At 33.9% G+C, this 44,751-nt stretch carries 32 protein-coding genes and 1 pseudogene (1 of these 33 only partly in view); 20 read left to right on the forward strand and 13 right to left on the reverse strand.

Translation table 11 applies throughout. From position 1 onward, the window contains the following. The 4 genes from dnaG to clpP form a co-directional block, all read left to right on the forward strand. Positions 1-754, forward strand: the end of a protein-coding gene (dnaG, locus tag BW939_RS09835; protein WP_076451854.1) for a DNA primase. It extends 1,208 nt beyond the left edge of the window; 754 of the gene's 1,962 nt are visible here — the last part of the coding sequence; its start codon lies beyond the left edge, outside the window; the stop codon is at positions 752-754. Positions 755-872: 118 nt separating this feature from the next. Further along, a complete protein-coding gene (locus tag BW939_RS09840) occupies positions 873-1,358 on the forward strand; it encodes a hypothetical protein (RefSeq protein WP_076451855.1) in 486 nt (161 codons plus the stop codon). Next, complete coding sequence (locus BW939_RS09845) at positions 1,351-1,839, forward strand: hypothetical protein (protein ID WP_076451856.1); 489 nt, start codon at positions 1,351-1,353, stop codon at positions 1,837-1,839. Before BW939_RS09840 ends, BW939_RS09845 begins: the two co-directional genes overlap by 8 nt. Positions 1,840-1,967: 128 nt before the next feature. Next, entirely contained in the window at positions 1,968-2,654 is a 687-nt protein-coding gene (clpP, locus tag BW939_RS09850) for an ATP-dependent Clp endopeptidase proteolytic subunit ClpP (protein ID WP_076451857.1), read from the forward strand. A 257-nt stretch (positions 2,655-2,911) separates the two neighbouring features. Here clpP and tpiA read toward each other — a convergent pair whose 3' ends face one another. The 4 genes from tpiA to BW939_RS09870 form a co-directional block, all read right to left on the reverse strand. Further along, complete coding sequence (gene tpiA / locus BW939_RS09855) at positions 2,912-3,670, reverse strand: triose-phosphate isomerase (protein ID WP_076451858.1); 759 nt, start codon at positions 3,668-3,670, stop codon at positions 2,912-2,914. Between the two features lie 79 nt (positions 3,671-3,749). After that, on the reverse strand, positions 3,750-4,100 hold the full coding sequence (locus BW939_RS09860; RefSeq protein ID WP_076451859.1) for a TerB family tellurite resistance protein: 351 nt from the start codon (positions 4,098-4,100) through the stop codon (positions 3,750-3,752). Between the two features lie 79 nt (positions 4,101-4,179). Beyond that, entirely contained in the window at positions 4,180-5,292 is a 1,113-nt protein-coding gene (locus BW939_RS09865) for a BT_3928 family protein (RefSeq protein ID WP_076451860.1), read from the reverse strand. Position 5,293: 1 nt separating this feature from the next. Continuing rightward, positions 5,294-5,860: a DUF1599 domain-containing protein gene (locus tag BW939_RS09870; protein ID WP_076451861.1), complete on the reverse strand. Its 567-nt coding sequence runs from the start codon at positions 5,858-5,860 to the stop codon at positions 5,294-5,296. A 172-nt stretch (positions 5,861-6,032) separates the two neighbouring features. Between BW939_RS09870 and folP the strand changes: the two genes are divergently transcribed. Beyond that, positions 6,033-6,806, forward strand: a complete 774-nt coding sequence (gene folP, locus BW939_RS09875; RefSeq protein ID WP_105170194.1) for a dihydropteroate synthase — start codon at positions 6,033-6,035, stop codon at positions 6,804-6,806. 99 nt (positions 6,807-6,905) lie between these two features. On the opposite strand, the gene BW939_RS09880 is transcribed toward folP, so the two are convergent. The 3 genes from BW939_RS09880 to BW939_RS09890 all read right to left on the reverse strand — a co-directional run bounded on the left by BW939_RS09880 (position 6,906) and on the right by BW939_RS09890 (position 12,099). Next, a complete protein-coding gene (locus tag BW939_RS09880) occupies positions 6,906-9,347 on the reverse strand; it encodes a DUF5686 family protein (RefSeq protein WP_076451863.1) in 2,442 nt (813 codons plus the stop codon). Between the two features lie 106 nt (positions 9,348-9,453). Then, the gene (locus tag BW939_RS09885; RefSeq protein WP_076451864.1) at positions 9,454-9,690 is read right to left on the reverse strand and encodes a hypothetical protein; all 237 of its coding nucleotides are present in this window, start codon (positions 9,688-9,690) and stop codon (positions 9,454-9,456) included. A 144-nt stretch (positions 9,691-9,834) separates the two neighbouring features. After that, positions 9,835-12,099 carry a hypothetical protein gene (locus tag BW939_RS09890; protein WP_076451865.1) on the reverse strand — a complete coding sequence of 755 codons (2,265 nt, stop codon included), beginning with the start codon at positions 12,097-12,099 and terminating at the stop codon, positions 9,835-9,837. A gap of 257 nt (positions 12,100-12,356) precedes the next feature. Between BW939_RS09890 and BW939_RS09895 the strand changes: the two genes are divergently transcribed. The 6 genes from BW939_RS09895 to BW939_RS09920 are packed head-to-tail and all read left to right on the forward strand — an operon-like array spanning position 12,357 to position 19,623. Then, positions 12,357-13,826 carry a hybrid sensor histidine kinase/response regulator gene (locus tag BW939_RS09895; protein WP_076451866.1) on the forward strand — a complete coding sequence of 490 codons (1,470 nt, stop codon included), beginning with the start codon at positions 12,357-12,359 and terminating at the stop codon, positions 13,824-13,826. 4 nt (positions 13,827-13,830) lie between these two features. Continuing rightward, complete coding sequence (locus BW939_RS09900) at positions 13,831-17,442, forward strand: response regulator (protein ID WP_076451867.1); 3,612 nt, start codon at positions 13,831-13,833, stop codon at positions 17,440-17,442. A gap of 10 nt (positions 17,443-17,452) precedes the next feature. Next, positions 17,453-17,818, forward strand: a complete 366-nt coding sequence (locus BW939_RS09905) for a response regulator (RefSeq protein WP_228417181.1) — start codon at positions 17,453-17,455, stop codon at positions 17,816-17,818. Then, positions 17,818-18,648: a CheR family methyltransferase gene (locus BW939_RS09910; RefSeq protein WP_076451869.1), complete on the forward strand. Its 831-nt coding sequence runs from the start codon at positions 17,818-17,820 to the stop codon at positions 18,646-18,648. Before BW939_RS09905 ends, BW939_RS09910 begins: the two co-directional genes overlap by 1 nt. Beyond that, positions 18,648-19,235, forward strand: a complete 588-nt coding sequence (locus tag BW939_RS09915) for a chemotaxis protein CheB (RefSeq protein WP_076451870.1) — start codon at positions 18,648-18,650, stop codon at positions 19,233-19,235. Before BW939_RS09910 ends, BW939_RS09915 begins: the two co-directional genes overlap by 1 nt. 25 nt (positions 19,236-19,260) lie before the next feature. After that, the gene (locus BW939_RS09920) at positions 19,261-19,623 is read left to right on the forward strand and encodes a response regulator (protein ID WP_076451871.1); all 363 of its coding nucleotides are present in this window, start codon (positions 19,261-19,263) and stop codon (positions 19,621-19,623) included. Positions 19,624-19,717: 94 nt separating this feature from the next. On the opposite strand, the gene BW939_RS09925 is transcribed toward BW939_RS09920, so the two are convergent. Next, a complete protein-coding gene (locus BW939_RS09925; RefSeq protein ID WP_076451872.1) occupies positions 19,718-21,874 on the reverse strand; it encodes an outer membrane beta-barrel family protein in 2,157 nt (718 codons plus the stop codon). 372 nt (positions 21,875-22,246) lie between these two features. Here BW939_RS09925 and BW939_RS09930 point away from each other — a divergent pair, with 372 nt between their 5' ends. The 3 genes from BW939_RS09930 (at position 22,247) to BW939_RS09940 (ending at position 29,473) form a co-directional block, all read left to right on the forward strand. Continuing rightward, positions 22,247-25,597 carry a DEAD/DEAH box helicase gene (locus tag BW939_RS09930; protein WP_076451873.1) on the forward strand — a complete coding sequence of 1,117 codons (3,351 nt, stop codon included), beginning with the start codon at positions 22,247-22,249 and terminating at the stop codon, positions 25,595-25,597. A gap of 532 nt (positions 25,598-26,129) precedes the next feature. Beyond that, on the forward strand, positions 26,130-28,733 hold the full coding sequence (alaS, locus tag BW939_RS09935) for an alanine--tRNA ligase (protein WP_076451874.1): 2,604 nt from the start codon (positions 26,130-26,132) through the stop codon (positions 28,731-28,733). 155 nt (positions 28,734-28,888) lie between these two features. Further along, complete coding sequence (locus tag BW939_RS09940; RefSeq protein ID WP_076451875.1) at positions 28,889-29,473, forward strand: hypothetical protein; 585 nt, start codon at positions 28,889-28,891, stop codon at positions 29,471-29,473. Between the two features lie 101 nt (positions 29,474-29,574). Here the strand turns inward: BW939_RS09940 and BW939_RS09945 are convergent, their stop codons facing one another. Then, positions 29,575-29,994, reverse strand: a complete 420-nt coding sequence (locus BW939_RS09945; protein ID WP_076451876.1) for a hypothetical protein — start codon at positions 29,992-29,994, stop codon at positions 29,575-29,577. 292 nt (positions 29,995-30,286) lie between these two features. On the opposite strand from BW939_RS09945, the gene BW939_RS09950 reads away from it, so the two are divergent. The 5 genes from BW939_RS09950 (at position 30,287) to BW939_RS09970 (ending at position 39,216) form a co-directional block, all read left to right on the forward strand. After that, positions 30,287-32,743 (forward strand): DUF5686 family protein, encoded by a 2,457-nt coding sequence (locus BW939_RS09950; protein WP_076451877.1) that lies wholly within the window; start codon positions 30,287-30,289, stop codon positions 32,741-32,743. A 1,400-nt stretch (positions 32,744-34,143) separates the two neighbouring features. Continuing rightward, positions 34,144-35,616 carry a PhoX family protein gene (locus BW939_RS09955; RefSeq protein ID WP_076451878.1) on the forward strand — a complete coding sequence of 491 codons (1,473 nt, stop codon included), beginning with the start codon at positions 34,144-34,146 and terminating at the stop codon, positions 35,614-35,616. A 63-nt stretch (positions 35,617-35,679) separates the two neighbouring features. Then, the gene (locus tag BW939_RS09960) at positions 35,680-37,488 is read left to right on the forward strand and encodes a cytochrome-c peroxidase (protein WP_076451879.1); all 1,809 of its coding nucleotides are present in this window, start codon (positions 35,680-35,682) and stop codon (positions 37,486-37,488) included. A 301-nt stretch (positions 37,489-37,789) separates the two neighbouring features. Beyond that, positions 37,790-38,542 carry a hypothetical protein gene (locus tag BW939_RS09965; RefSeq protein ID WP_076451880.1) on the forward strand — a complete coding sequence of 251 codons (753 nt, stop codon included), beginning with the start codon at positions 37,790-37,792 and terminating at the stop codon, positions 38,540-38,542. Beyond that, on the forward strand, positions 38,542-39,216 hold the full coding sequence (locus tag BW939_RS09970) for a hypothetical protein (RefSeq protein WP_123891564.1): 675 nt from the start codon (positions 38,542-38,544) through the stop codon (positions 39,214-39,216). The genes BW939_RS09965 and BW939_RS09970 overlap by 1 nt, the downstream gene beginning before the upstream one ends. Before the next feature lie 51 nt (positions 39,217-39,267). On the opposite strand, the gene BW939_RS09975 is transcribed toward BW939_RS09970, so the two are convergent. The 3 genes from BW939_RS09975 to BW939_RS09985 are packed head-to-tail and all read right to left on the reverse strand — an operon-like array spanning position 39,268 to position 43,055. Beyond that, the gene (locus BW939_RS09975) at positions 39,268-41,481 is read right to left on the reverse strand and encodes a xanthine dehydrogenase family protein molybdopterin-binding subunit (protein WP_076451882.1); all 2,214 of its coding nucleotides are present in this window, start codon (positions 41,479-41,481) and stop codon (positions 39,268-39,270) included. Positions 41,482-41,493: 12 nt separating this feature from the next. Beyond that, on the reverse strand, positions 41,494-42,471 hold the full coding sequence (locus tag BW939_RS09980) for an FAD binding domain-containing protein (protein ID WP_076451883.1): 978 nt from the start codon (positions 42,469-42,471) through the stop codon (positions 41,494-41,496). Further along, positions 42,468-43,055 (reverse strand): (2Fe-2S)-binding protein, encoded by a 588-nt coding sequence (locus BW939_RS09985; protein WP_076451884.1) that lies wholly within the window; start codon positions 43,053-43,055, stop codon positions 42,468-42,470. Before BW939_RS09985 ends, BW939_RS09980 begins: the two co-directional genes overlap by 4 nt. A gap of 332 nt (positions 43,056-43,387) precedes the next feature. Between BW939_RS09985 and BW939_RS09990 the strand changes: the two are divergent. Beyond that, a pseudogene (locus BW939_RS09990) lies at positions 43,388-43,660 on the forward strand (transposase); the annotation flags it as partial. A 211-nt stretch (positions 43,661-43,871) separates the two neighbouring features. On the opposite strand, the gene BW939_RS09995 reads toward BW939_RS09990, so the two are convergent. Further along, entirely contained in the window at positions 43,872-44,501 is a 630-nt protein-coding gene (locus BW939_RS09995) for a hypothetical protein (RefSeq protein WP_123891563.1), read from the reverse strand. Positions 44,502-44,751: the final 250 nt, after the last annotated feature.

Consider the following 44,751-nt stretch of genomic DNA (forward strand, 5'->3'; position numbering starts at 1 on the left):
TCAGAATGCTTTGAAAAAAGAGGTTTATTTGAAAGAAGTTTCGAATAAATTTGGACTTTCTGAACAGAGTCTTTTCAATGAGCTGGATATCCAGAAGCAGATTACGCAAAACCAAACCCAACATCAGCCAAAAGAACAGCCGAAACCAACGAAATTGGAGATTGTTCCCAAGCAAACAGAATTGGAGGATTCTGTTCAGTTTAATATTATTCATCAGGAAAATAAACTTATTGATACGATGCTGATGTTTGGCGATATGGTTTTGGAAAGACTAGATGCCAATATGGAGAAATATGAGATTACTGTAATTGAGGAGATTCTGCATCATTTTGAAGATGAAAATTATGAATTTCAAATTCCTACTAATCAAAAAATCATAGAAAATATTAAAGAAGGGATTGAAAACGAGGAGATACGCGCAGGAAATTTCTTTATCACTTTAATGGATGAAGACATTACGCTGAAGGTTGCCGACGCTCTTCTTTCGCCAGACGAATTGAGCGACTGGTCGACTCGTAATATTTTCCCACCCGTTATGGGCGATCATCTTGGTGCCGAAGTAGAAGCAAATATACTGATTCACAAATATTATTACATTCATCTTCTTATCAGAAAACTGACCGCAGATTTAGAAAATCATCGTGAAAATGATCCTGTAACTTATTTTGATTCTATAAAAAAAATAATGATGCTTACAGAGTTTTCTAGACAGTTGGCTACAAAACTAGAGTGGTCGCCAATTACAAAAGTTTGATAATTAAAGATTTTTTTTGAAAAAAAGAAGTCATTTTCATTTATTTTTTTCTTAAAGTAATATCTCTGCATTTGTTTCGTTTTTAGTAAATTAAATCTTTTAATTAAAACTAATAACCATGAAGCTAATCTTAAGTCTATGTTTTTTCATCAGCATATTCTGTTTTTCACAAGAAAAAGAAATTGTAAAAATCCTCAATGATGAACTCAAAAAGGAAATTAAAAATCAATTCCAGCATCCTGATTTTGATGGGGATACGTTGACACTGACAAAAGAATTTTCAATTGATAAAAATAGAATTCTGAGCGTAGAAATCAAGAAGCAAAATGGTTTTCGTACTTATACTGAGAGACAGGAAGTGCATCTTTCAAAAATATCAAGTATTGGGAAAGACATTAATACTATCATGAATTCTGATGGTGGAGAGGTGCAGATTAATTCTAAAAGTGTTGACAAAAATAATAACCAGCAGACCCGCGGCACCAATAACGGTATTTTTTTTACCTACATGCATTTCAATAACAATGAGTATATTGGTGATAATCTGGTAAAAGCATTTGCTAAAGCCGGATTTCCGATTAAAAAGTTGTATTGGTATGATTAAATTAAAACAAATTTTTGTATTTATTTTTGCCTTTTCGATGTACAGTTGTGGCAATAAAAATGACATTCTTTTTTCTGATTTTAAAAGTGATTTCAAAGATTCCATAAAAAAATACAAAGCAGAGGAATTTGATTTTAATCATGATGATCTATTGCCTCAGCAATCTTATTTTATAAATGGAAAACTGAAGTATTTAATCATTAAATCTAATGGAGAGCTTTGTGACAGCGAAGAAATGTATGCGTTTGATTTAAAAAGTGATTCTCTGATTCTGAAGATTGAAAGATCACAGTGTTATGAAACTTCTGAAAGATCAAAAAATACGAGTGACATTATTTTTGTGAAAACAAAAAAGTCTACAAAACAGTTTTATGACAATGGAGTTTTTATAAAGACAGAGAAATCTGACAATGATTTTAAGGAGAATAATTTTATAAACGAAATCAAAGTCAACACAGAAAAGGCTTATAAAAAAAGGTGATTTGAGAATCAAAAGAATAATTTTTTCTTCATAAAATTTCACTTAAAATTTCATCTTTCTGCCATAATGTCCTTACATTTGTTTGGAACGAAATTAGTCACTCAAAAGAAAAGATAATTTAATTACCTATGGATATTAAAAAAGAATTCAGAGACTTCTCTGTAAAACACTTAGGAAACAGCGGTCTTGCGACCGATCAATATATGGGAATGTATGGGCCTACCAACCTTACGCCGTATATCATGGAAGAAAGAAGATTGAACGTAGCGCAAATGGATGTTTTCTCGCGTTTGATGATGGACAGGATTATTTTCCTTGGAACTGGTATAGACGATCAGGTTGCGAATATCGTGACGGCTCAGCTTTTGTTCTTAGAAAGCTCAGATTCTGCTAAAGATATTCAGATTTACATCAATTCTCCTGGAGGAAGTGTTTATGCAGGTTTGGGAATTTATGACACAATGCAAATCATTAAACCAGACGTTGCAACCATCTGTACCGGAATTGCAGCTTCAATGGGAGCTGTGTTGTTGGTAGCAGGAGAAAAAGGAAAACGTTCTGCATTAAAGCATTCTAGAGTAATGATTCACCAGCCAAGTGGTGGAGCGCAAGGTGTAGCTTCTGATATGGAAATCAATTTGAGAGAGATGCTGAAGCTTAAAAAAGAATTGTACGACATTATTTCTGAACATTCTGGGCAGACCTACGAATGGGTAGAAAAAGCGTCAGACAGAGATTACTGGATGACTTCTACCGAAGCTAAAGAATTTGGAATGGTAGATGAGGTTTTGCAAAGAGCTAAAAAAGAGAAATAATTATAAAATGCTAATTTGATAATTAACAAATCAATAAAAAAGGGATATAATTTTGTATTATATCCCTTTTTTTATTTTAAAATATGATTATTCGATTTTAATCGTAGTGTGAAATTTTGAACAGAAAGTTCACAAAGTTTTTCTACTAAAGTTTTCTTTTTTCTACACAAAGCCGCAATCGCTTATAAAAGCTTGAGCAGATTTTAAGTGATGATTAATTACGAATATTTGAATTTTTAAATAAGCTTATTTTCAGATTAATTAAAACCTTCAATAATTTTAGAAAAATCTTCTATTTTCAAGGCGGCACCTCCAATCAATCCACCGTCGATGTCTGGTTGAGAGAAAATTTCTTTCGCATTATCTGGTTTTACGGAACCACCGTAAAGAATAGAAACTTCATCAGCCACCTCTTGTCCGTACTTTTGTGCGATAATCCCTCTGATGTGAGCATGAATTTCCTGAGCCTGCTCAGGAGAAGCTGTTTCACCAGTCCCGATAGCCCAAACGGGTTCGTAAGCAATTACTACTTTCTTAATTTCTTCAGCAGAAAGTGTGAAAAGAGCAGTTTCAGTTTGAGTTTTTACAACGTCCAAATGTTGTCCTGCTTTTCTTTGTTCAAGAGTTTCACCATTGCAGTAAACAGGAATTAAACCTTTATCTAAAGCTAATTTTACTTTTTTATTACAGCTTTCGTCGTTCTCACCGTGGTATTGTCTTCTTTCAGAATGGCCGATTAAAGAACCAGTAGCATCTATAGACTCCAGCATATCAGCAGAAAGCTCACCTGTATAAGCGCCACTTTCAAATTCGCTCATGTCTTGAGAAAAAACTCCGATTTCGTCTTTTTCAAAGATGTCTTTTGCCATCATTAAGTACATAGCCGGTGGAGCAATCCAAACCTCACAGTTGGTTGTATTATTGTTTTTATAATCACGCAATTCTGTCATTAGTTTTTGTGCGTCGATTACATTTTTGTTCATTTTCCAGTTTCCTGCAACTATTTTTCGTCTCATAGTTTATTTTTTATTTTTAGATGTTAGATGTTAGAATTTAGATATTAGACCAAAATCTAATTTCTAAATTTCAGTTTCTTTATTTTATATTCCAAAGGTTTTTTAAAAGTACATAGAAAGTATGTTCCTCATCAGTCACCACATCATCAGCTTTGATTAAAGTTTTAGCAAACTTAATGAAGCTTAGACGCTCTGCTTCTGTAGAATCTTCTAAGAAACACCGTCCGTGAAATTCAAAATGATCTTTCCATTCTTCAGGTTGTAGTAATGCGATGGTTTCCAATTCGTTATCTAAATTCATTTTAAAAGGAAATTCTTCAGCCAAATATCGCTGCACAAGCATCCCTTCTTCCGGAGCAAATTCGCCGTCCACAGATGAAAGAATCATCAATAAGTGATATCCGGCTATTGATTTGTTAGATTTTTGCATATTATAATTAGATTAATTCAAGATTTAAGGTTCACTATTCAAATTTTAGACAATCTTTAGTTTTGGAATTAAAAATTCACTATTTGATGTAATATTTTGCAGGTTGTTTGTCTACAATTTTTCCTTTTTCTAGGGTTAAAACATAAGGGTTACTTCTAGCAACTGTTTTTATAGCTGTGGCATCCATCATTGCATTTTTTAATATTTTGAATGTTGTAGGGATGGTAGAAACGCCGTAAGTAACTGCAGTTTTGTCAGCATTTACTTTCGCTTCAATTTGTTGTAGTAGTTCTGGCGAAACATCTTGCGGATGATAAGAAAAAACAAGAACTGCCCTTGGTGCATTGATGATTTCCTGAGTCATATCTGTTCCTGTAGTATCTTCTATTTTAAATTTCGCAATTTCAGATTTATAGCCTTGTTTTATGAGAATAGATTCATTTTTACCTTCTTCAATTTTCCAAGGCGAACCTTCTGCCCAGTATTCTGTTTTGTTGATGTAGTCATCTTGGTTTACCTTTCTTACCTCATTTGTTTTTGAGTTTTTCATAGAGTAAAAAGTCTTGTACTCAGATGGGCTGGCTGCAATTTTTTTCTTTTCGGCTAGCAAATCAGTCCCTATTTTATAGTCTCTGAAATCAATCATTGGTTCGCTCACAATTCCCACTGTCATCACGTAAATCAAGATGATAGAGCAAATTCCGAGGATAGTATATTTGATGCTGGCGTACGGTCTTTTGGTTTCATTAAAAGTGTATTGGTCTGTTTTTTTGAATTCATTTCTGTACAAGATAAAAACAAGAACCAAACCGACCAAAAGTACGATGTCTTTGATGAAACTTTGCCAAGGGGTAAATTTAATAGCATCTCCAAAACATCCACAATCGGTTACTACATTGAAATAGGCTGAGTAAAAAGTAAGAAACCCAAAGAAGACACAAAGTGTGATGAGTGCTGAAAGGGTAAATTTTATTTTAAGCTTTAATAAAAGCATCAAGCCTAGCCAAAGTTCTAAAACTACCATTATTATAGAAAAAAGTAAAGCAAATTTTTCTAAAAATGGCATATTGAAAACCGGAGGCGAAAAATATTCCTCCATTTTAAATGAAAAACCAACTAAATCTACGGCTTTCACAAATCCTGATAGAATAAAGATGAGAGCAATGACGATACGTAATAAACCTTTAATCATATTAAATAGTTTTGGGTTCAAATTTTTGTTCTTTTTCGGCGAATTTTATCAGGCAGAAAACGGCATAGTTCAGCATATCAAAATAATTGGCATCCAAACCTTCAGAAACAATCGTTTTTCCTTGATTGTCTTCAATTTGCTTGGTTCTTAAAACTTTTTGATAAATTAAATCAGTGATAGAAGAAATTCTCATATCTCTCCAAGCTTCACCATAATCATGGTTTTTCTTTTCCATTAAAGCTTGGGCTTCTGTAGCATATCTATCGTATAGGTTTAAAATATCTTCTTTATTTTCATTAAAATCATTCGAAAGACCTTTCTCCAACTGAATCAATGCGATAATAGAATAGTTTACAATGGCAATAAATTCTCCTTCCTCACTTTCGTCTATCATCTTGATGTCTGTCATTTGTAGCGTGCGGATTCTACTTACTTTAATGTAAATCTGATCGGTAATAGAACTTGGTCGTAAAACCCTCCATGCTGCACCATAATCTTGCATTTTTTTGCTGAAAAGATCACGGCATTCATTGATGATTGTACCGTACTGTTGTGAAGTTTTTGACATAAATTTGCTTAATCTTTCAAAGATACAAAATAGGTTTTAGGTATAGGAATCACAACTTATTTTTTTAAACAGAAGTTAGTATTTTTGTATAATGCAAAATCAATCGTTATCTCTGAATCATTACTCTCTTAATTGCAATGGAAAATTTGTTGATTTAAATTCTCCAAAAATCATGGGAATTCTCAATCTTACTCCAGATTCTTTTTCAGATGGTGGGAAATTTAACAGTGAAATATCAGCTTTAAATCATGCAGAGAAATTAGTGAAGGAAGGTGCAGAAATCATCGATATCGGGCCACAATCTACTCGGCCGAATGCTGAATTCCTAAGTTCGGAAGAAGAGATAAAACGTCTCGGAAAAATTATTTCTTTCATTAAAAAAGAATTTCCTGAAACACTGATTTCATTGGATACATTTTATGCTGAAACGGTAAAGTTTGGTTTTGATGAAGGAATAGACATCGTCAACGATATTTCAGGTGGGCAATTTGATTCTGAAATGTTTACAATCGTTGCGGAAACTAAACTTCCGTATATCTTGATGCACGTTAATTCATCTTACGAAACCATGCATGATCAGATTAAATTTCAGGATGTTATATTTTCTATTAATCAATATTTTTCTAAAAAAACTGCAGAATTGCTCAGTTTTGGTGTAAAAGATATCATCCTAGATCCAGGGTTTGGTTTCGGGAAAACAGTTGAAGATCAAATGAAAATGATTGATGAAGTAGAGTATTTAGGTTTTAATAAATATCCTTTGCTCATAGGGATTTCCAGAAAATCTTTTATTTATAAACCTTTAGGGAAATCTCCATTAGACATTAATGAAGAGACTCAAAAAAAGCATCTGCAGGTTTTGAAAAAAGGTGCAAAAATACTTCGTGTGCACGATGTTGCAGAAGCAAAAAAAACCATTAGTGATTTTTTAACAAATGAAAAATAGCAAAAAAAACCTTTCAAAATCAAAATTCTGAAAGGTTTTTATTGGTTATTTACTATTGTGAAATGTTCATTGTTTATTAGCAATTTTTAATCCTCATATTTAGAATCCTAAAATTTTAAATTTAAACTGCACGGCAAAATTATCTTTAAAACCTGGCGTATTATAATGTCCTACACGGTAAAAGAATCCTAAATTGAATTGTGATGAGAGGAAATTATTCCATTCTAAACCAACTTCGTTATATAAGTGATTAAGGTTTTGAAATTCAAATTGATGAAATTCTGGGTTTTTCATATCACCGATGATTCCACGATAAATCAAATCAAAACTTGAAACGTTTTTGCCGATACTTTTAAAATACCACGGAATTCTATGCGTGATATAGGTGCCTACAAATTTATCGCTATAATATTGCCCACCTTGCATTGTAGCAAAACCAAGGTAAGAAGTTAAGTTGAAGTTGAAACCTGCTTTGCTATTTCCAAGTCCGTTCATGCTAAAGTTTTTCCATATTGGTGCCTCACCGGTGATTAATCCTCCGTAAAGACGAACGCCCGTAACCCCAATTTTTGTTTTGAAATTATGTGAAATGAGTGCGTCAATTCTACTAAAATTAAGATCTCCACCTAATGTTTTGTATCCTTGCTCATAATTAAAATAAAACTCCGGAAATTGCTGATCATAAGTGTACTTTCCTTGTGAAGTCATAATGTTTTTTGAGTTCGGAGAGTATTTTAAAGTGATTGTGGTGGAGGAGATGTCAAATTCTTTTCCAAGATTTTTAAAATTATAATCGAAAAGTGCTTCTTCTGTGGTTTTTTTTGCTGAAATACTTAATGTAAGTCCGTTGGTAAGGTCGTTTTCATAGCTTACTTTAAATCCTCTGTATCCATTAAATATATTATTGTTGATTGCTACTCCAGAATTCATAAGTTTCATTCTGAAATTCCAAAGATTTTCTGAAAATCTTCCTGCAGCCATGACGTCGTCAAAATATTCAACTCTGAAATAAGAATTTTTTTCAAGTGTTGTTCTGATGTCTACACCTGCACCAAATTTGAAATCTTTATCATAAATTCCGTATGCGAAATAAGCATCGGGAGAGATGTATTTGTTGAATCTTTCATTTAGTTTTGCGCCAGCTCCCAATCTGAAGTGCTCGTATTTATTATATCCAATTATTTTTGAAAGATCAAAATCAACCATTCCCAAACGTAGTTTCCCACGTATAAGTCCGGCAAGCGCTTTTGCTTTTTGGTTGAGTTTGTATTTGTTACTCAAGCTGTCGATTTTGGTGTAAGTAGTGGCATCACGTTCAGAAAGTTCTTCTGTTCTGTATTGGTTTATTGTGCTTCCATCGGTGTTTTTGATGTTTATACTGTATCCTTTAAAGTTTTTGGGGTCTGTTTCAGGATTGCTCTTGAAATCAAAGTAATCCGCAGTAGCGAAGGCATAAGTTCCGAATTTCTTTTTAAGTTTTTTATTTTCTTCTCTTTCTTTTTCGTCTTTACTTCCATCAAGATTAAAAGCAGCTGAACCCATTTTGAGTTTATAATTTTCTTTTACCAAAAACCACTTACCATCAATCGGTTTCCAGATGCTGGTAATGCTTCCGTCAGTTTTCACTTTAGAATTGCTTTCAATTTTTTTTAAGGCATAAGATTCTTTGTCTACATATAAGTATCCGTTGAATTTTCTATTATTTTGAATTTTTTTATAACCAACTTCACGAAACCTGATGACGTAGTTTTGTCTTCCGTCAATCTCAATAGAATCTGTAAGGAAAAAGCGGTAAAGATTTCTATTTTCTTCTTTTATTTCTTTCGGAACGTCGCTTCTGTTAGAGCGGAAAGCAATCAATTCGTAGATTGGCTCTTTCATTCCAGAGATTTTATTATCTAGAATATTTATTTTTTCTCCACTTTGGTCTGAATAAATAAATTCTGAAGCTCTCTCCCACAAAAACATTTTGCTAGTTCCCATGAGTTTCATAATATTCACAGATTCTAGCGAGTCTTTTTTTTCTTCAGCCTTCATTTCTCTTTGAGGCAAATTTTTAATAGAGTCTATCCTGTTTTCTACAAAAGAATTGTAGGCTTTTATGCTGTCTTCGTCAAGATCCAGAGAAATTTTCTCATACGATTTGAATGAATAAGATTGCAGACTTTTAGGAGAGTTTTGATCGTAATTGTCATTTACTTTTCTAAGGATTTCCAATGCTCTTGGGTCACTTTTGTCTGAAAGTAAAACTGTCTGTATGTTTTTTGTTTTTGGGTCTTCTTTGCTTAAGATAACCTCCATCATTTTATCTACAACGGCATCATCATTGTAAAATCCGGGAGCCGATATATCTACTTTTTTGCATTTGGATTTAAACTCAAGCACTCCCAAAATGTTGGTTTTGCCTAAAATTTTATTGTCACACTTTACAGATGCTCCTGAAATTGGGTTTTGGTTTTCGGCATTTTTTACTATAATTTTCGACTGAGAAAAAGACGCAGCAGAAACCAGTGCGAATAAGATGAGGTAGACTTTTTGCATAATTATTTTTGACGATGTTTAAATGATTGGTCTTTAGATAAGAATTATCTTTTCCCATAGAAAAAACAGTGCCAAGAACGATGCAGGTTTATTTGTAAACAGATTTTTAATTAAGTTCTGAAATTTTTTCTGAAAATTGTTTTGAAAATTCTTGCTTGTCTTTCTCTAATTTTTCTTTATCAGAAGGCAAGATGTAATTGAAAAGAACAGCATTTTCTTCAGTGAGAAAGATGATCTCTTTTTCTTCACCATCAATCATTTGTGAAAAGATTTCCCACATAGACGCCCCTCTCAATTTAAGTATTTCAAAAAATTGATCGGCTTTTATTTCTATTGTTTTCATTTTAAATTTTATTAATTGCAAAGCTAAAAAAAATCTGATGAAAATATTTACACAGACGCTCATTACGAGCTACACTCTTCAGGAACTATACCCATTGCTCCACTAAATTTGCTTATAAGGGTTTTGCTTTAGATAGTATCTAGTTTAGAAATGAAGTAATTTCAGCTTAAACTGAAGGGCAAAATTTTCTTTAAAATTTCCTGTTGTATAATAGCCAACACGGTAAAAAAGTCCAAGATTGAAATAACTTGATAGGAAATTATTCCACTCAAGGCCAACTTCTTGGTACAGTTTGTCGAGTTTTTGAAATTCAAACTGATGATTTTGAGGTCTTTTCATATCGCCTATGGTTCCTCGTAACACAAGATCTACACTAGAAACATTTTGGCCAAAACTTTTAAAATACCAAGGAAGCTGATGGGTAAAGTAGTAGGCAAGAAATCTGTCGTTATAGTACTTTCCGCCTTCTAAAGTGGCAAAACCGAGAAAAGAAGTAAGGTTGAAATTAAGATCACGGCTGTTGGAAGCCATTCCGTTCATTGTAAAGTTTTTCCAGATGGGAGCGTCGCCGAAAACCATTCCTCCGTACAGTCTGAAACCAGTTGTTCCTATTAAAGTTTTAAAATTATGAATGAAAAGTGCATCAAATCGGGTATAATTAAAGTCTCCACCGAAAGCATTGAAACTTTTCTCAAAATTGAAATAAAGCTCAGGATTTCTTTGATCAACAATAGATTTTCCCTGCGGTGTCATAATATTCGTAGAATTGGGAGAGTATTTTAGTGTAAAAAGGCCATTAAAATTATTAAATCCAGCTCCTTCATTTCGGAAATTATAATCGTACCGAGCTTCTTCGAAATTTCTTCTTGCAGCAAATGCCAGCGTTAAACCGTTGGAAACATCATTTAAATAGGAAATTGAGACACCCTTATAATGAAAATATTTATCGTTGTTGATATTGTTTCCGTAGTTCATCATTCGCATTTTAAAATTCCAGAGTCTGCGATGAAATTCTCCTGAAGCAAAAACGTCATCTGTGTATTCTATCCTAAAAAAAGAGTTTTTCTCTAAAGTGGTTTTAAAATCAATTCCCAAACCATACTTCCAAGAATCATCTTTGAATCCGTAAGCGATATAATAATCTGGTGAAATATAGGCATCGTAATTTTCATTGACTTTCGCTTTTATGCCAAGTCTCAATCCTTCATAAAGATTATAGTTCACCAATTCACCAACATCAAAATCTAAACTTTTTATTCTGATTTGTCCGTTAATTAATCCAGTAGCAAATTTTGCTTTGCTGTCTATTTTATAAATTTTTCCTAGGCTGTCTATTGTTTTGTAGGTAAGCTTTTCACGGTCGTTCAATGGTTCTGTACGGTAGAAATCGAGTGTTCTTCCATCAGAATTTTTGATGCTGAATGTGTATCCTTTAAATTCTTGAGCGTTTAGATCCACTGGCGAGTGAAAATCAAAATATTGAGCCGAGAGATAAGCATAAGTTCCGAAGCTTTTTCTGATTTTTTTTGGACTTGGTTTTTCAGGGTTGTTATCTTTCTCAGTGTCTTCTTCCAGTATCATTCTGCTCATTTTGAGCTTTACTTTTTCGTCGGATAAAAACCATTTGTGATTATAGTATTTCCAAGTGCTAGAAATAATACTTTCGTCACTTTCTTTGCTATGGTTTTCAATTTTTTTAATCCCAAAAGTTTCGGTATCTATGTAGATTGTTCCCGTATATTTTTTCTTTTTAATCGCTTTTCTATAGCTTACTTCTCTGAAGTTGATGACGAAATTTTGCCTGCCGTCTATATCCATAGTATCAGTAAGAAAAAACCTGTACAATCGACGATTTTCTTGCTTAATCTGATGCGGAATTTTATTTCGGTTGCTTTGCAATGTAATCAATTCGTTGATGGGTTGCTTCAATCCCGATATTCTGTTGTCTAGAATGTTTATTTTTTCGCCGTATTTTTTTGAAAATTTAAATTCCTGAGCACGTTCCCACAGGAAAATTTTACTTTTTGCAAAAATCTGTCTCACAGAAATTTCACTTAGCGAATCTCTTTTTTTTTTGTTTTTAAATAAATTGATGTTTTTATTAAAAACTTCTTTAAAATTTGAAATACTGTCTTGGTCTATATCCAGTGATACTTTTTCGTATGCTTTATAGCTGTAAGAGTCTAAGCTTTTGGGCGAATTGTAGAAGTACAGTAAATCTACTTTTCTTAAAATTTCCAGCGCTTGAGGATCGCTTTTGTTATCTAGTACAACCGTTTCAATTTCTTGAATGGAATCTGTATTTACCGTGTTTTTTTGCTCATTTCTGGCATCAACTGTTCCTTTTTTTGATTGTGAAAAACCAAAAATCATCAACAGTACAAGAAAAAAAGATAAAAACTTTTTCATAAAAATAATAGGCTCAAAAATAATGATATAAGTTTAATTTACATATTTGTAAATGCTAAATTTAAATTAAAACATCTCGTGTTTTTAAATCTTTAAAAATAAATTGATTTTTAAAGCCTATCATCAGCACGGTTTTTGTTACCGTTATAATCATATCCTACAAGATACCACACGAAGCAGAAAAATTAGCCTTTTTGGAATTTAAGCTTTATTTTTGAGGAATTTTCACACAACACCCCAATCAGAATTAATACCCTATGATCTTAATTGTAGATGATAATGAATATAATCTTTTCTCTCTGAAAAAATTGCTTCAATCTCAGGATTTTCCTGTAGATACTGCAGCTTCTGGTGAAGAGGCGCTTACAAAAGCATTAAAAAAAACATATTCTCTCATTATTTTAGACGTTCAAATGCCAGATATGGATGGCTTTGAAGTGGCAGAAACTCTAGCTGGTTACAGCAAAACTAAAGATATTCCTATCATATTTTTATCTGCAGTAAATACCGATAAAAGATTTATAACCAAAGGCTACGCATCCGGTGGTAGAGATTATGTAACAAAGCCTGTAGATCCCGAAATTCTTCTTTTGAAAGTAAAGACATTCAATAATTTGCAAGAGCAAAGTGTTGCGATGAAGAAAAACCAGCAAAGCTTGGAAAAAGAAATCAAGGGACGAAAAGAAATGCAGGTAAGTATGAAATCGAAAATTGATCATTTTCATTTGATGCTTGAAGCGCTTCCGCAAATTGCCTTTACTCTCAACCAAGACGGAATTGTAGATTTTGTTAATGGAAAATGGTACCACTATTCATCCGTTGAAACACAATTCCCAGAAACCCATTCAGACGATGTTAATATTAATGAAGAATTTCAGAGGTTTAGAAACAAAAAGAAACCTTTTGAGCTTGAAGCGAGATTAAAAAAATTGCAGTCTGGTGAATTTCGATATCATTTGTTGAAAATGTCTCCGGTTTTCGAAGGAGAAAGTATAAAAAACTGGGTGGGAACTTTTACCGATATTGAAGATCAGAAAAAAGTAGAAAAGGAAAAGGACGAGTTTCTGAGTATAGCGAGTCATGAACTCAAAACTCCACTTACGAGTATTAAAGCTTACATCCAGCTTCTAGACCGCAAACTTAAACTTCCCAAAGATCAAGCAGAAGCAAGCTACTTACACAAAACCCAGGATCAAATTGAAAAGCTCAATAATTTGATTACCGATTTGCTTGATGTTTCTAAAATTGATAATGGCAAGCTTAAAATCAACCGAAAACCTGGAAATCTTGAAAATGTAATACAAAATGCTATTGATACAATTATTCAAACGCATGATCACATACAATTGAAAATAGATTGGCATGGGAAAAGACCACAACAGATATTTCCGTTTGATGAAGTACGAATTGAGCAAGTCATCATCAATTTTTTAACCAACGCTATAAAATATTCTCCCAAAAACAATCAAATCATTATTACGACTTTTGTAGACGATGAAGAAGTAAAAGTAAGCATCACAGATTTCGGAATCGGTATTCCTGATTTTAAGCAAGAAGCTGTTTTTAAGAAGTTTTACAGGGTAGAAGAATCTTCTCTTCAATTTCAAGGAATGGGCATCGGTTTATATATATGCTCAGAAATTATCAAACAACACCACGGAAGCATTGGCCTTTCAAGTATTGTAAATGAAGGTTCCACGTTTTATTTTACACTTCCATTAAACTAATAGTATGGCAAAAAAATTCCTGAGAAATTTACAGTATGGATTAGGTTTTTCACTCTTTATATTGATCCTTAGTTCAGTAGCTTCCTTTTTGAGCTATCAGCGACAGATTAATAACAGAGAAGAACTGTCTAAGAGTAAAAGAGCAATTACAGCCATGAAAGATGTAATGATTGCCCTTTTAGACTCAGAAACAGGAAACAGAGGTTATCAACTAACAGGGAAAGCAAATTTTTTGGAGCCCTACAATAAAAGCATTATAACTCTTCCTAAAGCGATGGAAAATGCCAAGGCTCAAGAGATTTCTGATAAGGAGCAATTGGCAAGAATCAACATTTTAGAATCGATCGTTAATTATAGGATTCGCAATGTTCAAAGATTTGTAAATCAAAGACGTCGCGGTATTGTGATGTCTGAAGATGAGATGATCACAAGTAAAAATAAAATGGATGAATGCAGAAAAATTGTAAGAGATTTTGTAAAGTATGAAGAAGGTCTGCTGGCTATAAAAAATAAAAATCTTAATACATCTTCTACCACAACATTGGTTTTTATTCTTTTTTCAACATTAATAGCGGTATTGGTAACAATTTTCTTCTATTTTAAACTTAAAAACGATCTTATAAGAAGAGATATATTAGAAAAACAGCTGAAAGCTAAAGATTTAGAAATTTCTAGAAGAGTAAATGCTATTAAAGAAATTGCAAATAGAGTGGCTCACGGAGATTATTCTCTTCAGGCTAAAGATCATGTGCAAGATGATCTTGGAGATTTGGTGGAATCTTTAAACAATATGACAGCATCTCTTAAAAATTCTTTTAATCAAATAAATGCCAGTGACTGGAGACAGAAGGGGCTTGCAACACTTAACGAATCTTTGGTTGGAAATAAATCTTTGAAAGAGGCTGCTCAAGAATCTCTCAACCAACTTGTAAGCTACGGAAAATGTATAAATGGTGCAATTTATCTACTAGAAGACGGGGTTTTGAAACTCACGTCTGCTTTTGGAAGGGAAAAATCTATGAAACCTGCTTTTGACCTGGGAGAAGGTATCGTAGGTGAAGCTTTCGTAAAAAAAGAAATAAAAATCTTTAGTGATTTAAATGATGAAAACTTTACGGCTTCTTTTGCCGGAAGTGATTTGATTATTAAAAGCATTGTTTTGTTTCCTATCATTTTAGGAAGGCATATTTATGGCGTAATTGAATTGTCATCGTCAGAAAACTTTGATAAAAATACATTAGATTATTTTAATGAAGGAATTAGAAATATTGCATTAGCCTTGAATGCCGCAAAAAGTCGTGAAAAAGAACAACGCCTACTAGAAGAAACTCAAACACAGTCCGAAGAATTGCAGGTTCAGCATTCTGAGCTAGAATCTTTGAATACCGAACTTGAAGCGCAAACGCAAAAACTTCAAGCCTCAGAAGAAGAGCTAAAAGTGCAACAGGAAGAGCTTATGCAAATCAATGCAGAATTGGAGGAAAGATCAAGAAGTTTGGAAGAAAAAAATCATTTAATTGCCGAGCGAAATGTGGAAATTCAGAAAAAAGCAGAAGAACTTGCTTTGAGCACAAAATACAAATCGGAATTTTTGGCAAATATGTCTCATGAGTTGAGAACACCCTTGAATTCTATATTATTGCTTTCAAGATTAATGGCTGAAAATACCGAAGACAACCTCAATGAAGATCAAATAGAATCGGCAAAAGTAATCCAAAGTTCTGGAACAAGTCTTTTGGAACTTATTGATGAAATTCTTGATCTGGCCAAAATAGAATCTGGCAAAATGACATTGGAAAATGAAATGGTACAGATTGAAAAAGTGGTGCAGGATGTTAAAAACTTGTTTTTACCACTTATTAGTGAAAAAGGTTTGAAGTTCAATGTCAATATTTCAGAAAAAACAACTTTACAGCTTGAAACAGATCGTATGAGACTAGATCAAGTACTCAGAAATCTAATTTCCAATGCAATAAAATTCACATCACAAGGTAAAATAGATTTTAATATTTCTACACATCCTGAAAAGAAAAATTTCATCATCTTTAGTGTAAAAGATTCGGGGATAGGAATTCCTAAAGATAAGCAAGCGGTAATTTTTGAAGCTTTTCAGCAGGCAGATGGCTCTACGAGAAGAAAATTTGGAGGAACAGGTCTGGGGCTTTCTATCAGCCGAGAGATTGCCAAACTTTTAGGAGGTGAGTTGGTTTTAGAAAGTGAACCCAATGTTGGGAGTGAATTTAGTTTGATAATTCCAATAAAAAATAATGAGGTTGTCTCTCATCATACAGCCCAAGAGGAACTTTTGAATGTTATTCAAAATGATGTGGAAGAGATTATTAATCTTTCTGATGAATCCAGAGATGTTCTGAAAGTTTCTACCAATCCGGTGTATGAAATTCCAGACGAAATAAAAGATGACAGAAATAATATTACAGAAAATGATAAAGTAATTTTGATTGTAGAAGACGACACCAATTTTGCCAAAGCTTTATTGAAATATTCTAGAAAAAATGGATACAAAGCAGTAGTAATAGTGCGTGGTGACCGTGCAGTGGAAGCTGCGGTAAGATATAAACCGGTGGCCATACTTCTTGATGTGCAACTTCCGATGATGGATGGGTGGCAGGTAATGGATGCTTTAAAATCTGAAGTTTCGGTAAAACATATACCGGTACACATGATGTCTGTTTTGCAGGTAAAAAAAGAAAGTTTAATGAGGGGGGCAATAGATTTTATCTCAAAACCTGTTGCATTAGATCAAATGTCAGAAGTTTTCAGAAAACTAGAAGATGCTCTGCAGCAATCTCCAAAAGTTTTGATTGTTGAAGAGAATGATAAACATGCCTCAGCTCTTTCTTATTTTTTAAGTAATTTTAATATTTCGCTTTCTGTAGAAAATAATGTAGAAGATAGTGTAAAAGCATTTACTAAAGATGATGCAGATTGTGTAATTCTAGACATTGGAACTTCTAAAGGTAACGAGTACGAAATTATAGAAAAAATAAAAAGCTACGAAGGACTAGAAAATCTTCCAATTATTATCTTTACAGAACGCAGTCTTTCTGCTGCCGAAGAGCTGAAGATAAGAGAATATGCAAACTCCGTAGTGGTAAAAACAGCACATTCTTATCAAAGAATTTTAGATGAGGTAGGGCTTTTTCTTCATTTAGTAAAAGAAAAAAATACGCAGGAAAACTATTTCTCTTCCAAAAATTTAGGCTCCCTTTCTGAAGTTTTAAGTGCGAAAAAAATATTGATTACAGATGACGACGCCAGAAATATATTCTCACTCAGCAAAGCTTTAGAAAAATACCAGGTTGAGGTAGTTGTGGCAATGGATGGTAAACAGGCGATAGAGCAGATGGCTCAGCATCCTGATATTGATGTCGTATTGATGGATATGATGATGCCCGAGATGGATGGCTATGCAACCATCCGTCAAATAAGGAAAAACCAAAAATATGCAAGATTGCCAATTATTGCAGTAACAGCAAAATCTATGGTAGGTGATCGCCAGAAATGTATTGATGCAGGTGCTTCAGATTATATTTCGAAACCGGTAGATTTAGATCAGCTTTTATCTTTACTGAGAGTTTGGCTCTACGAAAATTAATAGGAAATTGATGAAGAATAAAATTTTGATTGTAGATGACGATCCGAGGAATATTTTTGCATTGAAACTTACTTTAAAAGCGAAAGGTTTTGAGGTGATTTCTGCCACAATGGCAGATGAAGCGATACAACTGATGAAAGAAAATACAGATCTTATCACTGTTTTATTGGATATGATGATGCCTGAAATAGATGGTTATCATGCTCTAGCAATTATTTCTGAGACACCCGAAATAGCCAATATCCCAGTAATTGCTGTAACCGCTCAGGCGATGCCGGGAGATAGTGAAAAATGCATTAATGCAGGCGCTAGAGATTATATAACCAAACCGATTAATGTAGAACTTTTGTTGAATGCAATTCAAAATATACTATAATGTTAGAGCCTAGTATAGTAAAAGATGAGGAAATAGAATATCTCATCAAGGATGTTGATGAACTTTATGGCTACGATTTTTCTAAATACAGCCGCGCTTCTTTCAAAAGAAGAGTCAATAGATTGTGTCTCATTGATAAATTTACCAGCTTCGCAGAACTACGCTATACCATCATTACAGAACCAGATTATCTGAAGCGTTTTGTAGAAGAAATTACGGTAAATGTTACAGAAATGTTTCGCGACCCCTCTTTTTTTAAAGAAATCAGAGAAAATATTTTGCCGCATCTAGGTACTTATCCTTTGATTAGAATTTGGGTAGCGGGTTGCTCTACAGGTGAAGAAGCTTATTCTATGGCAATTTTGCTAAAAGAAGCCGGACTTTATGATAAATGTTTAATTTATGGTACAGATATCAATCCTTCGGTTTTAGAAAACGCAAGATCAGGCGTTTTTCCTATGCAACAAATGAAATTGTATTCTGAAAACTACATGCTTTCGGGAGGGAAAAAAGATTTTTCAGAATATTATACCGCCAATTATGACAGTGTGAAATTTGATAAATCTCTTCAAAAAAAACTCATACTTTCTACACATAACTTGGTTTCAGACAGTTCTTTTAATAGTTTTCAACTTATTATTTGCCGAAATGTGCTTATTTATTTTGAAAAAGATCTCCAAGAAAGGGTTTTTAAACTTTTTGACGACAGTCTCGAGAATTTGGGTTATCTTGCTTTAGGCTCAAAAGAAACAATCAGATTTTCAAATTTAAAAAAATCCTACGAAAGCGTAAGCGAACAAAAAATCTGGAAAAAAACAGAGCATCTGTAATGCATAACCTAAAAACAACATATCATCCCGAATTACTGCTTATAGGGGGTTCTGCCGGTAGCTTAAATGTTATTATGGAAATGCTTAAAGAGATTGATTTTTATTTAAGTTTTGCCATTGTAATTGTGGTACATAGAAAACCATATTCTACAAGTGTTCTTCCACAGCTATTGCAACAGATTACAGAATTAGAAGTGATAGAAATTGAGGATAAAATAGATATTGTTTCAAATAAAATTTATATTGCACCTTCAGATTATCATCTTTTGTTTGAAAATACAAAATCTGTATCTTTGGACAGTTCTGAAAAGATGAATTATTCTAGACCCTCAATTGATGTTACCTTCAGATCGGCTGCGGAAGTTTTTGGCTCTAAGATGATAGCTGTATTGCTTTCTGGAGCAAATGCAGACGGTGTAGAAGGTCTGAAATATGTGAAAAATAATGCAGGAAAAGTATGGATACAAAATCCAGATACTGCCCAAGTAGATTATATGCCCAGGATGGGAATACAAAGTGGCGTGAGCGATATCATATTTTATCCTGAAGAACTAGCCCAACTGCTGAAAAAGTGCAGTAAATTATAAAAATTAAAACAAACTAACTGAATAAATGAACAAAAAGAAGATCTTGATTTTTGATGACGATACCACCATTTTAGATGTGGTAACCATTATTTTTGAGGAAAACGGGTACCACGTTGAAATTTCAGAGACCTCTCACGACATACTAGAAAGAGTTGAAAATTTCAGACCAGATCTTATATTAATGGATAATTGGATTCCTAATATCGGCGGAGTAGAAGCTACCAAAAAGCTTAAAAGCCATCCCGAGTTTAAGACTGTCCCCGTTATCTACGTGACGGCCAATAATGATATTGCCAAACTCGCCAAAGAAGCTGGTGCAGACGATTTTGTAGCCAAACCTTTCAACCTCGCTGATATCGAAGAAAAAGTGGCAAAATATTTTCAATAAATATATTCTGTGCACAAAAAACATAAAATCCTTTCATTTTTTTTTGAAAGGATTTTTGTTTTAGTTGAATTGGAAATACAATTAAATACGGATTCTATTTTCCGCCACCGCTATTTTTTTCAACATCGGTTTTGGTGTTTTCTTTTACTTTTTGATTGCCAAAACGTTTAACAAAAGTAAGTGAAAAACCATACCAGTCTGATTTTGTAGTACTTCTGAAACTCCCAATTGGGCTAAAAGTAGTAGAGTCAAAATTGGGTCTTCCAAAAATATTCATCAGCTGTAAACTCAGCTCCATTTGCGTTTTCGGGAAAATTTTTGTTGCTGAAAGATTATGAAATATATTCGTCACATTAGCCACAGAATTCCCATTATTTTGGTTAGAAACTTCCACCCAAGCACTAAGGTTGATGTTTTTGTTAAACAGATTCGTATAAGTAAGATTTGTAGAGCCAGACCAAAAACTGAGATAATCAGCAGCATTTTTCAAGTCATTTCTAGCATTAAAATCGCTGTTATTGATGTAATTCCAGCCAAAACCAAGATTTACGATCAGTTTATTTTTCAAAAATGATTGATTGGTATTTGCGTAAAGATTATACTTGTGTACCTTGCCCAAAAAATTAGTAGGTTCTGAAATTATTTTATCACCTTCTGTGGTGTAAGTTTGCCAGTAATCTTGCTTTGTGAAAGAATATCTTGCAGAAAGGAAATATTTCTTCATAAAACCAAACTTCATATAAAACCTGTCGCTTGGGTTAGGAAGAAGATTCATGTTTCCTCTTGCGTAAAACCCGTCGTTGGTAGGTTGCATAAATGGGTTGAATTCTGCATACCAAGGTCTCCATAGATTCCTGTTGTAGGTAAAGCTTAGATCGTATTTGTTAGAAAATGTATATTTTACCAAAAAATTGGGCAAGAAAGTTCCGTAAGAGTCTCTTCTGGAGGTTCCCGCAATATCTTGACGGAGTTTATAATCAATATATTCATATCTTAACCCGATTCTGGTTTCCAGTTTTTTAAAGAATGTTTTAGAATAATTGGCATATAATGAATTGATGTTGTCTTCATAATGAAATACATCTCTTGGGCTTAATCCAGAAACGAGATTACCGTAAAGCGTATTGGGGATTACATTATTATTAAAATCTATTTTACCTCCGATTTCAAAATTACCTCCTTGTTTTCCGATCGGTTGAGTGTAATCTATTTTTATATAATAATTTCGGTTTTCAATATCAGAAACAATCCCGGTTTCTTGTATTTCGGTACCATTTGTAAAAGCGGTATTTCTTAGAAAATAATTGTTGTCTGATTGACCGTTGTAATTACTTCCCAAATTAATATCTAGAATTCTGTTTTTCTCCTTATCATAATATTTGTAGAATAAATTGCTCCCTAAAGTTCGGTCTGTGCTGTTCGTTATTTGACTTTGATTTCTAAGAAAATTGAAACTCCCGTTGTTATATTGAGTTGATTCCAATTCTGAGGTATTGTTCCCTTTACCTTGGTAAAATTCAAGAATTACACCCAGCGTGTTTTTGTCATTAATTTCATATTCAGAAGTCGAAGAAGCTGAAGGGTTTTTTCTTTTAAAAATATTTTGCGTAGAGCCTTCGGTAATGATATTATTTTCGTTAATCGTATTTATAAAAGAGTTTCCTTGTACCCATGTATTGTCGCTGTAACTAGAGACAAGAGTTTGTGTGAAGTTTTTTCTATGATAATTTAAATTTAAATTGGTGTACTGAGAATTTTGTCTATTTTGCTTGTTGTTGAGGGTTATGCTTCCTTTTAAGCCTTCGTCATCACGCTTCTTCAAAACAATATTTACTACAGATCCGGTAGCATCATATCTGGCAGATGGGCTCGTTATAACCTCAATTTTCATAAGATTATCTGCAGGGATGGTTTTTAAATATTCCTTGAGCTCTTTGCCTGTAAATACAGATTTTCTGTCGTTAATATAAACGGTCACAGATTCACCTTCAGCTTTTAGGGCATCGTTGTTATCTACACTTACAAGAGGTGTCATTCTCAAAACATCCCAAGTCGTATTTCCGGCAAGAATCGAGCTATTGGCAACATTAAAAACCGTGCGGTCAACTTTAGATTCCACAGTCGGCTTTTTGGCTACAAAGGTTACTTCTTTTATATCATTTACTTTTTTTATCTCTATACTGTCTTTTTTTTCCTGAGAAAAAACGAAAGCTCCTATCAATAAAGCTATGGGTAATAATGTTTGTTTCATTAAAGGTTTTTGATTCTAACGATAAGACACCTATTAGGGAATATTTGTTACGTCAACTGGGTGTTAAATAATGTTAATGTTTTGGGCTTCCAAACTTGAAATAGCTTGATTTTTCAAAAGAGACAATAAAAAACCGAGTTGGGGCGTATCCCATTGTATTTCCCTCGCTGCAGCAACAATTCCTTCGTGTAGTAATTTTTATTTACGATTTGCTTTGGGATGTTTTGCGTCTTATTAAAAATAAATTAAATTTTCAATAAAGTCCTTTTGTAAAACCATTCAACCAAAATCTTTCTTTTTTGTAAATTTGACATCAATTGACATTCAAAAACCTATAAAATCATCCGGCAGTACTCACCGTGAAGTAACTCAATGCAAAATTTCAAAAATCAATACATCTTCGAAAACATCAATTTCTCAATTATTTCAATTTTTGATATCCAAAAACATTGTGTAGAGGCGATTGATATTGATAGGAAAGATTTAAATAATATTCAATCTTATGTTATTGAAATTAATTCTGGTGTATTTTTTAAGTCTACCTCGAGCCTTTATTTTCCAAATGTTGCGGTTAATTTTATTGGGAATTCTCTTATTTTAGATTGTCCCTGTCACGCTCCAAAACACAAAATGTGTACCCATCAAGCCCAGGTTTTATTTACGATAATTGAACGACAAGATTTGCGTGTTTTTTTTGATGAAAAACTTAGATTAAAGAAATTACAAGACTTTGCAAAAGATTATGGCTTGGAAAATGAACCCAATCTCGAAGATTATTTTCATTTGGAAAACGAGCATAATTCTTTAATAATTCAGCCTAAAATAAAGGAAATAATCAAGCAAAATGTTGATGAGCTGAAACAAAAATTGCTGCCTAAAAAAACGAATAAATTTCAAGAGTTTGAAATTCAAAAGCAGTCAAAGAAAATGATTTTGGTTATTAAAAAGCATAAATATGATGACCGATTTGGCATTGAACTTTTTGAAGCAGAAACTACCCAATCCGGAAAAATAAAAAACCCGATAACGGCGATTGATGCTTCCAATTTAATTTGGAAAGCCGAAACAGTAGAAGAAGCCAAATTTTTTTCCGCCATTTTAAAATTTCAAAATAATCATTCGGAAGAAAAAAATGAAGCTGATGTACAAGCTTTAAAAATGGTGGTGAACAATCCGCTGAATCTACAAACTTTTTATCACGACAAAGATATTTCAGAAAATGTTTCAGTAAAATCTATTGTTTCTGTAGATTTAAAATTATTGAATGCCAGTATTGAACTCTCTGTTTTCAAAAAAGAACCGTTCTTTGAAATTACCGGCGGAATTTGGCTGAACGATGTTTTGCATCCCTTTAAAAATTTGAAAATTCAGTTTATTTACTTTCTTTTACACCAAAAAACTATGCATTTGGTCATCAATCTGGATATGCTTAGTGTAGTAGAGTTTTTTAAAGTAAACAGAGAAATAGTGCTTATTCATTCATCAAAATTTGAAGAATTTAAACAAACTATTCTTGTTAATTTAGAAAAAGAAATAAAAATAAATTATACCTACATACAATCCGCTACAAAAAAACAACTGATAGCAAAATCCTTTAATCAAAAGATACAAAAAATCATTTATTTATCAGACGAAAAAGAGTATGTTTCTATCACTCCGGTGATGAAATATGGTAATGTAGAAATTCCTGTTTTTTCGAGGAAGCAAATTTTTGATGAAGACTATAATGGTAATATTTTTAAGGTTGAAAGAGACGAGAAAGAGGAAATTAAATTTACCGCAAACATCATGCAGCAACACCCAGAATTTGCCGAACAGGTGCTGCAATACGAGTATTTTTATCTTCACAAAAATAAATTTCTAGATGAAGACTGGTTACTGGAAGCTTTTGAAAAATGGAGGGACGATGATATTGTGGTTCTAGGTTTTAATGAACTCAAAAATAGCAAATTAAATCCCAATAAAGCAGTGGTTTCTATTAATGTAGTGAGCGGAATCAACTGGTTTAATGCAGATATTGATGTGAAATTTGGAAAGCAAAAAGCATCAATAAAACAACTGCATAAATCTATCCGAAACAAAAGCAAATTTATACAATTAGACGATGGAACCAAAGGGATTTTGCCCGAAGAATGGATCAAAAAATTCAACCGTTTTTTTGATGCAGGAGAAATGTATGAAGAACTTTTAAGATTACCAAAAAGTAATTTTTCTGAAATCAAAAGTCTATTTGAAAAGGAGGTTTTAAGCAAAGAAGTTGATGAAGAAATTAATGTTTACAAAAAAGCTTTTTCTGAAAACAAACCTATTCCTGCAACCGAAGTTCCCGCGGAACTAAATGCCACGCTGAGAGATTACCAAAAGCAAGGACTCGATTGGCTTAATTATCTCGACGATTATAATTTTGGAAGTTGCCTTGCCGATGATATGGGATTAGGAAAAACGCTACAAATTATCGCATTTATTCTTTCACAAAATAAAAAACATTCAAAAAACACCAATCTTGTCGTCGTACCAACTTCTATACTTTTTAATTGGCAAGCGGAAACTGAAAAATTCGCACCTTCCATCAAGATTCTTACACATTATGGCCCCAATCGAACCAAAAATACACTTCATTTTGCAGGAAATGAAATAGTTTTAACAACCTACGGAATGCTGCTTTCGGATATTCATTTTCTCAAAGAATTTCATTTCAATTATATTTTCTTAGACGAATCCCAAGCTATAAAAAATCCAAATTCTGAAAGGTATAAAGCGGCAAGATTATTACAATCAAGAAATAAAGTCGTCTTAACTGGAACGCCAATAGAAAACAATACATTCGATATCTATGGGCAACTTTCTTTTGCCATTCCAGGTTTATTGGGAAGTAAAGAATATTTCAGAGATATTTATTCTATCCCTATTGATAAATTTGAAAACACAAAAAGAGCAACAGATTTACAGAAAAAGATAAAACCGTTTATACTCAGAAGAACAAAAAAACAGGTCGCAAAAGAGCTGCCAGACAAAACGGAAATGGTCATCTATTGCGAAATGGGAGAGGAGCAAAGGCAAATTTATGATGCTTACGAAAAAGAATTAAGAGAATATATTTCCGCAAAAGATGAGCAAGAAATTATTAAAAACAGCATCCACGTATTGACGGGATTAACCAAGCTAAGACAAATTTGTGATGCTCCCGCGTTGTTGAAAGACCAAGGACAATATAGCGACAATTCTGCAAAAATAGAAGTTCTCATGCAACAAATTGAAAACAAATCTTCCCAGCATAAAATTCTGGTTTTCTCACAATTTGTATCAATGTTAGATTTAATAAAAGTAGAACTTCAAAAAAGAAATATTTCTTTTGAATATCTTACAGGGCAAACAAAAAACAGAGCAGCCAAAGTCAGTCAGTTTCAAGATAATGAGCAAGTTAGGGTGTTTTTAATAAGCCTGAAAGCAGGCGGCACAGGTTTGAATTTAACTGAAGCAGACTACGTTTATCTCGTCGACCCTTGGTGGAATCCCGCTGTAGAGAATCAAGCCATCGATCGCTGTTACCGCATCGGGCAAAAGAAAAACGTAATTGCCGTAAGATTAATTTGTCCCAATACCATTGAAGAAAAAATTATGAAATTGCAGCAATCCAAAAAAGAGTTGGCAAATGATTTAATTACCACAGATAGTTCGGTTTTTAAGAAATTCACAAAGAGCGATTTGATGGAAATTTTGTAAACTAATCTCTTATTTAGAAATACGCAACTATCTTTCTATTTTGTCTTATTAGTACAGCCATTCACAGTAATTTATTTTATTTTTATGGCAGCTTTTCCGCCTTCCGTTCCCGCTTTTTTGCTCGTCGTATCTCCTCACAAAAAGAGCTCCACTCAAGTCGGGCTGCGAGAGATTCTACACCACAAGATCAGCACCAGATTTACCATTACTATTTTTTATTAAAGTCATTTTATACCAAGTACAAACTCTGGGAAACGCAACTGTTCTGCGAGCAGCTGCCAAAAAATACCAACAAATACAGATCAATAAATAAAGCCCAAAAAATAGGCTCCAAAAGTTTCGGTAATGCAAACTAAAAAACCTATATTTATTAAAAATAAAAGATTTTAACCGATTGAAATCTCTAACAAATAAGATTAAAATTGAGAAAAAATTTTAAATAAAAGTACACCCGCATAAAATCACTTAAAAATATTAAATTTGCGAATCAAAATCCGGTAGTTGCAAAAACGATCCGCCAAAAGCTATAAAAATGACTTCACAAGAAATAAGACAACAGTTTTTAGACTTTTTCAAAAGCAAAGAACACCTCATCGTTCCATCAGCACCTATCGTGCTGAAAGACGATCCCACATTGATGTTTTCCAACTCTGGAATGACGCAGTTTAAAGATTATTTTTTAGGCTATAAAGAGCCTAAAGCACCCAGAATTGCCGATACACAAAAGTGTCTGAGAGTTTCCGGAAAACACAATGACTTAGATGACGTGGGGCGTGATACTTACCACCATACGATGTTCGAGATGTTGGGTAACTGGAGTTTTGGCGATTATTTTAAAAAAGAAGCAATCATCTGGGCTTGGGAATTACTGACAGAAGTCTACGGAATCCCAAAAGAAAACCTTTACGTAACCATCTTTGAAGGTGACGAAAAAGAGAATCTTGAACGCGATACCGAAGCTTACGATTTGTGGAAACAATTCATTTCTGAAGACCGCATCATCAACGGCAACAAAAAAGATAATTTTTGGGAAATGGGCGCCAGCGGACCTTGCGGACCCTGTTCCGAAATCCACGTAGACTTGAGAACGCCAGAAGAAAAAGCAAAAATTTCCGGATTGGAATTGGTGAACAATGATCATCCTCAGGTGGTGGAAATCTGGAATCTTGTTTTCATGCAGTTCAACAGAAAAGCAGACGGTTCTCTGGAAAATCTTCCTGCAAAACACATCGATACCGGAATGGGCTTCGAGCGTCTTTGCATGGCTTTACAGCAAAAAGAATCCAATTATGATACCGATGTTTTCACTCCTTTAATTGCCAAGGTTGAAGAGCTTTCAGGGAAAAAATATACAGGGATTTTAACCGACGAAAAAGATATTGCCATACGTGTTGTGGTAGATCACATCAGAGCAGTTTCTTTTGCAATTGCAGACGGACAGTTGCCTTCCAACGGTGGTGCCGGTTATGTGATCAGAAGAATTTTAAGAAGAGGAATTTCTTACGCTTACCGATTTTTAGACAGAAAAGAACCTTTCCTTTTCGAACTGGTGGCTGTACTTCAAAACCAAATGGGAACATTCTTCCCAGAGCTTGAAAAACAAGGAAATCTGGTTACAGAAGTTATAAAAAGTGAAGAAGAATCTTTCTTAAAAACAATCGAAACAGGCTTGGTTAGAGTTGAGAAATTAATTCAGCAAACTATTTCTGAAGGTTCTAAAGTTCTGCCAAGTGTGGAAGTTTTTGAATTGTATGACACATACGGTTTCCCGGATGATTTAACAAGAATCATTGCTGAGGAAAAAGGTTTAACCATAGACGAGGCTGGCTTCAACGCTGAAATGGAAAAACAAAAACAACGTTCCAAAAAAGACTCAGCTTCTAAAGTGTACGATTGGGTTGTATTGGAAGAAAAACCTGAAACTTTCGTAGGTTACGACCAAATAGAAGCGGAAACTTACATCACAAAATACAGAAAAGTAGAAAATAAAGACGGCGAATTTTATCAGGTGGTGCTGAGCAATTCCCCTTTCTATCCTGAAGGTGGTGGGCAAATCGGTGATAAAGGTGTTCTGGAAAATGCAGTTGAAAGCTTTGAAATTTTAGAAACTAAAAAGGAAAACGGATTGATAATTTCCTTAATCAACGGACTTCCGAAAGATGCAGGAGCGGTTTTCTATGCTAAAGTGAACGCCGGCGAAAGAAAAAATTCTCAGGCAAATCACTCTGCAACGCACTTGTTGCACGAAGCGTTGAGAGAGGTTTTAGGAACTCATGTTGAGCAAAAAGGTTCATTCGTTGGTCCGGATTATCTGCGTTTTGACTTCTCGCATTTCAGTAAAATGACGGAAGAAGAATTGGCTTTGATTGAAGAAAAAGTCAATGCAAAAATTAAAGAAAACATCGCTCTTCAGGAGTTTAGAAACATTCCTATTCAGGAGGCGATAGACAAAGGTGCAATGGCATTGTTTGGTGAAAAATACGGCGACAGCGTAAGAATGATACAGTTTGGAACTTCAAAAGAATTGTGCGGTGGAACTCACGTAAAACATACCAGCGAAATCGGTCATTTTAAAATTAATTCTGAAGCGTCTGCAGCAGCAGGAATCAGAAGAATTGAAGCGATTTCCGGAGACAAATCTGAAGAATATTTCAAAAATCTGGAAAAACAGGTTGCTGAACTTTCACAACTCCTGAAATCTAAAGACATTGTAAAATCGATTGAGAAACTGATGGAAGAAAATTCCACTTTAAAATCTGAATTGGAATCTCTGAAAAAAGAAAAAGCAAAAGGCGAAATCGGCGATTGGAAAACGGCTTACGAACAGAAAGGCGACAAACTTCTTTTGGTAAAGAAAACCTCTTTGGATGCAGGCTCTGTGAAAGACATCGTGTTCCAGCTGAAGAAAGAAATCCCTACTTCCATCACGATTGTATTATCCGATGCAGACGGCAAACCGATGATTACTGTTGGTGTTTCCGACGATCTGCAAGGAATCTATCAGGCGGGAGCATTGATTAAAGATTTAGCAAAAGAAATCCAAGGCGGCGGCGGCGGAAATCCTGGCTTTGCAACGGCAGGCGGAAAAAATATTGCAGGTCTGGAAAATGCGTATCAGAAGGCTTTAATGCTGTAATTTCATATCAAATATAAATAGTAAACTCCCGAAATTTCGGGAGTTTGTTGTTTTTAGGAAAGATTTAATCAACAGCTAGTTGAATGTATTAAGATTTAATTTTTAACTATATTTGTTTTCACATCGTTTGGATTTCAAATATTAAAAACTGCAGTATGAAAAGATTTCTCTTCATTTTAATTTTATTTCTAAGTAATTTTTTATCCGCTCAAAAAAGTTATAAAATCAATACCGTAAGCTGGATATTTAAAGCTCCTAAAAATTATGTGGCTAAAGCTGATAACTTTGAAAAAGCGGTGAAGGCAGGTGAAGAATATTTAAAAAAAGAAGAAAATATAGAATCGTTTTCCACCGATGATGTTGTTTTGCTGACGTTAGAAAAAGAAGATTCCAGTCCAAATGTTATTATGGTGAGTTATAAAAATAATTCGTCAATACAGGATCACACTTTAAATGGTTACGCAAACATTGTAAGAGAAATGCTGTTGCGAAATGCAAATCACGATTACCCTGATGCTGAAAATTCAGTAATTAATGAAGAAATTACAATTGATAAAATAACTTTTAATGTCGTAAAGCAGAATTCTTTTTTTAAAGACAAGAATTATCTGGCAACCAAATATTTTTATATTGCAGAAATTGATAATAAGGAATTCACAATTGTAGTGGTAAATACCAATGAAGAAGATAGAAAAAATGCGGTAAAATCTATTTTAGATTCAAAATTTATCATCAAATAAATTCTTTGAGGTTCTAAAAAAAATAGGCTCAAACTGGTTTTATGTTTGAGCCTATTTTGTACATTGAGTTATGAAGTAAGTTTGAAACTCAATGAAGTTTTTTATTTATTCTTAATTTCAATCACATAGTCAAACTTCTCCATTTTCATCACAATTTTTCTCACTTCAGCTTCAAGGCTTTTTATTTTGCTGTTGCTTTTGGCGAGATCTCTATTAGCAGACTCAGTATGCTTCAGAAGTTTTGCTGTATTTCTGGCATCGGTTGAGGTGTTTTCCGGATCTGAAGAAGTGAATTTGTCTGTTTTCTTGTCAGACTTTTTATTTAGAGAATTCACAATAGCTGTTAATTGTACATTATTCTGTCTTTCTTTTGCAAGCTCCACATTTTTGTCTAAAAGTTGTGTGTAAACTTTAAAAAGCTCTTTTTTTTGCTGAATTTCTTTTAAATCTTGTGCTTTAATTTGTGTGCCGAAAATACAAACTCCTGCAAACAATAAAATTGTAAATAGTTTCTTGATCATTTTGTTATGTTTAAAAAATTTTTTCCAAAGGTAAGGAAGATTTTAAAATTAGAAATTTACTAATGACAATATTCATCTGGAAATCTATTTTTAAGAATATCCCATTTGTTAAATTCATTAAGAAAATTAAATAAATCTTTTAAATTATCATTTTTAAGAGAAATAAATAAAAGATTAAAAAATAGCTAAATATTTGTAATAGAGATGCTTAAATCTTTAACAAAACATTATATTTTTTAATTAAAACAAATCCCTTTCTAATCAATAGTTTTACTTCATCAATACAACTTCAATGAATAAACTTTTATCCGCTCTTTTTTTGTTTTTCAGCGTCTTTTATTTCAGCCAAAATCAGCTGAAGGTTTTGAACAAAACGAATAAACAACCGGTTGCCAATGCGGCAGTTTACTGTGATGATGAACTTTTGGGCAAGACCAATATCCACGGCGTTCTTTCGTTTAGAAGCAAGTGCAAAAAAGTAGAAATAATTGCCAATAATTTTGAAGATACCACGGCAGATGTGAAGAAAAATGCGGAAGTCTTTTTGAATCCGCTTTCTGAAAAAATGCAGAACATCGATAAAATCGTGATTACCAGCAAAAGCGATGACCGTGCTCTGAAAATTCTGGATGAAGTTAACAAAAAAGAAAAAGAAAACTCCCCGAAGTCTTTGAATTCCTATGATTTTAAATCGTATACCAAGTTTTCTATCGACGTAGACAAAGATTCTATCGGCATCTACAAAAACTTTCTTTCTGTGAGAAAAGATTCCCTTTCAAAAGTGGAGAAGAAAGATCTGAAAATGAAGCCAAAAGAGATCAAAGATTCGCTGATCGGTGAAGAGTTTATTGAAGCTTCTCAGGAATCGCAGATGTTTCTATGGGAAAAAGCAACAGAATACAAATACTCACAAAAGTTTGGCGAGAAAACCAATATTTTAGATAACAGAATGTCGGGTTTTAAAAATCCGATCTATGAAGCTTTGGCGATTAATATTTCAAATTTAAACCGGACGCCGAGGCAGCTGAAACCTGAAAACAGACAGCTTTTCTATTTCTTCCTTTCAGACACCATTCAGATTGATGGAAGAGATACTTATGTGATTAAATTCAAGGAAATAACAGACAAGAAAAAGCAGAACCCAAGAAAATTCAACGGAAATATCTTCATTGACACGCAGACCTACGCACTCAAAAAATTTGAAAGCGTCAATAAAAAATCCAATGCAGGAAACATCGTCTCTGTCTGGAAACCCATCAACGGAAAATGGTTTTTAGACTATGAAGATATCAGGCTCAAAATGGGCGACCAGTCTTTTGACACCTCCAAAAAAGACAGCATCAAAGCGGGGGAAAAAGCAAAATACAAGTCCAAAACTTTTGGAAATTACCTGTACGTGAAAAACCGCTTCTTCGATTTTGAATTGAATAAGGAGCAGAAAGCCAATGAATTTAAAGGATACTCTCTCGAAATGCAGAATTCAGACGGCAGCCTTCTGGAAAAATACCGTACCGACAGCCTTACCACGAGAGAAAGTTCTACTTATGCCACTCTAGATAGGTTTGTGGAAAAGCATGATTTTGAAAAGAAACTCAGCTTCTTAACCCAATTGATGCGCGGAAATCTGCGTTATAAAGTAGTCGATTTTGATCTTACCAAATTTTTCAGCTACGATAAATACCAGGGATTACGACTGGGAGCGGGAGTAAAACTGAACGAAAAATTCAGTAAAACTGTTTCTCCGGACGGATATTTCGGTTACGGATTTAAAGACCACAGATGGAAATACGGATTGGGAGTTGATGTAAAATTATCTCAGAAAAGAACTTCGGTTCTCAGAATTGATTATGTGGATGATGTCTTTGCTGCAGGACGTTTCAGTAATAATATGTGGGATATGATGATGAATCTGGCAGACAACAATCTAGATCTTCACAACGCCAATTTTTATCGCAATCAAAAATGGGGAGCCTACTATTCCTACGATCTTTCGAATTCTTTAAGCGTGAAAATCGCCTTGAATAAAGAAAAGCAAAATGCATTGTTCGGATATCATTATCAGAATCTTGGGAACAGTTTTAACAATACCAGTGCAACGCTTTCCCTGAAATATTCGCCAAACGATAAAAATATTATGACGCCAAGCGGAAAATTTACTTTCGAAAAAGGTTTCCCACAAGTTTATATGAATTTTGAAAAAGGCTTCAATGCTTTAGGTGGAGATTTAGATTACCACAGACTGGATGCGATGTTTGTGCATCAGTTCAGAACAAAACTGGGTTATACTAACGTGAAACTTTTTGGCGGAATTTCTTCGGGAACAGCACCCATTTGGAAGAATTTTGAAATTGCCGGTCACAGAGATGCTAGTCCGAATGAATGGTATTCCAACATCAACACACCCTCGAATTTTGGCTTTAGTACGATGCCTGCGGGAACTTTTTTTGCAGATAAATTTGTTGGATTTAAAATTTCACAATATTTGCCTTTCAGATTTAAAACCATCGGGAAAAGATATTCAAACATCGAACTAGAATATCAGTCTGCTATCGGAGCATTCAAAAATCCGCAGAATCATCAATTTAATTTTCAAGTTTTAGATCACAATTATCAAGAAATAGGATTGATGTGGAACCGTTTTTTGGGAAGAAGTTTTGGACTTGGGTTTTCTTACAGACTCGGGTATTACCAAACTTCAGAGTTTAAAGAAAATCTCGGAATTAAGCTTAAATTTAATCTTGTAAATTAAATTTGAAAGTTTGAATATTTTCAGTTTTAAACGCAAAGAATTTAATTGATTTCTTATGGTTTTGAGGAGCCAAGGGTTTCAATGAATTGATTTATGCTTGGTTTTTTGTAGTATATCTTTAAAATTTAGTGGCAATTATTCTCTTTGGGATCAGGGCAGTAATTTTGATGAAATTTTAATAGGTTTTAAATTTGAATATTTTCAGTTTTAAACGCAAAGAATTTAATTGATTTCTTATGGTTTTGAGGAGCCAAGGGTATCAATGAATTGATTTAAGCTTGGTTTTTTGCAGTATGTCTTTAAAATTTAGTGGCAATTATTCTCTTTGGGATCGGGGCAGTAATTTTGATGAAATTTTAATAGGTTTTAAATTTGAATATTTTCAGTTTTATACGCAAAGAATTTAATTGATTTCTTATGATTTTGAGGAGCCAAGTGTATCAATGAATTGATTTAAGCTTGGTTTTTTGCAGTATGTCTTTAAAATTTAGTGGCAATTATTCTCTTTGGGATCGGGGCAGTAATTTTGATGAAATTTTAATAGGTTTTAAATTTGAATATTTTCAGTTTTATACGCAAAGAATTTAATTGATTTCTTATGATTTTGAGGAGCCAAGTGTATCAATGAATTGATTTAAGCTTGGTTTTTTGCAGTATGTCTTTAAAATTTAGTGGCAATTATTCTCTTTGGGATCGGGGCAGTAATTTTGATGAAATTTTAATAGGTTTTAAATTTGAATATTTTCAGTTTTAAACGCAAAGAATTTAATTGATTTCTTATAATTTTGAGGAGCCAAGGGTATCAATGAATTGATTTAAGCTTGGGTTTTTGCAGTATATCTTTAAAATTTAGTGGCAATTATTCTCTTTGGGATCAGGGCAGTAATTTTGATGAAATTTTAATAGGTTTTAAATTTGAATATTTTCAGTTTTAAACGCAAAGAATTTAATTGATTTCTTATGATTTTGAGGAGTCAAAGGTTTCAATGAATTGATTTATGCTTGGGTTTTTACAGTATGTCTTTAAAATTTAGTGGCAATTATTCTCTTTGGGATCGGGGCAGTAATTTTGATGAAGCAATCCAGCTTTTGCTTGAGTCATTCAACCGCTTAGTTGGGGCAATCAATTAGAATGTGATACATTTTAATACATCACCGCTTTTTCTGAAAAATCCTAATAACACAATAAGTAATAACCATCATCAAAGAACTATCTTCTTTCAACTTTCCTGCAATCAAAACTTCTTTTTTTTCTATTTTGACTCATTCTAAGTATTGACTTTCTGTTAACAAATAATCATTCTAATCCTTGTAAAATTAAACGTTTGGTTTTGTACTGTTAAAATTCTGTTAACAGTTTCCATTTAGTTTTGTGGTGTAAATAAACTAAATAAAATAGTATGAAACTAAACCACACTTGGGCAGCTTTACTCTTTACTGCTGCAGTATTTCAGAGTTGTAATGACGACGAAACTACCAAAGACCCGATCAATGAAGACATCAAGCTTGAAAACTTTTCAAAAGAACCTGCTTTCGTTTATGGAATGCAAGGTTTTGAAAATTTAAATATCACCACATTAATTTCAAGCTCTGATGTACTTGCAGACAGTCCCAATTTTGTATTTGCAGGTCAGCCAGACGGAATGGGAATTATGAAAGACCCTAATTCTAACGGATATGTAATGATTACAAATCACGAAATCACACAGTCGGTTTCAAGAGTTTATCTAAACAAATCCTTCAAGCCTGTAAGAGGAGAATATATCCTGAACGGAATCGGTGGAATGACAAGATTGTGTTCTGCTACTTTGGCAACGGTAGCCGAGCATGGTTTCAGTGCTTTTCTTACTGCCGGAGAATCTGGTGAAGAAAGTATGGTGCACGCACTGAATCCTTTGGTAGCAGCTTCTCAGGCTTCAGATAAAACAAGAGTGAAACCAGCTTTAGGTAAGGCTTCTATGGAAAATGCAGTACCGCTTCCTAAAGATATTTCAAACGGAAAATCGTATATTTTGATTGGCGAAGATCAGTCTTATTCAACTTCGCATCAGTCTGCAGGTCAGCTTTTGATGTACGTTGCTGATACACAGGGAGATTTGGATAATGGGAAATTGTATTCTCTTAAAAGAACCAACAACAATACTACAGAAACCGATATGTCTAAAGGTTCTCAGTATGATGTAGAATTTGTTGAAATTACAAATGCTAAAAATCTTACTGGAGCACAAATCAACCAGAAAAATTTGGATATCAATGCTATTCGTTTTTCAAGAGTGGAAGATGTAGATTATAGAAAAGGGGCAGGAAAAGGAAGAGAAATCTACTTTACAGCAACCGGAGAATCGGGTGACGGTGTAAATCCTAAACCGGGACTTACGATGTGGGGAAGGGTGTATAAATTGGTTTTAAACCAAAACAATATGATGACAGGAAAGCTTGAAGTAGTGGCAGAAGGAGATTCTAATCCTGGAAATAATTTAATTAATCCAGACAATCTTTGTGTTACAGAAAACTATGTTTACATTCAGGAAGATGGGGATTCTTTCTACACCGCAGCCGCTCACGATTCTTACATCTGGCAGCTGGATATCAGCACAAAGCAATACAAACCATGGTTGAATATGAAACACGGAAGAACAGATTCTGCATGGCAAACAGCCTATAACCAATCTGGAAATCTACAGAAATACGGCTCTTGGGAATATGGTGCTATGATAGATGTTTCAGACATCATTGGTGTTCCGAATACTTTTGCAGTAAATATTCACTCTCATACATGGCAGAAAAATAGTTTCGTCAATGCTGATGGAGCAGGTGTAAATACCAACAAAGAGGGTGGGCAAATCGTTTTGATAAGAAACGTTCAGAGATAATACTAATTTTTAAATCTTAAAAGTATCAATAGAGTTTTCTCTATTGATGCTTTTTTATACATAATGAAACTGTTAAAAAATCCTTTTTGTGTTTTTCTAATTCTGCTTTTCAGTGTTTTTACTATTTTGCAGTGCAACAAGCCTAATCAGCCTCTACAAGATGATTTGGTGGAAGTGAAAAATGTAGTTTTTAAAAATAATGAACTTTTTCTTGCTCAAATTCACGAGTTAATTATCTTGATTTCTAAAGATAGCGACAACAAAATTGTTCAGAAAAAATTTGATAGCCTTCGCCAGACCTACAAAAAAATGGAATGGGCGATAGAGTATTTCCTTCCTCATTCTGCAAGATTCATCAATGGGCCCGCTTTACCGGAAATTGAGATGGCTGAGCATGTAGAAATAGAGCCTGAAGGCCTTCAGGTTTTGGAAGAAATGCTTTATTCAGAAGAAAAACAAGACAAAGCAGAAGTTATCCGAATTCTTAAAAAGCTGATCAATAAAGGAAATACAATTAAAACCAATTTCCAAGTTATAACAGTTACAAAAGATCAAACTTTTGATGCATTGAGACAGGAAATTTTCAGAATTTCAAGTTTAGGAATTGCGGGTTTTGATACGCCCATTTCTGGCAAGTTTCTTGAAGAAATGTCGGTTTCTTTGGAGTCTTTTACCCCTATTCTAAATTTAATTTCAACCGAAAAATCTCAAAATTCATCTTTAAAGAAAATCCTTTCGGAAATTAATCAGTCTAAACAGTTTTTAAATAAAAATAAAGATAAAAACACATTTAATTATCTTGAATTTCTAAGCGTTCATCTCAATAATCTATCTTATCTTTTACTCGATTTTAGAAGAGAAGAAAATATTCCTCATGTGGAAGTTACAACCGCTTTAAGGAAAAATGCAGCACAGTTTTATTCGAAAGATGCTTTCGACGTCAATGCTTTTACTCCCGGAAAACAATACGAAACATCTCCAGAAAAAGTACAGTTGGGAAAACAACTTTTTAATGATAAAATTCTTTCCAACAACAATTCCAGAAGTTGCGCCACTTGTCATAATGCAGAAAAAGCATTTACAGATGGGCTAGAAAAATCGATGTCGCTAGATAATACAAAATTACAGAGAAATACACCCTCTTTGAGTTATTCTGCTTTTCAGCACGGGCAGTTTTGGGATATGAGAAAAGATGATTTGGAAGGTCAAAGTTCGGATGTCATTACCAATAAAGAAGAAATGCACGGTGATTTGCAGACGATTATTTTAAAGATAAATCAAAATAAAAATTATAAAACAGATTTCAAAAAAATATTTAAAACTGAAAAAGCTGAAGTTTGGCAACTGCAAAATCTACTTGCAAGTTATATTCGTTCTTTGGCCACATTTACTTCAGATTTTGATGAATATATGAGAGGGAATCGTAAAGCCTTAACCAATAAGCAAAAGAGAGGTTTCAATCTTTTTATGGGAAAAGCGCAATGTGCAACCTGTCATTTTCTGCCGCTTTTCAACGGAACGGTTCCTCCAAATTTTAAGAAAACAGAACAAGAGGTTTTGGGTGTTGCAGAAAATGCTTTCAACAAAAAAATTGATAGCGATGCTGGGCGGGGAAAATTCCATCAAACCATTGCTTTTCTTCAGAATTCATTTAAAACACCAACATTAAGAAACGTCAGTAAAACGGCCCCTTATATGCATAACGGAGGATACAAAACATTGCAGGAAGTGATGCAATTCTACAACCAAGGAGGCGGTAAAGGGTTTAATTTAAAAGTAGAAAACCAAACGCTTTCAGATAAAAAATTGAATCTTACTTCGATAGAAATTGATGAGATTATTGAGTTTCTGAATGCTTTGAATGATAAATAATGCTATATTTTCATAGACGAATTTTTTAATGTGTAATTAATTAACAGGTCGCTCCTACGGAGCTTCGCAAACCGTATTATATTTTTGCTAATAACAGATTGTCGCGATGCTACTGATCAATTCAAGAGTATATTCATAAAAAATAGATTAAAAACCTGCAAATAATATCTTGTAACAGCCGCGCAAAAAACTTGAGTTTAGAAAAAACTTCATAAAATTCATTATTTTGTGAAATTAGTAAACAGAATTCTTCTTGAGTTTTGTTTTTTTATTATCTTTCAAAAAATTTAAATTATTCTAGATGAGAAAACTACTCTTTATTTTTGCCATTGCTGTATTGCTTGTAAGTTGCAAAAAATCTACAGAAAGCAAGACCGCAGAATTTGTATCTATGTACAACAATACTAGCGATATGATGGTGAGAACTGCAGGCTTTAAATCCACAAAAGCCATGTCTAATACTTCAGGAGATGTTGATATTGAAATTAAAACCACTTATTTTGATACTGATATAGAAGCAGAACTGATGAAAAATGCAATTCCAGACATCATCGGGCAGGCAATTCAGGCAGAACCAAAAGGAAAAGAACTTTTGGAAGAAGGGGTGAAATTTAATCTAAAAGTTTACAGCTCAAACGGCGTCATTATATCTTCACAAACCATTGATAAGAACACTAAAAAGGGAAATATTGATCTTGAAGGAATTGCCAAAGGTGATAAGCCAGACAGTGCACAATTGAACGAGATTTTGAAGGTTTTCAGCAAAAGTTTACCGATTGTAGATAAAACTTCGGGAATAAAAATTGTTGCGATTACTGCTGATGCACAAAATAATATTGTGTACTCCGCTGAAGTTCCAGATCAATATGCAGAAGTGCTTGCCACAGACGAAGCAAAACAACTTATGAAAGACGAAATGATGAGATCTCCAGATGTGAGACAAATCTTCGATCAAACAAGCTCTATTGGGGTGAATAATATAAAATATATTTACAAAGACACTAAAGGCAAAAAACTGAACGAAATCACCATCAAAAGAACAGATGTAAAATAATGAATAATAATTCATCTGTATGGAAAACCATCCTGACGGTGGTTATAGCTCTTATAGGTGTTGTGCGCTTAGCGATGACCTGTAATAAAAGTTCACAAAGTTCGTATTCCGATACTTCCTACAATGATGTAAGTGCCTTGATGAGCAGGAATTATGAGCGGCAAGCGAAAGCTGCAGACGATACAGCTTCCAATGATCTTTTCTATGAAAGTTATGACAGCATAAGCAAACTCAGCGATTTTGAAAAAGAGAATTATAAAGTAATAAAACTCAAAAAAGATTCTTTAATCCTGTTGGATGTTGTATCTAAAATCAACGTAGAAGCAGGTGCTTATTTTCAGAAAAATTATGATGATACACTGAGTTGGGCGATCAAAAAGCCAGACAATACCAGTATCTTTCTGCATTCCTACGATACTGCAGATGATTTGATGACGAATTTTAAAGCTGTAAAAAGAAAATTTAATCTACAAGACTTCGATATAAAAGTGGATGATAAAGATTCAAAATTTGTATCCTACAGTTTCAAAAACAAAGGAAAGAAAACCAATGGCTGTGCTCTTTTAGCATCCGGCCAAGGTCATTTTACTGCTTTAGAAATTGAAAGCAACATACTATCTAAAGATGAGCTACAGATGAAAGCGTTTTCGTTAATAGCGCAGATTGCCAAATAATAAAAACTCCCAAAAATGTAAAGTTTTCGGGAGTTTTTGTTTTATTTACAATTATCCTTTCAAAATTTTATCAGGCGTAATGGGTAAATTTCTAAAGCGTTTTCCTGTTGCATTAAAAATAGCATTGGCAATTGCCGCTGCTGAACCGATAATTCCCACTTCGCCCAAGCCTTTTGCACCGCTGGCATTAAGATTAAAATCTGGTTTATTGATAAAATCAACTTCAATTATAGGAACGTCTGCATTTACTGCAAAATGGTAACCAGCGAGATCTTCTGCAACCAAAGCGCCTATGCGTTTGTCTATTCTCATTTCTTCCATCAATGCCATTCCTGTACCACCAACAACGGCTCCAATCACTTGATTTTTTGCGGGTTTTTCACTCACTATTTTTCCGCCATCTACAACGCTTACAAATCGGTCGATTTTCACTTTTCCGGTGAGCTCATTTACTTTTACACGACAAAAATGTGCCGCTCCTGATGCAAAAGCAAAATTTTTCTGAAGCGCTCCTGGTTCGGTAGTTTCTTCAACTTCAATCACCGTTAATTTATTTTCACTGAAAATTTTCTGAAAACTTACTGACGTTGATGTATTTTTAATCTGAACAGCCGAATCTGTTAAAATAGTATTTGAAGGGATTAAATTTTTAAACTCAGGATTAATCTTTGCAGCATAAGCAATCAATTCACTTTTTAAAGTTTCAGCAATCGCATTTGAAGAGGCACTGATAGAAGAAAGTCCACGGCTTCCTCCTTGGCTTGGAGCCTGCGGAAGTGTTGATTTTCCGAGATCAATTTTAATTTTGTTTAAAGGAACTCCGGTAATTTCGTGAACTATATTTCGCATTGAAGTCCCGGTTCCGGTTCCAATGTCTGTCATTGCCGTTTTTACGACAATATTTCCATCAATATCCATTTCAAGGGCAGCACTTGCTTTTCCTCGTCCAGCAGTCCACATCCCGATTCCCATTCCGTAACCGATTAGCCAGTCACCGTCTTTTTTTTGTCTTGGTTTTAGATTTCTTTCATTCCAGCCAATTTTCTCAGCTCCTTTTTCCATACATTCTCTGATGAAGTTGGTAGACCAGTCTTTTCCGGTTTCAGGATCTTTAACGTCTGATAAATTTTGAAGCCTTGTGGCCAAAGGATCTTTGTTCATTGTAAAACAAAGTTCGTCAATGGCAGATTCTAAAGCAAAAGCACCTGTGCATTCACCCGGACCACGCATCCAGGTTGGTGTAGACAAATTAAGTGGCACTGTAGCCATTTGAGTTTTTAAATTCTCAAAACCGTACGCCAAACGGCTTATTCTTGTGATATTTTCTAAAAAATTTTCGTAAAGAGAAGTTGTATTTTTACTATCGTGAAGCAAACCCGTGAATTTTCCTGATGCATCTGCTCCCAATTTTACTTTTTGCCATGATTCTGGACGGTAGCCAACAAGACATGACATTTGATTTCTTGTAAGCATTAATTTCACTGGACGGTTGACTTTTTTTGCAGCCATAATGGCTAAAATTGTGTTTGGCCATACTCTTAATCCTGAACCAAAACCACCACCCATAAATTCAGTGATTACCTCAATGTTTTTAGTTTGAAGACCAAATAATTTCCCTACAGTATTCTGAACTCCGTTTACACCTTGGTTTTTATCGTATAATTTCAGCTTGTCGTTTCCGTTCCAAATCGCAATGGTAGCATGCATTTCCATTGGATGATGCACCTCGCCTTCTATATGATATTCTTCTTCCAGATTAAAGGCAGAGTTTTTCCAGTTTTCGATGTTTCCTCTTTCTTTTCCTTCATTTTTTAAAGGAACTAAAGAATGTGTATTCTTAAAATCAACATTTGCCTTTGTTTGCTGATACAATGTTTTCACCAAGGAGGCAGCATACTGTGCTTCTTCAAGAGTTTTTGCAATTACAACGGCCACAGGCTGTCCTTTAAAATAAATACTGTCGGTATGCAAAACCGGAAGCCCGATTCTACTTTCTTTAATTTTTTCTTCTGAAGCTAAACCGGCAACTGTTGGCTTATTATGGTGGGTCATGATTTCCAAAACGCCATCTGCAAGCATTGCATCTGCGACATCAATTCCTGTAATTTTTCCTGAAGCAACTGTGCTTCCAACAATTACAGCATAGGTTATATTTTCAGTTTTATATTCTGCAGAATATTTTCCTCCACCCGTAACTTTAGCCAAAGCTTCTGCACGTCCTTCTTTTTCTAGATTTAAATTTAAATCATTATCAAAAAATGCCATATTTGTTTTTTTTTAAGGATTTAAACTACTTTGAAGCGCTGTAATTATTGCTCCGTGAAGCATTTCTTTTTTAAAACCGTTGTTGGAAAGTGGTTTTAAATCTTTTATTGCTAAATCTGCTGCAGCTGAAAAGTTTTCCCTTGTTGGCAATTTACCTTTAAGGAAATTTTCGGCCTCGTACCAACGCCAAGGTTTGTGCGCAACACCGCCCGAAGCTAATCGGGAATCTTTTATTTTTCCGTCTTCCAAATCTAAAGCTGAAGCAACAGAAACCAACGCAAATGCATAGGAAGAGCGATCTCTTAATTTTACATAAGCGTTATTTTTTCCGAAAGGGTTTTTTGGTATTTCAATAGACTCTATAATAGAATTTTGAGGAAGATGAGTGTCTATATTGGGTGTGTTTCCCGGCAGTCGATGAAAATTTTTAAACTCAATTTCTTCTTTTTTATTTTTTGAATTTCTTGTAATTATTCTCGCATCCAAAGCTGCAAGAGAGATACAAAAATCCGACGGATGCACCGCTACACAATCTTCACTGTAGCCTATTACTGCATTCATCCTATTTTCGCCTTCTTTTGCACTGCAGCCGGAACCCGGTTGTCTTTTGTTGCATGGCGTCGTTATATCATAGAAATACGGGCATCTCGTTCTCTGAAGGATGTTTCCTGCGCATGAAGCCATGTTTCTTATTTGAGGAGAGGCTCCTGCTAATATTGCTTTTGAGATTAATGAATAATCTCTCAATACATCGAGGTTTTGGGCAACTGATGAGTTTTTAGACATCGCGCCGATTCTGAGTTTATTTTTATCTACCTCAATTCTTGAAGACAAAACTGAATTTACATCAATGACATAATCTGGTTGCTCAATGTTTTTCTTCATTAAATCTACCAAATTGGTGCCTCCTGCTATAAATTTTGCCTTGTCATTCTTCTGTAAGATAGTTTTGGTAATATCCTCTTTTCTGAAAAATTCAAATGGTCTCATCCTACTACTTTTTGTATAGATTCTACAATACCGTTATAAGCACCGCATCTGCAAAGATTACCGCTCATAAATTCTTTAATTTCTTCTATCGAACCTGTATGGCCTTCTTTTACACAAGCTACCGCCGACATTATTTGCCCTGGAGTACAATATCCACACTGGAAGCCATCACATTCTATAAAAGCCTTTTGCATAGGATGAAGATTTCCCCCAGTCGCAAGACCTTCTATGGTTGTGATTTCTTTTTGCTGGGCAACACAAGCTAAGGTAAGGCAACTCAACACCCTTTCGCCATCTATATGAACGGTACAGGCACCACATTGCCCGTGATCGCAGCCTTTTTTGGATCCTGTAAGATTAAGGTTTTCTCGAAGCATATCCAAAACAGTTGTTCTTGTATCTAAATTAAGATCATAATTTTGGCCATTAACTTTCATTTTTAATGGAAGAACTTTCTTGGGTTTCACAAATAAATTTCGCGCTTTTTCGCCCACTGCTTTCACGTGTATTGGGATTGCAGACCAGAATACGAGTAATCCTGAGCTCAGAAGGAAATTCCGGCGACTCATTGAAGGTATTTTCATAGTTTTTTGTTAATTTAAATATGAAACAATTGATTGAAAGATACAGATTTTAGAGGTGCAAAAATGTGGTATTCATCAATTTAGAATGATGAAAAATTAAGATAGTTTCAAGAATTATTCTAGTTACTTTGTGTGTTTTAATTCTGTAAAAAATTCTATTACATGAAAAATTGTAAGCATTTATTATTTTTTTATGATTATTATTTACTCATCCATTTGAGGAAAAAAACAAGTGCCGTTATCATAATCGCCATTATTCACACCGAAAGCGACAAGAATAGGAGTGTAGCGGAAATCATGAAGATAAAAAAACATTAAAACTTCCTTAATACATCAACGAGCATATCTTCGGAACCATTAAAAGGCAATGGGGTTACAATCACACGAATTTAACGGGATTAGAGAAGGTAAATGGTGAACATAGCTTAATTATGCTGGTTTACAACATCAAACGTGCGATGAATATTCTGGGAGTTCCTGATTTAATTGCGAAAATCAAGAACTGGAAGTCACCTTACAAAAGGAACGTCTTGTTTTTGCAAATAACGAATCATTTTAAGCTGAAATCAGTCGTTGTTTTTGAAAAAGTATTATTGGTTGCTTAAAAATAAGGCATCCTTACAAGGCTTGTTTTACCTTGCAGCGTTGTAAAAATATGGCTTAAAGAGGAAGGATGTGAGTTTTTTCACAGCCTGACGTTCCGGCGCTTGGCGAGGTTGCGAGCTTCGGAACCGATTATTTTCTATCAAAGATAAAATTTCTTGCGAGAAATAAACGTGAATTTACTACAAAATTCGCAATCTTGCCAAACGCCTGTTAGCGGTTCGGCTTTTTGTCTTTAAGTTTATTTAATTCATTTTTTGTTATCCATAATTTATGTCCAATCGTATCTGTCAAACTTTTATAACGTGTTAATTCAAAATGTTTTCCGTCTTTGTTGAATTTCGATTGTTCAATAATTCCAAATTTATAAAATTCGTTTTCGTCTCTACCAAAACTTACATTATCAAAATATATAGTGTCATTTTGTATGTGAAACTCGCCTTTAATTTCTGTTACGCCAAAACAGACACTTCGTTCACTAAAAGTAAAGTCATCTTTCAGTTTTAGCGTTGCCATACAGTTTGCAGAACCTTCTCTTTGAGCTACTAAAACATTGTCACCTTCAAGTTTGTCAAAATCAATTAGTCCAAAAGGTTTTAGAAAAGTTAGTGTCAACACAATTGTTAAAAGTCCAATATTTATTAATCGGCTTTTGTCTGTAAACTTTTCTTTAATTAAAAAGTAAATTTGTCTTATCAGTGCTAATCCAAGCCCCAAATAAATAATAACTAAAATTAGAAATGCAGGAAACGCAAAAAGTCCAAGTTTTACTTTCCAATAGTAACTTGTGTTTACAGTCAGAAAGAAAATGATAGTCGTTATTATTAGTCCTTTATTTTTCAATTTAGTCGTCTGTTGTTTTTTTGCGGTTTCTGAAGCTGACCGCTAACGTCAGTCTGTGAAAAAACCTCCGTTTATTTTAATCAAAAATAGGTAAAAAATTTCAATATTTCGGGAGGGAATTTGTATATTTAATGATGCAACACATCACTGGGATCGCCCGCAATCAAATGGTTTTTACGAGTTTAGAAGATTCGATTTTTGAAGATAATCCGGTTCGCTTTATTGATGCTTTTGTGGAGAATATCGATTT

Source organism: Chryseobacterium piscicola (assembly GCF_900156685.1).
GTDB classification, from domain to species: Bacteria; Bacteroidota; Bacteroidia; order Flavobacteriales; family Weeksellaceae; genus Chryseobacterium; species Chryseobacterium piscicola.

Excerpts from the sequence above, each read along its gene's own strand:
- BW939_RS09880 (WP_076451863.1), bottom strand. The coding sequence starts at position 9,347 with ATGCAAAAAGTCTACCTCATCTTATTCGCACTGGTTTCTGCTGCGTCT.
- BW939_RS09865 (WP_076451860.1), bottom strand. The coding sequence starts at position 5,292 with ATGATTAAAGGTTTATTACGTATCGTCATTGCTCTCATCTTTATTCTA.
- BW939_RS09950 (WP_076451877.1), top strand. The coding sequence starts at position 30,287 with ATGAATAAACTTTTATCCGCTCTTTTTTTGTTTTTCAGCGTCTTTTAT.
- BW939_RS09930 (WP_076451873.1), top strand. The coding sequence starts at position 22,247 with ATGCAAAATTTCAAAAATCAATACATCTTCGAAAACATCAATTTCTCA.
- BW939_RS09870 (WP_076451861.1), bottom strand. The coding sequence starts at position 5,860 with ATGTCAAAAACTTCACAACAGTACGGTACAATCATCAATGAATGCCGT.
- BW939_RS09955 (WP_076451878.1), top strand. The coding sequence starts at position 34,144 with ATGAAACTAAACCACACTTGGGCAGCTTTACTCTTTACTGCTGCAGTA.
- BW939_RS09915 (WP_076451870.1), top strand. The coding sequence starts at position 18,648 with ATGCATAACCTAAAAACAACATATCATCCCGAATTACTGCTTATAGGG.
- BW939_RS09900 (WP_076451867.1), top strand. The coding sequence starts at position 13,831 with ATGGCAAAAAAATTCCTGAGAAATTTACAGTATGGATTAGGTTTTTCA.
- BW939_RS09945 (WP_076451876.1), bottom strand. The coding sequence starts at position 29,994 with ATGATCAAGAAACTATTTACAATTTTATTGTTTGCAGGAGTTTGTATT.
- tpiA (WP_076451858.1), bottom strand. The coding sequence starts at position 3,670 with ATGAGACGAAAAATAGTTGCAGGAAACTGGAAAATGAACAAAAATGTA.
- BW939_RS09890 (WP_076451865.1), bottom strand. The coding sequence starts at position 12,099 with ATGAAAAAGTTTTTATCTTTTTTTCTTGTACTGTTGATGATTTTTGGT.
- BW939_RS09975 (WP_076451882.1), bottom strand. The coding sequence starts at position 41,481 with ATGGCATTTTTTGATAATGATTTAAATTTAAATCTAGAAAAAGAAGGA.
- BW939_RS09910 (WP_076451869.1), top strand. The coding sequence starts at position 17,818 with ATGTTAGAGCCTAGTATAGTAAAAGATGAGGAAATAGAATATCTCATC.
- clpP (WP_076451857.1), top strand. The coding sequence starts at position 1,968 with ATGGATATTAAAAAAGAATTCAGAGACTTCTCTGTAAAACACTTAGGA.
- BW939_RS09845 (WP_076451856.1), top strand. The coding sequence starts at position 1,351 with ATGATTAAATTAAAACAAATTTTTGTATTTATTTTTGCCTTTTCGATG.
- BW939_RS09970 (WP_123891564.1), top strand. The coding sequence starts at position 38,542 with ATGAATAATAATTCATCTGTATGGAAAACCATCCTGACGGTGGTTATA.
- BW939_RS09860 (WP_076451859.1), bottom strand. The coding sequence starts at position 4,100 with ATGCAAAAATCTAACAAATCAATAGCCGGATATCACTTATTGATGATT.
- BW939_RS09920 (WP_076451871.1), top strand. The coding sequence starts at position 19,261 with ATGAACAAAAAGAAGATCTTGATTTTTGATGACGATACCACCATTTTA.
- BW939_RS09960 (WP_076451879.1), top strand. The coding sequence starts at position 35,680 with ATGAAACTGTTAAAAAATCCTTTTTGTGTTTTTCTAATTCTGCTTTTC.
- BW939_RS09965 (WP_076451880.1), top strand. The coding sequence starts at position 37,790 with ATGAGAAAACTACTCTTTATTTTTGCCATTGCTGTATTGCTTGTAAGT.
- BW939_RS09985 (WP_076451884.1), bottom strand. The coding sequence starts at position 43,055 with ATGAAAATACCTTCAATGAGTCGCCGGAATTTCCTTCTGAGCTCAGGA.
- folP (WP_105170194.1), top strand. The coding sequence starts at position 6,033 with ATGGGAATTCTCAATCTTACTCCAGATTCTTTTTCAGATGGTGGGAAA.
- BW939_RS09885 (WP_076451864.1), bottom strand. The coding sequence starts at position 9,690 with ATGAAAACAATAGAAATAAAAGCCGATCAATTTTTTGAAATACTTAAA.
- BW939_RS09895 (WP_076451866.1), top strand. The coding sequence starts at position 12,357 with ATGATCTTAATTGTAGATGATAATGAATATAATCTTTTCTCTCTGAAA.
- BW939_RS09925 (WP_076451872.1), bottom strand. The coding sequence starts at position 21,874 with ATGAAACAAACATTATTACCCATAGCTTTATTGATAGGAGCTTTCGTT.
- BW939_RS09840 (WP_076451855.1), top strand. The coding sequence starts at position 873 with ATGAAGCTAATCTTAAGTCTATGTTTTTTCATCAGCATATTCTGTTTT.
- alaS (WP_076451874.1), top strand. The coding sequence starts at position 26,130 with ATGACTTCACAAGAAATAAGACAACAGTTTTTAGACTTTTTCAAAAGC.
- BW939_RS09980 (WP_076451883.1), bottom strand. The coding sequence starts at position 42,471 with ATGAGACCATTTGAATTTTTCAGAAAAGAGGATATTACCAAAACTATC.
- BW939_RS09905 (WP_228417181.1), top strand. The coding sequence starts at position 17,453 with ATGAAGAATAAAATTTTGATTGTAGATGACGATCCGAGGAATATTTTT.
- BW939_RS09940 (WP_076451875.1), top strand. The coding sequence starts at position 28,889 with ATGAAAAGATTTCTCTTCATTTTAATTTTATTTCTAAGTAATTTTTTA.